This window comes from Kribbella sp. VKM Ac-2569, from assembly GCF_004216905.1.
Lineage (GTDB): Bacteria > Actinomycetota > Actinomycetes > Propionibacteriales > Kribbellaceae > Kribbella.
Genome location: NZ_SGXJ01000004.1, coordinates 667300 through 721843, shown reverse-complemented (window position 1 = coordinate 721843; position 54544 = coordinate 667300). Strand labels below are relative to the sequence as shown.

General features: G+C 68.8%; 62 protein-coding genes and 1 tRNA gene (2 of these 63 running past the window's edge). 33 read left to right on the top strand and 30 right to left on the bottom strand.

Translation table 11 applies throughout. The annotated features are described in order from the left end of the window. Both EV649_RS30185 and EV649_RS30180 read right to left on the bottom strand, forming a co-directional pair. Window positions 1–249 carry the 5' portion of an HNH endonuclease signature motif containing protein gene (locus EV649_RS30185; RefSeq protein WP_130386989.1) on the bottom strand. Its footprint begins 1419 nt before the window's first position, so only the first 249 of its 1668 coding nucleotides appear in the window; the start codon lies at window positions 247–249; its stop codon lies beyond the left edge, outside the window. Between the two features lie 115 nt (window positions 250–364). Further along, window positions 365–1369, bottom strand: coding sequence for a winged helix-turn-helix domain-containing protein (locus EV649_RS30180; RefSeq protein WP_130386988.1), 1005 nt, complete (start codon window positions 1367–1369; stop codon window positions 365–367). Window positions 1370–1467: 98 nt separating this feature from the next. Here EV649_RS30180 and EV649_RS30175 point away from each other — a divergent pair, with 98 nt between their 5' ends. Further along, a complete protein-coding gene (locus tag EV649_RS30175; RefSeq protein ID WP_130386987.1) occupies window positions 1468–2385 on the top strand; it encodes a superoxide dismutase in 918 nt (305 codons plus the stop codon). On the opposite strand, the gene EV649_RS30170 is transcribed toward EV649_RS30175, so the two are convergent. The 4 genes from EV649_RS30170 to EV649_RS30155 form a co-directional block, all read right to left on the bottom strand. Then, window positions 2382–2798: a MarR family transcriptional regulator gene (locus EV649_RS30170; RefSeq protein WP_130386986.1), complete on the bottom strand. Its 417-nt coding sequence runs from the start codon at window positions 2796–2798 to the stop codon at window positions 2382–2384. The two genes, EV649_RS30175 and EV649_RS30170, sit on opposite strands and share 4 nt — an antisense overlap. 79 nt (window positions 2799–2877) lie before the next feature. Further along, window positions 2878–4194, bottom strand: a complete 1317-nt coding sequence (locus EV649_RS30165; RefSeq protein ID WP_130386985.1) for a GGDEF domain-containing protein — start codon at window positions 4192–4194, stop codon at window positions 2878–2880. Between the two features lie 159 nt (window positions 4195–4353). Beyond that, window positions 4354–5592, bottom strand: coding sequence for an MFS transporter (locus EV649_RS30160; protein WP_241998818.1), 1239 nt, complete (start codon window positions 5590–5592; stop codon window positions 4354–4356). Window positions 5593–5653: 61 nt separating this feature from the next. After that, complete coding sequence (locus EV649_RS30155; RefSeq protein WP_130386984.1) at window positions 5654–6094, bottom strand: hypothetical protein; 441 nt, start codon at window positions 6092–6094, stop codon at window positions 5654–5656. A 153-nt stretch (window positions 6095–6247) separates the two neighbouring features. Here EV649_RS30155 and glnII point away from each other — a divergent pair, with 153 nt between their 5' ends. From glnII to EV649_RS30140, 3 genes are read left to right on the top strand one after another with little or no spacing between them, the layout of a single operon-like run. Then, window positions 6248–7267 carry a glutamine synthetase gene (gene glnII, locus EV649_RS30150; protein ID WP_130386983.1) on the top strand — a complete coding sequence of 340 codons (1020 nt, stop codon included), beginning with the start codon at window positions 6248–6250 and terminating at the stop codon, window positions 7265–7267. A gap of 58 nt (window positions 7268–7325) precedes the next feature. Then, window positions 7326–8042: a class I SAM-dependent methyltransferase gene (locus tag EV649_RS30145; RefSeq protein ID WP_130386982.1), complete on the top strand. Its 717-nt coding sequence runs from the start codon at window positions 7326–7328 to the stop codon at window positions 8040–8042. Further along, window positions 8039–8530, top strand: coding sequence for a hypothetical protein (locus tag EV649_RS30140; protein WP_130386981.1), 492 nt, complete (start codon window positions 8039–8041; stop codon window positions 8528–8530). Before EV649_RS30145 ends, EV649_RS30140 begins: the two co-directional genes overlap by 4 nt. 48 nt (window positions 8531–8578) lie before the next feature. Here the strand turns inward: EV649_RS30140 and acs are convergent, their stop codons facing one another. Continuing rightward, window positions 8579–10513: an acetate--CoA ligase gene (gene acs / locus EV649_RS30135; RefSeq protein ID WP_130387193.1), complete on the bottom strand. Its 1935-nt coding sequence runs from the start codon at window positions 10511–10513 to the stop codon at window positions 8579–8581. A 264-nt stretch (window positions 10514–10777) separates the two neighbouring features. Between acs and EV649_RS40950 the strand changes: the two genes are divergently transcribed. Then, window positions 10778–10918 carry a hypothetical protein gene (locus tag EV649_RS40950; RefSeq protein ID WP_157996348.1) on the top strand — a complete coding sequence of 47 codons (141 nt, stop codon included), beginning with the start codon at window positions 10778–10780 and terminating at the stop codon, window positions 10916–10918. Window position 10919: 1 nt separating this feature from the next. Here the strand turns inward: EV649_RS40950 and EV649_RS30130 are convergent, their stop codons facing one another. Both EV649_RS30130 and EV649_RS30125 read right to left on the bottom strand, forming a co-directional pair. Further along, window positions 10920–11360: a MarR family transcriptional regulator gene (locus EV649_RS30130; protein WP_130386980.1), complete on the bottom strand. Its 441-nt coding sequence runs from the start codon at window positions 11358–11360 to the stop codon at window positions 10920–10922. A gap of 50 nt (window positions 11361–11410) precedes the next feature. Then, window positions 11411–11755 carry a helix-turn-helix domain-containing protein gene (locus EV649_RS30125; protein WP_130386979.1) on the bottom strand — a complete coding sequence of 115 codons (345 nt, stop codon included), beginning with the start codon at window positions 11753–11755 and terminating at the stop codon, window positions 11411–11413. A gap of 73 nt (window positions 11756–11828) precedes the next feature. Here EV649_RS30125 and EV649_RS30120 point away from each other — a divergent pair, with 73 nt between their 5' ends. Continuing rightward, window positions 11829–12431, top strand: coding sequence for an NAD(P)H-binding protein (locus EV649_RS30120; RefSeq protein ID WP_130386978.1), 603 nt, complete (start codon window positions 11829–11831; stop codon window positions 12429–12431). 45 nt (window positions 12432–12476) lie between these two features. Continuing rightward, window positions 12477–13151: an SIS domain-containing protein gene (locus EV649_RS30115; RefSeq protein WP_130386977.1), complete on the top strand. Its 675-nt coding sequence runs from the start codon at window positions 12477–12479 to the stop codon at window positions 13149–13151. Here EV649_RS30115 and EV649_RS30110 read toward each other — a convergent pair whose 3' ends face one another. Further along, entirely contained in the window at window positions 13152–13910 is a 759-nt protein-coding gene (locus EV649_RS30110) for a GntR family transcriptional regulator (RefSeq protein ID WP_130386976.1), read from the bottom strand. 198 nt (window positions 13911–14108) lie between these two features. Here EV649_RS30110 and EV649_RS30105 point away from each other — a divergent pair, with 198 nt between their 5' ends. Then, window positions 14109–15056 (top strand): glutathione S-transferase C-terminal domain-containing protein, encoded by a 948-nt coding sequence (locus EV649_RS30105; protein WP_130386975.1) that lies wholly within the window; start codon window positions 14109–14111, stop codon window positions 15054–15056. On the opposite strand, the gene EV649_RS30100 is transcribed toward EV649_RS30105, so the two are convergent. Continuing rightward, window positions 15049–15630, bottom strand: a complete 582-nt coding sequence (locus tag EV649_RS30100; RefSeq protein ID WP_130386974.1) for a TetR/AcrR family transcriptional regulator — start codon at window positions 15628–15630, stop codon at window positions 15049–15051. The two genes, EV649_RS30105 and EV649_RS30100, sit on opposite strands and share 8 nt — an antisense overlap. Before the next feature lie 50 nt (window positions 15631–15680). On the opposite strand from EV649_RS30100, the gene EV649_RS30095 reads away from it, so the two are divergent. From EV649_RS30095 to EV649_RS30080, 4 genes are all read left to right on the top strand, one after another. Then, window positions 15681–16343, top strand: coding sequence for a haloacid dehalogenase type II (locus EV649_RS30095; RefSeq protein ID WP_130386973.1), 663 nt, complete (start codon window positions 15681–15683; stop codon window positions 16341–16343). Window positions 16344–16426: 83 nt separating this feature from the next. Next, window positions 16427–17641, top strand: coding sequence for a Na+/H+ antiporter NhaA (nhaA, locus tag EV649_RS30090; protein WP_130386972.1), 1215 nt, complete (start codon window positions 16427–16429; stop codon window positions 17639–17641). Window positions 17642–17694: 53 nt separating this feature from the next. Continuing rightward, complete coding sequence (locus tag EV649_RS30085) at window positions 17695–18132, top strand: phage holin family protein (RefSeq protein WP_130386971.1); 438 nt, start codon at window positions 17695–17697, stop codon at window positions 18130–18132. Between the two features lie 23 nt (window positions 18133–18155). Then, window positions 18156–19052 carry an alpha/beta hydrolase gene (locus EV649_RS30080; protein ID WP_241998816.1) on the top strand — a complete coding sequence of 299 codons (897 nt, stop codon included), beginning with the start codon at window positions 18156–18158 and terminating at the stop codon, window positions 19050–19052. On the opposite strand, the gene EV649_RS30075 is transcribed toward EV649_RS30080, so the two are convergent. The 7 genes from EV649_RS30075 to EV649_RS30045 are packed head-to-tail and all read right to left on the bottom strand — an operon-like array spanning window position 18994 to window position 24156. Beyond that, window positions 18994–19695: a hypothetical protein gene (locus EV649_RS30075; protein ID WP_130386969.1), complete on the bottom strand. Its 702-nt coding sequence runs from the start codon at window positions 19693–19695 to the stop codon at window positions 18994–18996. The two genes, EV649_RS30080 and EV649_RS30075, sit on opposite strands and share 59 nt — an antisense overlap. A gap of 1 nt (window position 19696) precedes the next feature. Then, window positions 19697–20203, bottom strand: coding sequence for a SigE family RNA polymerase sigma factor (locus EV649_RS30070; protein WP_241998814.1), 507 nt, complete (start codon window positions 20201–20203; stop codon window positions 19697–19699). 42 nt (window positions 20204–20245) lie between these two features. After that, a complete protein-coding gene (locus EV649_RS30065; protein ID WP_130386967.1) occupies window positions 20246–21418 on the bottom strand; it encodes a MarP family serine protease in 1173 nt (390 codons plus the stop codon). Continuing rightward, the gene (locus EV649_RS30060) at window positions 21415–22185 is read right to left on the bottom strand and encodes a CoA pyrophosphatase (RefSeq protein ID WP_130386966.1); all 771 of its coding nucleotides are present in this window, start codon (window positions 22183–22185) and stop codon (window positions 21415–21417) included. Before EV649_RS30060 ends, EV649_RS30065 begins: the two co-directional genes overlap by 4 nt. Further along, window positions 22182–22799 carry a TlpA disulfide reductase family protein gene (locus EV649_RS30055; RefSeq protein ID WP_241998812.1) on the bottom strand — a complete coding sequence of 206 codons (618 nt, stop codon included), beginning with the start codon at window positions 22797–22799 and terminating at the stop codon, window positions 22182–22184. Before EV649_RS30055 ends, EV649_RS30060 begins: the two co-directional genes overlap by 4 nt. Then, complete coding sequence (gene nth / locus EV649_RS30050) at window positions 22796–23560, bottom strand: endonuclease III (RefSeq protein ID WP_130386965.1); 765 nt, start codon at window positions 23558–23560, stop codon at window positions 22796–22798. The genes EV649_RS30055 and nth overlap by 4 nt, the downstream gene beginning before the upstream one ends. A gap of 44 nt (window positions 23561–23604) precedes the next feature. Next, on the bottom strand, window positions 23605–24156 hold the full coding sequence (locus tag EV649_RS30045) for a hypothetical protein (RefSeq protein WP_130386964.1): 552 nt from the start codon (window positions 24154–24156) through the stop codon (window positions 23605–23607). Between the two features lie 209 nt (window positions 24157–24365). On the opposite strand from EV649_RS30045, the gene EV649_RS30040 reads away from it, so the two are divergent. Further along, window positions 24366–25043, top strand: coding sequence for a Crp/Fnr family transcriptional regulator (locus EV649_RS30040; protein ID WP_130386963.1), 678 nt, complete (start codon window positions 24366–24368; stop codon window positions 25041–25043). Window positions 25044–25092: 49 nt separating this feature from the next. Here the strand turns inward: EV649_RS30040 and EV649_RS30035 are convergent, their stop codons facing one another. From EV649_RS30035 to EV649_RS30015, 5 genes are all read right to left on the bottom strand, one after another. After that, on the bottom strand, window positions 25093–25785 hold the full coding sequence (locus EV649_RS30035; protein WP_157996347.1) for a type IV toxin-antitoxin system AbiEi family antitoxin domain-containing protein: 693 nt from the start codon (window positions 25783–25785) through the stop codon (window positions 25093–25095). Window positions 25786–25943: 158 nt separating this feature from the next. Continuing rightward, a complete protein-coding gene (locus EV649_RS30030; protein ID WP_130386961.1) occupies window positions 25944–26711 on the bottom strand; it encodes an MBL fold metallo-hydrolase in 768 nt (255 codons plus the stop codon). Further along, the gene (locus tag EV649_RS30025) at window positions 26708–27532 is read right to left on the bottom strand and encodes an NUDIX hydrolase (RefSeq protein ID WP_347233158.1); all 825 of its coding nucleotides are present in this window, start codon (window positions 27530–27532) and stop codon (window positions 26708–26710) included. Before EV649_RS30025 ends, EV649_RS30030 begins: the two co-directional genes overlap by 4 nt. 6 nt (window positions 27533–27538) lie before the next feature. Further along, complete coding sequence (locus tag EV649_RS30020; protein ID WP_130386960.1) at window positions 27539–28000, bottom strand: RidA family protein; 462 nt, start codon at window positions 27998–28000, stop codon at window positions 27539–27541. Further along, window positions 27997–28158: a DUF4177 domain-containing protein gene (locus EV649_RS30015; RefSeq protein ID WP_130386959.1), complete on the bottom strand. Its 162-nt coding sequence runs from the start codon at window positions 28156–28158 to the stop codon at window positions 27997–27999. The genes EV649_RS30020 and EV649_RS30015 overlap by 4 nt, the downstream gene beginning before the upstream one ends. Before the next feature lie 49 nt (window positions 28159–28207). Here EV649_RS30015 and EV649_RS30010 point away from each other — a divergent pair, with 49 nt between their 5' ends. From EV649_RS30010 to EV649_RS29995, 4 genes are all read left to right on the top strand, one after another. Beyond that, window positions 28208–29158: an ArsA-related P-loop ATPase gene (locus EV649_RS30010; RefSeq protein ID WP_130386958.1), complete on the top strand. Its 951-nt coding sequence runs from the start codon at window positions 28208–28210 to the stop codon at window positions 29156–29158. Then, window positions 29155–30273: an ArsA family ATPase gene (locus tag EV649_RS30005; RefSeq protein WP_130386957.1), complete on the top strand. Its 1119-nt coding sequence runs from the start codon at window positions 29155–29157 to the stop codon at window positions 30271–30273. Before EV649_RS30010 ends, EV649_RS30005 begins: the two co-directional genes overlap by 4 nt. Window positions 30274–30368: 95 nt before the next feature. Beyond that, window positions 30369–32720: an endopeptidase La gene (gene lon / locus EV649_RS30000; RefSeq protein ID WP_130386956.1), complete on the top strand. Its 2352-nt coding sequence runs from the start codon at window positions 30369–30371 to the stop codon at window positions 32718–32720. 133 nt (window positions 32721–32853) lie between these two features. Then, window positions 32854–35253: a penicillin-binding protein gene (locus EV649_RS29995; protein WP_130386955.1), complete on the top strand. Its 2400-nt coding sequence runs from the start codon at window positions 32854–32856 to the stop codon at window positions 35251–35253. A 9-nt stretch (window positions 35254–35262) separates the two neighbouring features. Here EV649_RS29995 and EV649_RS29990 read toward each other — a convergent pair whose 3' ends face one another. After that, window positions 35263–35730, bottom strand: coding sequence for a GatB/YqeY domain-containing protein (locus EV649_RS29990; RefSeq protein WP_130386954.1), 468 nt, complete (start codon window positions 35728–35730; stop codon window positions 35263–35265). 26 nt (window positions 35731–35756) lie between these two features. Here EV649_RS29990 and EV649_RS29985 point away from each other — a divergent pair, with 26 nt between their 5' ends. The 11 genes from EV649_RS29985 to EV649_RS29935 all read left to right on the top strand — a co-directional run bounded on the left by EV649_RS29985 (window position 35757) and on the right by EV649_RS29935 (window position 43429). Next, window positions 35757–36701, top strand: a complete 945-nt coding sequence (locus EV649_RS29985; RefSeq protein ID WP_130386953.1) for a metallophosphoesterase — start codon at window positions 35757–35759, stop codon at window positions 36699–36701. Between the two features lie 24 nt (window positions 36702–36725). Next, window positions 36726–36802, top strand: a tRNA-Pro gene (locus EV649_RS29980). A 67-nt stretch (window positions 36803–36869) separates the two neighbouring features. After that, window positions 36870–38234 (top strand): J domain-containing protein, encoded by a 1365-nt coding sequence (locus tag EV649_RS29975; RefSeq protein ID WP_157996346.1) that lies wholly within the window; start codon window positions 36870–36872, stop codon window positions 38232–38234. A gap of 4 nt (window positions 38235–38238) precedes the next feature. Next, the gene (gene lipB / locus EV649_RS29970) at window positions 38239–38868 is read left to right on the top strand and encodes a lipoyl(octanoyl) transferase LipB (RefSeq protein WP_130386951.1); all 630 of its coding nucleotides are present in this window, start codon (window positions 38239–38241) and stop codon (window positions 38866–38868) included. A 9-nt stretch (window positions 38869–38877) separates the two neighbouring features. Next, on the top strand, window positions 38878–39363 hold the full coding sequence (locus EV649_RS29965; RefSeq protein ID WP_130386950.1) for a hypothetical protein: 486 nt from the start codon (window positions 38878–38880) through the stop codon (window positions 39361–39363). Then, window positions 39356–40054, top strand: coding sequence for a carbohydrate-binding family 9-like protein (locus EV649_RS29960; protein WP_130386949.1), 699 nt, complete (start codon window positions 39356–39358; stop codon window positions 40052–40054). Before EV649_RS29965 ends, EV649_RS29960 begins: the two co-directional genes overlap by 8 nt. 43 nt (window positions 40055–40097) lie before the next feature. Continuing rightward, window positions 40098–41030: a tetratricopeptide repeat protein gene (locus tag EV649_RS29955; protein WP_157996345.1), complete on the top strand. Its 933-nt coding sequence runs from the start codon at window positions 40098–40100 to the stop codon at window positions 41028–41030. A gap of 102 nt (window positions 41031–41132) precedes the next feature. Next, window positions 41133–41921 (top strand): CoA transferase subunit A, encoded by a 789-nt coding sequence (locus EV649_RS29950; RefSeq protein WP_130386947.1) that lies wholly within the window; start codon window positions 41133–41135, stop codon window positions 41919–41921. Between the two features lies 1 nt (window position 41922). Beyond that, the gene (locus tag EV649_RS29945; RefSeq protein ID WP_130386946.1) at window positions 41923–42552 is read left to right on the top strand and encodes a CoA transferase subunit B; all 630 of its coding nucleotides are present in this window, start codon (window positions 41923–41925) and stop codon (window positions 42550–42552) included. Window positions 42553–42611: 59 nt separating this feature from the next. Beyond that, complete coding sequence (locus EV649_RS29940) at window positions 42612–43211, top strand: DUF2975 domain-containing protein (RefSeq protein WP_130386945.1); 600 nt, start codon at window positions 42612–42614, stop codon at window positions 43209–43211. Beyond that, window positions 43211–43429: a helix-turn-helix transcriptional regulator gene (locus EV649_RS29935; protein WP_130386944.1), complete on the top strand. Its 219-nt coding sequence runs from the start codon at window positions 43211–43213 to the stop codon at window positions 43427–43429. The genes EV649_RS29940 and EV649_RS29935 overlap by 1 nt, the downstream gene beginning before the upstream one ends. Here EV649_RS29935 and EV649_RS29930 read toward each other — a convergent pair. Continuing rightward, entirely contained in the window at window positions 43419–44633 is a 1215-nt protein-coding gene (locus EV649_RS29930; RefSeq protein ID WP_130386943.1) for a lipase, read from the bottom strand. The two genes, EV649_RS29935 and EV649_RS29930, sit on opposite strands and share 11 nt — an antisense overlap. Window positions 44634–44720: 87 nt before the next feature. Between EV649_RS29930 and EV649_RS29925 the strand changes: the two genes are divergently transcribed. Next, window positions 44721–45611 carry a carbohydrate kinase family protein gene (locus EV649_RS29925; RefSeq protein ID WP_130386942.1) on the top strand — a complete coding sequence of 297 codons (891 nt, stop codon included), beginning with the start codon at window positions 44721–44723 and terminating at the stop codon, window positions 45609–45611. Between the two features lies 1 nt (window position 45612). On the opposite strand, the gene EV649_RS29920 is transcribed toward EV649_RS29925, so the two are convergent. Continuing rightward, a complete protein-coding gene (locus EV649_RS29920; RefSeq protein ID WP_130386941.1) occupies window positions 45613–46296 on the bottom strand; it encodes an NUDIX domain-containing protein in 684 nt (227 codons plus the stop codon). A gap of 78 nt (window positions 46297–46374) precedes the next feature. On the opposite strand from EV649_RS29920, the gene EV649_RS29915 reads away from it, so the two are divergent. Both EV649_RS29915 and EV649_RS29910 read left to right on the top strand, forming a co-directional pair. Next, window positions 46375–47367, top strand: coding sequence for an SPFH domain-containing protein (locus EV649_RS29915; RefSeq protein WP_130386940.1), 993 nt, complete (start codon window positions 46375–46377; stop codon window positions 47365–47367). Next, window positions 47364–48239, top strand: coding sequence for an NAD(+)/NADH kinase (locus EV649_RS29910; protein ID WP_130386939.1), 876 nt, complete (start codon window positions 47364–47366; stop codon window positions 48237–48239). Before EV649_RS29915 ends, EV649_RS29910 begins: the two co-directional genes overlap by 4 nt. Here the strand turns inward: EV649_RS29910 and EV649_RS29905 are convergent. Together EV649_RS29905 and EV649_RS29900 are read right to left on the bottom strand one after the other, a co-directional pair. Continuing rightward, window positions 48188–49237, bottom strand: a complete 1050-nt coding sequence (locus EV649_RS29905) for a hypothetical protein (protein WP_198682764.1) — start codon at window positions 49235–49237, stop codon at window positions 48188–48190. The genes EV649_RS29910 and EV649_RS29905 overlap by 52 nt on opposite strands. A gap of 188 nt (window positions 49238–49425) precedes the next feature. After that, entirely contained in the window at window positions 49426–50172 is a 747-nt protein-coding gene (locus EV649_RS29900) for an SDR family oxidoreductase (RefSeq protein ID WP_130386938.1), read from the bottom strand. A gap of 102 nt (window positions 50173–50274) precedes the next feature. Between EV649_RS29900 and EV649_RS29895 the strand changes: the two genes are divergently transcribed. Beyond that, window positions 50275–51090: a helix-turn-helix transcriptional regulator gene (locus tag EV649_RS29895; RefSeq protein ID WP_157996344.1), complete on the top strand. Its 816-nt coding sequence runs from the start codon at window positions 50275–50277 to the stop codon at window positions 51088–51090. Here the strand turns inward: EV649_RS29895 and EV649_RS29890 are convergent. Both EV649_RS29890 and EV649_RS29885 read right to left on the bottom strand, forming a co-directional pair. Further along, window positions 51066–51980 carry a hypothetical protein gene (locus EV649_RS29890; RefSeq protein ID WP_241998811.1) on the bottom strand — a complete coding sequence of 305 codons (915 nt, stop codon included), beginning with the start codon at window positions 51978–51980 and terminating at the stop codon, window positions 51066–51068. The genes EV649_RS29895 and EV649_RS29890 overlap by 25 nt on opposite strands. A gap of 1 nt (window position 51981) precedes the next feature. Further along, window positions 51982–52908 carry a hypothetical protein gene (locus EV649_RS29885; RefSeq protein ID WP_130386936.1) on the bottom strand — a complete coding sequence of 309 codons (927 nt, stop codon included), beginning with the start codon at window positions 52906–52908 and terminating at the stop codon, window positions 51982–51984. Window positions 52909–53069: 161 nt separating this feature from the next. On the opposite strand from EV649_RS29885, the gene EV649_RS29880 reads away from it, so the two are divergent. Continuing rightward, a protein-coding gene (locus EV649_RS29880; RefSeq protein ID WP_130386935.1) for a CocE/NonD family hydrolase crosses the window boundary here: on the top strand, window positions 53070–54544 show its 5' portion. It continues 433 nt past the right edge of the window; the window shows 1475 of its 1908 coding nt (coding positions 1–1475); its start codon is at window positions 53070–53072; its stop codon lies off the right edge, out of view.

Here is a 54544-nt window from a genome sequence, read left to right as displayed (position 1 = left end):
GACCGCCGCATACTTCGGCAGCGCACGGGCCAGCCGGACGTCGCGGTAGGCGCGGGCGTGGTCGAGGCGGTAGCGGAACTCCACGTACTGGACCATGTCCCGGGCACCGACCCGTTCGGCGTACCCGGACTTGTCCATCGCCGCGATGATCCGCAACCGGCGGGTTTCGATCCGGGCCAGGTCGGCGTCGGCCTGGTCGAGAGCGCGCTCCAGCTCCGCATCGCTCATCAACTCAGCCGGCTTCTCCATGCATCAAAGCCTAAACACCCCCACCGACAGTTTTCAAAGCCAGAACCCCCTTATTTCCAAGGGATTCTGTTATCCACAGCCGAAACATCTTGTGGATCTTGTCGAGAGCAACTAATCACAATGGCGGGACTGCGGGTGCCGGAAGACTGCCGACAGACTTGACGGTTGCCCCGGTCAACAAGTTGTGGGCCGTGGGGGTCAGGGCGTGGAGGGCGGTGCCTTGGGTTCGGTGGGTGGTTATCAGGGCGGCGGCTCGGAGGATTCTGGTGTGGTCGGAGGTGGAGGCCAGGGAGATGCCTACTCGGCGGGCCAGTTGGGTTGTGGTGGCGGGGTGGGTGAGGGAACGGAGTACGGCGGCGCGCGTGCGGCCTAGGAGGTCTGCGAGGGCGTCGGTGGCGGAATCGTCCAGCTCGGTCAGGTCGGCGCAGGGGTAGACGAGAACGGGACGGCGGTCAGGGTTGTCCATCGCGAGACAGTTGGAGACCAGCGGGGACGGATAGAGCTCGAGTCCGCGGCCGTTCAGGTGGATGTCCGCAATCCAGTCGTCGACGGGCCCGCACGTCGTCAGCACCGGAGTCGCCCACTCGACATCGGGATGCAGAGACGACAGCAGCGCATCGATCCCACCGTGTAGGACCGCCCGCGACCGGATCCCGAGGTCAGCGCCGTACCGTCGCTGCAACTCTCCCGACGAAGGCACCAGTACCTCCTGATGGAAGTCCCGGACCGCGCCGCCCAGCGCACGCCGCGAACCAGCGCGACCGTCCAGCAACCCACGCATGTACCGGTCGATCTCAGGCGGCAGCCACGGCTCCAACTCGTCCCGGATGACGGAGGCCGGCGTCTCCATCAACGCCTCGACCGCCGGCTCCAGACCGGGCCCACCAACCTCCGGGATCAGGAAGTCCGGGAACAACCCGCCTGGCGAGATCAGCTTGAACAGCGGACGCATCGACCCCCGCACCCGCGGTGCCGCAGTACGCCGCCAGCGTCGTACGACCGGCGACATCGCCCGGTCACCGAGCGCGCGGGCCGCGAGCGCGGCTTCCCACAGCGGGTGCGGCTCGGTGGGGAACGTGACCCGGCCGAGGTCCGCCGCGGTGAAGTGGACGCGGAACATCCCTCGATTGTGACGGCCGCGAGGCCATCCGCCCAGACCTCTTCGGTTCAGGCCGAATCCGGTCGCGACCGGCCGCCGTACGCTTCCACCCTGGCCCGATGAAACGTCTCGCAGTCCTCACCGTCCTGGTCCTCGCCGCGGCCACCCCATCGGCCACCGCGCAGGCCGGCGCCGTCCACCGACCGACGCAGTACGTCGTCTCGACCACCCCCGGCGAGAACCTCGAGGGGATCGCGGTGACGCCCGGCGGCACGATGTACGTCACCAGCGTCGCCACCGGCGCGGTGTACCGCGGCAGCACCCACTCGTCCCGCCTCAGCCTGTTCCTGCCGGCCGGCAGCGACGGACGTACTGCGGCCACCGGCATCCACCTGGACCGCTGGGGCCGGGTCCTCGTCGCCGGCGCGAGTACGTCGAAGCTCTTCCTGTACGACGCCCGCGGCCGGCTGCTCGACGTACGGAAAGCGTCGGACGGCTCGTTCCTGAACGACTTCACGATCGCGGGCGACGCCGTCTACGTGACCGATTCGGCGCACAACCAGATCTGGCGGGCGCCGCTCACCCGCGACGGCCTCGGCGAGCTCGAACCGTGGATCACCCGCGACCGGATCCAGCCGACGCCGTATTTCCTGAACGGCATCGTCACCGACGGACGCGTCCTCCTGGTCGGCGAGCAGGGCCAGGACGTCACGTACCGGATCGACCTCCGCACCCGGCAGGTCACCGTCCTCGACGTGCCGAACGGCATCCTGTCCGGCGACGGGTACCTGCTCGAAGGACGCAGGCTGTACGCCGTCTACAACGCCGGCGGCGGGAAGTACGTCACCCGGCTCGCCATCCTGAACGACGATCTGACCGCGGCGACGCTGGTCGCGGACTCGGGCCCTGGCGCGGCCGGTGCGACCCCGACGACGATCGCCCGCGACAACGGCCGGCTGCTGTGGGTGAACAGCCAGTTGGACATCGCACCCGGTACGCCGCCGTACACGGTGACCGTCGTACCGGGCCTGCGTTAGAGACCGTCAGTGACGCGCGCCAGGACCGCGCCTGCCTGCAGGACCAGCGCGCGGTCGGCGTCGTCGAGGCGGCTGAGGAGGTTGGCGAGCTCCTCGGCGGCCTGACGGCCGGACGCTTCGACCGTCTGGGCACCCAGGTCGGTGAGCACGACCGCAGTCGCCCGACCGTCGACGGGGTCCGGTTCGCGCCGGACGAGACCGGCCTCCTCCAGACCCGCGACCGTCGTGGTCGCGGTGGGTTGCGAGCACGGGACCCGGGCGGCGATCTCGCCGATCCGGATCGGTTGCTCGTCGGCGATCAGCATCAGCGCCAGGAACTGCGTCGGGTGCAGGAGCGTGGTGGTCCTGCTCCGGCGCAGATGTCTGACGATTCGGTGCATGCTGACCAGCAGCTGCAATGCCTCCTGCGCCATCCAGATCACCTCCGTCGGGAAGCGCAATCCTGGCACAGGCACCCAAACATCGCCTACCGCTGCGGGCTGATGCCGGGGGTCAGGACGGCGGCAGCTCGCCGTTGGCCGGTGCGGCAACGACGCGATTCCGGCCGGCGTCCTTGGCCTTGTACATGGCCAGGTCGGCGGCTATCTGGAGCTCGTCGAGGCTGGCACCGGACTCCGGGTACGTCGCGGCGCCGATCGAGCACGTGATGGGGCCACACAGCACCGGGCCGTTGGGGGCGGCGACGGTGACCGTCAGACCCGCGATGCGACGCCGGATCCGCTCGGCGGCCAGCGCCGTGTCGGACGCAGAGGTCTGCGGGAGCAGGATGGCGAACTCTTCGCCGCCGAGCCGCCCGACCAGGTCGTTGTCGCGGACCTCGTGGCGCAGTTCGGCCGCGACCGCCTTCAGTGCCTCGTCACCGGCCAGGTGGCCATAGGTGTCGTTGATGGCCTTGAAGTGGTCGAGATCGAGATAGAGCACGCCGAGTCGGGAGTTCGTGCGTTCGGCGCCGGCGAACTCACGACGCGCGATCTCGTGCCAGAAGGCTGCATTGGCCAGGCCTGTCTTGGGATCGGTGCGTGACGCCGTCTGGAACTGCTCGACCAAAAGCGCGCGGTGCAGACCGAGGATGGTGAGCAGCAGGACTGCGACGGCCCATGGCTGGCTGAGGAGCAACGCGGCGGTCGCGACACCCAGTCCGAGAGAACCGGCCACGATCAGCTGGTCCGAGAGTCGTCCGAGGGCGTTGCGGCCCGGGGAGTCGGGGTTGGCCATCATGATCGCGCCGGCGACCAGGGCGTAGTTCACGAACCAGTACGCCAGGCCGGCCGCGACGACGGCGACGAGTCCGAGCGGGCCGGACGGGTAGCCCGGGTAGACGCCGGGACGGATCGTCGCCAGGACGACGGCCCCTGCAGCGCCCGCGAGCACGAGAGTCGTCGCGGTGAAGACCGACCGGTACGGCGGAACTCGGCGTACCCGGATCCAGGAATGCACGTAGGTGCTGAGAATCAGCGCGACCGCCAGCGGCGGAGGCAGGATGAGGACACCGGCGAAGGTCCACATCCCTTTGAGATTCACGTACGGGATGCCTTCGGCGCCGACCTTGCGCAGCCGCTCGATATCGCGGGCGGCTTCGAGATGGATCGCCGATCCGGCAGCGAGGACCAGCAACCGGATCCAGTCACCGCCGGTGACCGAGACGAGGTCGAACGTCGAAGCGACGACCACGACGGTGATGAGCTCGACCGCGAGGACGTAGCCGAGAACGCTCCGGGGCTGCGACCACAATGCCCATCTGGTCGGGCTCCAGGACGCGTCTTGACGTCGGCGTAGGCGACGGCGCGCCAGCCGATGCCGGATACTCATGAAAAGACCCCCGCCTCACAGTCGGTCCTTGTCACAGAGTAGCCGTGATGTGCACGCAATGTCATGGCTTCCCTGTTATTACCTCGCTGCGCTTACACCTATGCGCCCAGATCCCGCGAGAGGAGGCAGCCGCCATGCAGAACAACGACTGGTGACCCATCATGCAGGTTGTCGCGTGGCGCCGACGTACCCGTACGCCGCGCCCGCCGCGACCAGTAAGCCCAGAATTCCCGCGGCCGCCACGACCAGGGACGGCGCCCACCGATCCGCAGCGGCCCCGGCGACCAGCACACCTATTCCCTGAGACACGATCAGCGCAGTGCGAGCCAGGCCGAACGCCTGGCCGCGCTGTGCGTCCGGCACGTTCAGCACGAACGCCGCACTCGCGGCCAGCTGGTACGACGCACACAACCCCGACACGAACCACAACGCGACGGTCACCCACAGTCCCGGCTCGGCGATACAGCCGATCAGAGGCGCACAGGACCCGATCGCGAGTGGGCCCATCAGCGTGAGCCGCCGCGCCGGCGCGGCTCGCGTCAGCAGCAGCATTCCGACCATCTGCCCGGCCGGGTTGGCGGCGAGCAGGATCCCGACAGCGGCCGGTCCGCCTCCGACCACTGCGGCGTACGGCGCGGCAAGTCCTTCGATGCTTACGTAGAAACCGGCGACGCAAGCCAGCGCGACCAGGTACCGCAGTTGCCGATCGCCCCAGACGAGGCGCGCGCCGGCCGACAGCGACGGCCACCATCCCGGGCGCGCATCGGTCGACCCCGGCAACGGGCGTTCACGAACACCGAGCCTCAGCAGGACCGCCGAGAGCGCGAAGGTGACGGCGTCGGCCAGCAATGCGTTCCCAGCGCCGAAGGCCGCCACCAGGGTGCCGCCGGTCACGAACCCAGCCAGTTGTGAGGCCTGCCCGGTGATGTTCGACACCGAGCTGGCCAGGACGTACTTGTCGCCGCTCAGGATCGATGGCAGCAGGGCGGCTCTGGCGGACTGGAAGGGCGACGCGAGCAACTGCACCGCGACGAGCAGCACGCACAGGATCCACAGCGAGGCGCCGGGGATTGCCATCAATGCGACCAGCACCGCCCGGGCGACGTCGCAGCCGATCATGAGCCGGCGGCGCGGATAGCGGTCGGCCAGTCCGGACAGCAACGGACCGCCGACGATGTCGGGCAGGAAGGTCAGCGCGTAGGTGACCGCGGACAGCCCGGCCGACCCGGTCCGGTCGAAGACGAGTACGGCGAGCGCGACCCGGGCCAACTGGTCCCCGATCACCGACCCGAGCTGCGCCAGCCACAGCCATCGGAACTCGGCCACGCCGAACACCTCGCCGTACGTGGCGGGTTGATCAGCGGGATCTGTGGACGACGGATGTGCGGGGCGGGTCACCAGGTCAAAATACCCACGATCCACAACTGCCCGCGCACGCTACGGTGCGCCGCCGGCGTCCTTAGAGGTGTTCGGCGAGGACGCCGAGCGCGAAGGCTGTTCCCGCGAGACCGAGCATCGTCGTCGCGAGCGTGATGAGCCGCGCCTGCAGCTTCGGCAGCTCGGCCGTGGTCGCGAACACGCGCTGCGGCCAATGCCGCCAGGAGACGTACCAGAAGATCGCTGTGGCGATCAGCAGCAGGAGACCTTTGATCGCGTGGATCCACCAGTGCTCGTGGTTGATCGCGAGCAGCGCGCCACCAGTGAGCGCGATCGCGGCGATCAGCCCGATCACCTTCCATCGGTTGCCCGAGGCAATCACCGCGGTCAGCATCTCGCGGCCTTCCTGGTCCTTCCCGAAGTACTTCTTCAGCTTCGGCTGCACCACGAACAACGAGTACGCCATCCCACCCACCCAGGCGGCGGCGAGGCCGGCGTGAACGATCGCCAGAAGCACAGTCATCCCACGACCCTAGAGCCTTCAGGGTTGCCTACGTCACGTCGCGGTTAACACGCCCGTCACATCGAATCAACAGGCCCGAAATTGCCGGTTGAGACTGTCGAACCAGGCCGGCCGGACCGCCCGATGCTTCGGCTGTGAGGAAAGGACCGACGGGTGAGCTACAAAGCCGAGTACATCTGGATCGACGGGACCGAGCCGAGCGCGCGACTGCGTTCGAAGACGAAGATTCTGCCCGACGGCGCCGCGTTGCCGGACTGGGGTTTCGACGGTTCGAGCACCAACCAGGCACCGGGTGACAACTCCGACTGCGTGCTCAAGCCGGTCTTCAGCTGCCCGGACCCGATCCGCGGCGGAGACCACAAGCTGGTGTTGTGCGAGGTCTACCTCGTGGACGGCACCCCGCACCCGACGAACCGTCGCGCCGAGCTTCTTCCGGTCGCCGAGAAGTACGCCGTGCAGGAGTCCTGGTTCGGCATCGAGCAGGAGTACACGTTCTTCCAGGAGGGCCGCCCGCTCGGCTTCCCGGCCGTGGGCTTCCCCGCGCCGCAGGGCCCGTACTACTGCGGCGTCGGCGCCGACGAGGTCTTCGGCCGCGAGATCGTCGAGAAGCACCTGGACGCGTGTCTCGAGGCAGGCCTGGCGATCTCCGGCATCAACGCCGAGGTCATGCCCGGCCAGTGGGAGTTCCAGATCGGCCCGGCGGGTCCGGTCGAGGCGGCCGACCACCTGTGGATGGCACGCTGGCTGCTGTACCGCATCGCCGAGGAGTACGACGTGGCCGCGACGCTGGACGCCAAGCCGGCCAAGGGCGACTGGAACGGCGCCGGCGCACACACGAACTTCTCGACCAAGGCAATGCGTGAGGGGTACGACGCGATCATCACCGCCTGCGAGTCGCTCGGTGCCCCGGGCAAGGTCGACGAGCACATCGCGGGGTACGGACACGGCATCGAGGAACGTCTGACCGGCGCGCACGAGACCGCCCCGCACGACGTCTTCAGCTACGGCGTGTCCGACCGCGGTGCCTCGGTCCGGATCCCGTGGCAGGTCGAGGTCGACAAGAAGGGCTACATCGAGGACCGCCGCCCGAACGCCAACATCGACCCGTACGACGTGACACGCCTGCTGGTGAACACCTGCTGCTCCGCGCTGGAGAAGGCCGGCCAGGTCTGACCTCAACGTCTGGACGACAGCCCCCGGAGAAGCCCGGGGGCTGTCGTAGCCTCGCGGTATGGACCCCTGGCAAACGCTGACCACCGACTACGAACAATCCCGGGCCCGCGAAGACTCCCTCGACCAGCTGATGGAGTGGGACGCGCAACGCTCCCTGATCGGCCCGGTCGAGGGCAAGACCGTTCTGGACATCGGTTGCGGCAATGGCGAGAAGGCGATCGAACTCGTCCGCGACCACGGCGCGACCGCAGCCGTCGGCGTCGACGTCGGCGCCCAGTTCCTGACACCGCCTGACGGCGCCGACGTCACTCTGATGACCGGAGACCTGTCGACCCTCGACGAGATCCCGGCGCTGAACGGCCGCCGCTTCGACGTCGTGCTGTTCCTGCAGTCCCTCGCCTACGCGCAGGACCGCGGAAGGACCCTTCGCGCGGTGCGGTCGCTGCTGGCCGACGACGGCGTACTGGTCGTCTCGATGGCGCATCCCATCCGCTGGGCAGTGGAACGCTCCGAGCGGGACGAGCTTCGGCTCGGGGACGCGTATCACACGGTCGGCCCGTACTCGTACCCGTCGCGGTGGAACGAGGACGTGACCATCACCCACACCACCGACACGTTCTCGTCGATCCACAACTCCTTGACCGACAACGGTTTCCGGGTCGAGCGAGTCCTCGAACCGCAACTGTCCGAGGAGAAGAAGCAGCAGTACCCGCACAAGCAGGCCTGGCTCGCGCAGTACGTCGGAATCATCATCTTTCGTGCGCGGCCGGTATGAGAGTTCTGCACCGGACCGGGCAGTGGTGTCCGGCGCGGCAGGTCGGAGAAGTTGTCGCGTACGACGTACGGATCCTGCCCGAGTACCAGGTTGCCGGACGGCCGACTGTCGATCGGTGTTACCTGCTGCTCGACGAGGCGGCCCAGCTCACCAAGCCTGCCGTGTTCGAGGGGCCGGTCGAGGGGTGGTGGTACGTCGACCTGGTGGAGATCGAGCGCTCCGGGGACGACCTGATCGTGCACGACATGTACGTCGATCTGCTGTTCCCGCCGGCGTTGACCCGGTACCAGGTCCTGGATCTGGAAGAGCTGGGCGATGCCCTGAGGGACGGCAAGATCACGGCCGCTCAGTGCGCGGACGCTCTGACCGCCACCCAGCAGTTCGTGCACCGGTACCTGCGCGGCGCGGAGGAAGGGCCCAACGGGCCGTCCGCGACGTTCCCGCCGGACGCGGTCGTCGAGCTCGAGCAGATGCCTTCTTTCCTCTGAACACAACAGGCCCCCGGGGTGCACCCGGGGGCCTGTGTTCTCGAGTTGTCAGTCCTCGTCGGACTTGCCGGCGGCCAGGTTGGTCTTGATGAGGTCCATGACCGTGGAGTCGGCGAGGGTGGTGACGTCGCCGACCTCGCGGTTCTCGGCCACGTCGCGGAGCAGGCGGCGCATGATCTTGCCGGAGCGGGTCTTCGGGAGCTCCGAGACGACCATGATCTGCCGCGGCTTCGCGATCGGGCCGATCTCCTTCGCGACGTGGTTGCGCAACTCCTGCACCACGTCCGGTCCGCCGTCGCCGGCCTCCGAGCGCAGGATCACGAACGCGGCGATCGCCTGGCCCGTCGTCGGGTCGGACGCGCCGACCACGGCAGCCTCCGCGACCTTCGGGTGCGAGACCAGCGCGGACTCGATCTCGGTCGTCGACAACCGGTGACCGGACACGTTCATCACGTCGTCGACCCGGCCGAGCAGCCACAGGTCGCCGTCCTCGTCCTTCTTCGCACCGTCACCGGCGAAGTACACGCCCGGCCAGCGCGACCAGTACGTGTCGACGAACCGCTGGTCGTCGCCCCACAGCGTCCGGAGCATCGCCGGCCACGGCTTGGTGATGACGAGGTACCCGCCGGAACCGTCCGGCACCGACTTGCCCGCGTCGTCGACAACGTCCACGCTGACACCCGGGATCGCCTTCATCGCGGCGCCCGGCTTACCGGCGGTCACGCCCGGCAGCGGCGAGATCATGTGCATCCCGGTCTCGGTCTGCCACCAGGTGTCGACGACCGGCGCGTTGTTCCCGCCGATGTGCTCGCGGTACCAGACGTAGGCCTCCGGGTTGATCGGTTCGCCGACCGACCCGATCACGCGCAGCGACGACAGGTCGAACTTCGCCGGGATGTCGGCGCCCCACTTCATGAACGTCCGGATCGCGGTCGGCGCGCAGTACAGGATCGAGACCTTGTACTTCTGGACGATCTCCCACCAGCGGCCCTGGTGCGGCGTGTCCGGCGTACCTTCGTACAGCACGGAAGTCGTCGCGTTCGCGAGCGCGCCGTACACGATGTAGCTGTGGCCGGTGACCCAGCCGATGTCGGCGGCGGTCCAGTAGACATCGGTGTCCGGCTTGAGGTCGAAGACACCCCACTGCGTGTACGACGTACCGACGAGGTAGCCGCCCGTGGTGTGCAGGATGCCCTTCGGCTTGCCCGTGCTGCCGGACGTGTACATCACGTACAGCGGGTGCTCGGCGTCGAACGCCTCCGGGCTGTGCTCGGCCGACTGCTTGCCGACGAAGTCCTCCCACCAGAGGTCGCGGCCCTCGACCATCTCGGTCTCCTGGCCGGTGCGCTTCACCACGACCACGTTGCGCACGTCCGGGCAGTCGACCAGCGCGGCATCCACGGCCGGCTTCAGCGCGGCCGGGGCGCCCCGGCGGTAGCCACCGTCGGAGGTGATCACGACGCGGGCGTCGCAGTCCAGGATCCGGCCCTTGAGCGCGTCCGAGGAGAAGCCGCCGAAGACGACCGTGTGCGGGGCGCCGATCCGGGCGCAGGCGAGCATCGCGATCACGGTCTCGGGAATCATCGGCATGTAGATCGCGACGATGTCGCCGGGCTGGACGTTCAGCTCGAGCAGCGCGTTCGCCGCCTTGCTGACCTCGTCCTTGAGCTGCGCGTACGTGATCTCGCGGGTGTCACCGGGCTCGCCCTCGAAGTAGTACGCGACCTTGTCGCCGAGACCGTTCTCGACGTGCCGGTCGACACAGTTGTACGCCGCGTTCAGCTTGCCGTCGGCGTACCACTTCGCGAACGGCGGGTTGCTCCAGTCCAGCGTCTCGGTCGGCTCGGTCGCCCAGGTCAGCCGCTTAGCCTGCTCGGCCCAGAACCCCTCGAAGTCGGCCGCGGCCTGGTCGTAGGCGTCGGCCTTGAGGTTCGCGTTCGCCGCGAGCTCGGCGGGCGGCTCGAACCGGCGCTCCTCGTGCATCAGGTTCGAGAGTGCCTCGGACTGGCCCTCGGACTGGGGTGACTCTGCATTCGTCACGTCGACGACTCCTCATCGCTGGCTTCGGCGCGCTGGAGCGCCCGGTTACCTTTCTACCAACGCCGACCCCGCGACGGGAACCGGCGTATCGCCCAGCCGCTCCGAATCTGCGCCGAACAGCCGCCGCCGGAGGACGGGCGGCCGCGGATTTCCGGCGTACGGCGGAACCAAACGGGCGATGTGTGCATCGGACAGTACGTGAACCCGATGCAGCCGATGGTCCAGAACCCGACTCTCGACGCCGCGGAACGCCCGAAGATCTCGCGGGCCGCGCGCCGCCGGGTGCACGCCCGCGAACTGCGCGTTCGCCGTACCCAGAAGGCGGCTCGCGCCCAGCTTCCGCTTTGAACTACTCCTGGTGGTAGGCGAGGAGCTTGCCCAGGATCGTGGTCAGCCGCGTACGGTCGGTGGCCGACAGCGGGGCGAAGATCTCTTCCTGCGCCTTGCCGACCAGCGTCGTCAGCCGCCGGTACTGGCGCTTGCCGGCCGTGGTGATCGTGATGACGTTACGACGGCCGTCGGCCGGGTCGGCGCTGCGCTCGACGTACCCGTCGGCTTCGAGTTCGTTGAGCGCGGCAACCACATCGCTGCGGTCGATCGAGCTGCGCCGCCCGAGGGTCGCCTGACTGGCAGGCCCGAACTCCACCAGCGTCGCGAGCAGCCGGAAGTGGTACGCCCGCGCACCTCCGGCGGCGAACGACTCGGTGACGATCCGGTGCGCCTGGCCCGCACTCTGGGTCAGCAACCAGCTCGGCAATTCGGTCAGGGCGGTCGGGGTCTGCTCATCCACCCGCGCAGTCTAGGTCGTCAACGGTTCGCTTCCACCGACGTTGGCGATACCTACGATTCCTTGGCGTCCAGGAGTTCGTCCCAGTGGTCCTCGGCCCAGGCGCACATCAGGCGCAGCGGTTCGAGCAGGCTGCGGCCGAGGTCGGTGAGCTCGTACGTGACGCGGCGCTCGCCCACCGTCCGCTGAACGAACCCGTCACGCTCGAGGCCCCGCAGCGACTGGGTCAGCATTTTCGGGCTGATCCGGGCGAGCGGGACCCGCAGCTCGGAGTACCGGCGCGGGCCGTCCTCCAGGCAGCGCAGCACCATACCCGCCCATTTGTCGGTGCCGATCCGGAACGGGAGCAGCGTCGACGGGCAGATCTCCTCGAACATGTCCGCTCGCAGCGCCGCCATGCTCACCACGGTATCCAATCGGTAACCACCCTTCCTCCTACGGTCGCCGTACCACTTTGTCGAGGAGGTTGCGGTGAGCAAGATTCTGGTGATCGGAGCCCGCGGACGGGCCGGATCGGCGGCCGTCACAGAGGCCAAGAACCGCGGGCATGACGTGATCGGCGTCGCCCGGACGACGGATGCTGGCCTGGTCGTGGGGGATGTGACGGATGCGGGGCAGGTTGCGGAGTTGGCGGTGGGATCCGATGCAGTGATTGCGGGGGTGTACGACGGCGGGAGCGACCCGGGTGAGTTCTTCCCGCGGGCTGCTCAGGCCCTCGTCGACGGGCTCGAGAAGGCCGGCGTACGGCGGCTTGTGTGGGTCGGGCTGGCGTCGATCCTCCCGACCGCGGACGGGACGTTGCTGATGGACACCGAGGGATATCCACGGGAGTACCGCTCGTTCTTCCTCGCCCACCAGGCGGCGCTGGACGTGTTCGCGGCGTCGTCCCTCGACTGGGTCTCGATCGCGCCGACCGGGGATTTCGACCACGAGGATCCGTCCCGCAAGGGCACGTATCGCGTGGCGCCGGCGGATGCCCAGGAGCGGATCTCGTACGCCGACTTCGCGGTCGCGCTGGTCGACGAGATTGACCGCCCGGAGTACCACCGCGCGGCGATCGGGGTAGTGGTCTAGACGGGTGGGTCGCGGGCGTCGACCGACGGACGATAGGTTCGGCGTATGGCTGGGGCCGAGGAGTACTTGGGTAAGGCGTTGGCGATCGCGCAGCAGGCAGCCGAGACGCAACTGGGAGCGATCCGCGTGGCGGCGGGGCTGGTCGTCGACGCACTCGCCAGCGGGAAGCAGTTCTGGGTGTTCGGGACGGGGCACAGTCACACGCTGGCCGAGGAGCTGTACGGCCGCGCCGGCGGGCTGGCCGACGTACGGGCGATCCTCGAACCGGGACTGATGCTGCACGAGGGCCTGCAGAAGAGCTCGCTCCTCGAACGCCTCTCCGGCCTGGCCGACGTACTACTGGAGATCAATCCGCTAGCGGCAGGCGACGTACTGCTCATCGCGTCGAACTCCGGCCGCAACGCCGTCCCCGTCGAATTCGCCCTCGGCGCCCGTGCCCGCGGCGTGAAGGTGATCGCGCTGACCTCACTAGCCCACTCGAACGCAACAACCTCCCGCGCCCCAGGCGGCCAACGCCTCTTCGAAACCGCCGACGTCGTCATCGACAACTGCGGCGTACCAGGCGACGCCCTCATCAAAGTCCCCGGCACCCCGGAACCCACCGGCGCCACGTCCACCTTGGTAGGCGCCCTACTCCTCCAGGCCCTAACCGTAGAAGTAGTCACCCGCCTAACCGAACGCGGCCAATCCCCCAACGTCCTCCGCAGCCTGAACGTCTAGTCAGGTGGCGCGGTAGGCGACTGTTATGTCGTAGCGGTCTGAGCGGTAGATGGAGCGGCCGAATTCGATGACCTGGTCGCTGGCGGTTCGGGGGGCCGAGGTGATGATGAGGCAGGGGGTGGAGCTGTCGATCTCCAGGAGTTCGGCGTCGCCTGGTTCGGGTGGGGCGGCGACGATGGAGGCGGAGACCATGCCTAGCGTGACGCCGTAGCGCGTGGCGAGGATCGTGTAGAGGGACTTCTCGGCGAAGTCGATCTCCTCCAGGCCGGGGTAGCGGTTCAGGGAGAGGGCGGTGCGTTCGATCGCCATCGGGTCGCCGTCCGCGGTGCGCAGGCGGACCAGGTGGAGGACGGGCGCGCCGACGGCCTCTTCGAGCTCGCGGGCGAGGTGCTCGTCCGCAGCGCCGACGCGGTGTTCGAGGACCTTGGCGCCGGGCTCGATGCCGCGGTTGATCATGTCCTGGCTGAACGAGGACGCGAGCATCCGGGACGGGCGCGGCTCCGCGACGAAGGTGCCGCCGCCGGGGCGGCGGTTGGCCAGGCCCTCGGCCACGACGCGGTCGACCTCCTGCCGGACGGTCATCCGGGCGACGCCGAAACGCTCGGCGAGGACGCGCTCGGACGGCAGCACGGTGCCGACGGCCAGCGAGCGGGTGAGGTTCTCCAGAATCTCGCGAATCTGGTCACCCTTCGGTCGATCGGTCCGCAGCTCGGTGGGGAGCTCGGCGAGATCACCGGGGTTGTTCCGTGGGCGGGCCATGAGGTCAGTATCCCTGGGAATTTGCCCGGCAAACCAGTGCCGGGGGGCGCGGACCGCGGTGTGTCGTACCGCGCAAGGGCCCCGCGACCACGTTGTCCCGGACGTCCTTGTCAGCCTGACTGTAACGTCCGGTGCCGCTTTACGGCCAGTGACGATCCACAGGCTCAGCCAATTCCCAGCGGGGGTAGTTTTGACGCTATGACCCCGGGACAGTTCGTACAGGAGACGTCGTCGACCGGTGAGTGGAAGCGGCAGGGCAACAGATTCACCGGCCGGATTTCCCGGGACTCCACGGCAGCACCTGGCGAAGGCCCGGACGATCAGGGCCGCTGGCCGGTTGAGCCGGGTCGGTACCGGTTGGTCGTCAGCCTCGCTTGCCCGTGGGCGCACCGCTCGATCATCGTCCGACGGCTGCTCGGCCTCGAGGACGCGATCAGCCTCGCGGTCGTGGACCCCGTCCGCGACGAGCGCGGCTGGCGCTTCACACTCGACCCGGACGATCGCGACCCGGTGCTCGGCATCGAGTACCTGTCCGAGGCGTACCTGCGCACCGACCCGTCGTACGACGGCCGCGTGACGGTGCCCGCGATCGTCGACACCACGACCGGTGAAGTGGTCACGAACGACTACCCGCAGATCACTCTCGACCTCTCCACCGAGTGGACCGACTTCCACAAGATCGACGCCCCGCAGCTGATCCCGGCCGATCGCGCGGAGATGGACCAGTTGATCGAGGAGATCTACCGGGACGTGAACAACGGCGTGTACCGCTGCGGTTTCGCGACCAGCCAGGAGGCGTACGACGAGGCGTACGACGTCCTGTTCGCGCGGCTCGACGTACTGGAGGAACGGCTCGCGGATCGCACCTACCTCCTCGGCGACACGTTCCGCGAGGTGGACGTCCGGCTGTTCACGACGCTGGTCCGCTTCGACGCGGTGTACCACGGGCACTTCAAGTGCAACCGCCAGAAGCTCACCGAGTTCCCGAACCTGTGGGCGTACGCGCGCCGCCTGTACCAGCTCCCCGGCCTCGGCGAGACCGTCGACTTCGACCAGATCAAGCGGCACTACTACGTCACCCACGGCAACATCAACCCGACCGGCATCGTTCCGAAGGGCCCGGACCCGCTGGCCTGGATCAGGTAGCAAGTGCAGCGAGCGCCGCGTTGACCGCCGACCTCAACTGCGCCCGGGTCGCACCCGACCGCGACCGCAAGTTGATCGCGTACGCAAGTAGCGTCAGCAACTCCGCCGCCCCCGACACATCGGTCCCCGACCGCAACTCCCCGTTGCTCTGAGCAACCTTCAGTGCGGCCGCCAGCGAATCCCGCAGTACGGCGTGATGCTCAGACAACACCGCCCGTACGGCGTCCGGCGGGCTCTCGGCGTTCGCGTTTGCCATCATGCACCCCCAGCCGGCGTACTCCCCCGAACACCGCAGCCGCAGTAACTGCTCGAAGAACGCGCGCACCGCAATGAGACCTCGGTCGTCCGCGGCCAGCTCGTCGAACATCGGCCGCGACCGGTGCTCGAGGTACCTCCGCGCGGCCGCCGCATACAGGTCGTCCTTGCCGCCGAACGCGTTGTAGAGGCTCGACCGGCTCAACCCGGTCGCGGCGACCACGTCCTGGATCCCGGTCGCCGCACTCCCACGGCGCCAGAACAACTGCTCGACGGCGGCCAGCGCTTCCGCCTCGTCGAAATGTTTGACATCCGGCATACTCGGCATCATATCTTGGAACGACCGATCCAAGATAGCGAGGAGTCGTGATGATCGACGTACTGGTGCTCGACGTCAACGAGACCCTGACCGATATGGAACCGCTGCGGGACGGATTCGAAGCCGCCGGCCTGCCCAGGCACAGTCTCGAGGCCTGGTTCGCCGCCACCTTGCGGGACGGGTTCGCGCTGACCGCGGTAGGCGCGTATGCCGCTTTCCGCGACCTGGCCGCCGAACTCCTGGAGGCGCAACTCGTCTCCGCCGGGATCGAACCCACCGAGGAGACCATCGGGAACGTACTCTCCGGATTCACCCGCCTCCCGCTGCACGCCGATGTCGCACCGGGGCTGCACAAGATCCACGACGCCGGCGTACGCATCGTCACCCTGACCAACGGTTCGGCAGCGATGTCCGAAAACGTGTTCCGGGACGGCGGCATCCTGCCGCTGCTCGAGCACCGGCTCGACGTGTCGGTGCCGCAACGGTGGAAGCCGCACCCCGATGCCTACCGGTACGCCGCCGAGGTCTGCGGAGTGCCCGTGGAACGGATGGGTCTGGCGGCCGTGCACCCGTGGGACATCGACGGCGCCCAGCGCGCCGGGCTCCAGGGGTTCTACATCGACCGCCGGAACACGCCGTACCCGAAGGTGTTCGGCGCGCCGGACCACACGGTCGCGGACTTCGAGGCGCTGGCCGAACTGCTCCAGGAGTAGCGCTCGGAGACGTTAGAATGGCGTTGGTGCGCCGGGAAGTCTGGTCGGCAGTCGTCCGACCGACCCCAAACGAAGGGCCGTTGATGAGCCAGCACCCACGGATCCGGCAGCGCAAGCGCGCATTTCCCCGCATCCTCGGCCGTGAACGGGCGTTCCTCGCCGACACGCTGCGCGCCGAGACGACCGGTGGTTTGCTGCTGCTCGCCGCGGCCGTCGTCGCGCTGGTCTGGGCGAACTCGCCCTGGCAGGACGCGTACCACCACGTCCGCGAGGCACAGCTCGGCCCGCTCACCGTCGAGGCGTGGGCGTCCGACGGCGCGCTGACGCTGTTCTTCTACCTGGCCGGGGTCGAGCTGAAGCGCGAGCTCGTTGTCGGCACCCTGTCGAAACTCAACGAGGCCGTCGTCCCGGTGGTCGCGGCGATCGCCGGAATGGTGCTCCCGGCAATCATCTACCTGACCACCAACCTGGCGGCCGACGACGGCAAGCCGCACGGCTGGGCGGTGCCGACGGCAACCGACATCGCGTTCGCGCTCGCGGTCCTGGCGATCGTCGGCTCGTCGCTGCCGAGCGCGCTGCGGGCGTTCCTGCTCACCCTCGCCGTGGTCGACGACTTCGGCGCGATCCTGGTCATCGCCGTTTTCTTCTCGCACGGGTTCCACGTGTTCCAGCTGCTCGCCGCGGTCGCCCTGATCGCGCTCTGGTACGTCCTCCAGCGCCGCCGCGTCCGTACGCCGTTCCTCTACGTACCGATCGCCATCGCGGCCTGGTGGTTCATGCACGAGTCGGGGATCCACGCAACGATCGCCGGCGTCGCGCTCGGGCTCGTCACGCGGGTGGTCGCGGATCCCGGTGAGGACGAGGCGCCGGCCGAGCGGATCGAGCACCGGCTGCGGCCGTGGTCCGCGGCGGTCGCCGTACCGCTGTTCGCGTTGTTCGCCGCCGGGGTGACGCTGAGCGGCAGCGCCGTACGGCAGTTGCTGACCGATCCGGTCGCGATCGGCATCGTCGCCGGGTTGCTGGCCGGGAAGACGATCGGGGTGTTCGGCGGATCGTGGTTGACCGCGCGCTTCACCCGGGCCGAACTGAACTCCGATCTGGCCTGGCGGGACGTCGCCGCGGTGTCGGTACTGGCCGGGATCGGGTTCACGGTCGCGCTGCTGATCGCGCAGCTCGCGTTCGGGTCGGACGCCGCCCAGGTCGAGCGCGCCAAGGCGGCCGTACTGATCGCCTCGGTGCTGGCCGCGCTGATCGCCGCACTGCTCCTGGCTCGCCGGAACCGCGCGTACACCGATTGACCCGCGGGCACTGACGGTAGTGTCAAGGCACGGACGTGCGGGAAGGAGTCGCGATGTCGATGAACGGGGACGAGCCCACGGTCGGCCAGCTGGTCGCAAATGCCAGCAAGGACCTGTCCAGCCTGGTCCGCAGCGAGCTCGAACTCGCGAAGACCGAGCTGAAGAAGACCGCGATCGCGGCCGGTACCGGAGCCGGGATGTTCGCGGCGGCCGCGTTCCTGGCGCTGCTCGCGGTCATCCTGCTGTGCATCTCTGCGGCGTACGGCCTGACCGCGGCGGGGCTGCACCCGGCCATCGCGTTCCTGATCGTGGCCGGCGCGTTCCTGCTGATCGGCGCGATCCTGGTCTTCATCGGGATGCGGGCGCTGAAGAGCGCGAAGGGTCCGACGCGGGCCATCGAGACCTCGAAGGAGTCGGTCGAGGCCCTCAAGTCGATCGGCAAGGGCGACGACGAGACGTACGCCTTGCCTGAGCCGGGCGTACGGCGCTGAGCCCGGCAGGAGTCGTCGACCTCTTGGTCGACGGCCCCTGGTCGCACTCACTGGTCGCGGCCAACGGGGCCCGGTTCCACGTCGCGGAGTGTGGCGCGGCGCAGGATCCGCTCGTCCTGTTCCTGCACGGCTTCCCCGAGTTCTGGTGGGCGTGGCGGCACCAACTGCCCGTCGTCGCGGCCGCCGGATACCGCGCGGTGGCGATGGACCTGCGGGGGTACGGCGCCAGCGACAAGACGCCTCGTGGTTATGACCCGTACACCGCGGCCGCCGACGTGTCCGGGGTGATCCGGTCGCTCGGCGCGACGGATGCGGTTGTCGTCGGGCACGGGTGGGGCGGGTTCATCGGGTGGTCGGCCGCCGTACTGACGCCGCGGCAGGTCCGAGGGCTGGCTGCTGTGTCGGCGCCGCACCCGCTGTTGCTGACCCGGTCCGGGCAGACGAAGGCGCTGACGCGGAGCGCGTGGTTCCAGCTGCCGATCCTGCCGGAGCGCCGGCTGCTGGCGCAGGACGGGATACACATCGAGCGCCTGCTCCGCGCCTGGGCCGCGCCCGGCGGGACGTTCCCGGACGCGGAGGCGTCACGGCGCTACCGGGCCGCTCTACAGGTCTGGCCGGCGCCGCACTGCGCGCTCGAGTACCACCGCTGGTTCGCGCGGTCCCGGTTGCGGCCGGACGGGCGGAAGTACTCGGCGAAGATGCGTACGCCGGTCGCCGTACCCGTCCTGCAACTCCAAGGAGCTCGGGACGCAGCGGTGTCCCCAACCGTGACCACACCCCCGGATCTGGTCACGGCACCGCTGCGCCACGAACTCATCACCCCCGCCGGCCACTTCCCCCACGAGGAAGCGCCCGACCTGTTCAACACCCTTCTCGTGGACTGGCTGAAGGACATCCACCCACGGGCAGGACACCGGTGACGCCACCGACAGTGCCGGTGACCTTCCAACTGCCGTCCACCTTCTCGATCCGGTAGGTCAGGATCGAGCCGCGGCCGCAGTCGTAGAAGATGCTGGTATGCACTTCCTGGTGGCCGGCCTTGCTGACCACGGGGCCGAGTGTGACGGTCGCAACCCGTCGGGCGGTGCAGGCCTCGTCCACGCCACCCCACGTGACCGGCGCCAGCGGCCGGACCGCAGCCTCGATCCGCGTCTTCGCGGCGGCCGAGAACGTCACGACCGGGGGCGGCGGGGACGCCTTGTGCATTTGGGTGTACGCGCGCTGACCTTGCCCGAACACCTGCACGAACTGCCAGCCGTCAGACGGCTCGGCCAGGCGCACGATCGAGACGGTGGCGGCAGCCCAGATGCTGCCGTCCTCAGAGTCCGCCGCCGTCGCTGCCGGGGTGGCTGCCAGTGGCTGATTGGAGCGGTCGGGGCGGTGGACGCCGTACAGGACTCCGACCAGGACGACGAGGACGGCGGCGGCCGCGAGGAGCACCGGGACCGGGCTTCGGCGCTTGGTTGCCGCGGGCAAGTGGTCGGTCAGGGTCTCGCGCTCGGCGAAGGTCTCGCGGAGGAGGTCGCCGAGCTCCTCGTCGGTCAGCCGGGTCGGCTTGGTCATGTCAGGCCTCCTCTGCGGGCAGTTGGTTGCGAAGAGCCGCGAAGGCTCGGGCGGCGTTGGATCGGACGGTGCTCGGGGTGACGTCGAGAAGCTTGCCGATCTCGTCGTCCGGAAGGTCCTCGTAGTACCGCAGGACGAGCACGGCGCGCTGCTTGCGGGGCAGCCCGGCCAACAGTCGCCAGACGGCGTCGCGTTGGGCCTGACGGGCGCCGATGTCCTCGTCGCTGGGTACGTCGCGGGGCTCGGCGACCGGCAGCTCGCCGTGCTTCAGCAGCCGGCGCCAGCTCAGGAACTCGTTGAGCACCATCCGCCGCAGATAGGCCTCGGGCTGATCCACCTCGCTGATCCGGCTCCACTTGCGGTACGCCCGCGTGAACACGGTCTGGACCAGGTCCTCCGCACTGTGCCGTCCGCCTGTCAGCATGACGGCGAACCGCAGCAACCGTTGCTCGTTCGCCGCTACCAGCTCGTCGAACGACAACTCACGCCCCACCTCACTCGCAGTCACCGCCACAGTTCTTCAACGCGGTGACCGGCACGACCTGCTGCATCAGGTGCAGGATTGGGTGGAAACCTCTTGGGTGGCGGAGGCGCCGGCGCGGGCGTCCGCCGCGACCTGCTGCGCGGTGAGGACGTAGCCGGTGCGGTTGTCCTCGACGGAGGCCGCGAAGACCACGCCGTACACGACGCCCTTCGCGGACAGCAGCGGACCGCCGGAGTTGCCCGGGCGGACCGAGGCCCAGATCGAGAACGCCTCGCGGGTGACCGTCTTGTCGCCGTAGATGTCCGGGCCGCGGAGCCGTTCCTCGGAGCGTATCCGGGCCGGCTCGGAGTCGAACGGGCCGTTCTCCGGGTAGCCGAGCACGACCGCCGGGTCGTCGGCCTTACCGGTCAAGTCGAAGGACAGCGGGGCCTCGGTCATCTTCGGCACGTACAGCACCGCGATGTCTGTCTCCGGGTCGAACACCACGACCTTGGCGTCGTACTTCTTCCCGTTCACCTCGACCTGCGGCGAGCTGACCCCGGCGACGACGTGCGCGTTGGTCATCACGCGCTTCGGCGCGTAGACGAATCCGCTGCCCTCCAGGCCGCGCGAGCAGCTGGCGACGCCGGTGACCTTCGCGATCCGGGTGTACGCGTCCCGGACCGACTGCTGCCGGGCGATCGCGCTGTCCGGCGGCTGCGTCTCCCGGATCCGCTCCGGCACGAACGGATCGAGGAACCGCGGGAACAGGTCCGTGTTGACCACGTCGTTGAACGACTGCAACGCGCGGTCGGCACTGCTCGGCAGTACTTCGTCGACCTTCGCGAGCACCTCGGACCCGCGGACGGCGGACGTCACGCTCGGGATCCGGGCCCCGCTCACCGCGACCCCGAGCACCCACGCGACGATCAGCGCCGACGCGGCCGCCAGCGCCGCACCGGCGAGTGCATCCAAGAAGCGCACCGGCCGCCACGACATCTTGTTGCGTAGCCAGGCACCGATCACGGCGGCACGCCATCGCCCGAACGACGCGAGCGCCACTACCAGCAACAGCGCGACGAACGACACGGTGACGCTCGGTGAGAAGTGGTCGAGCGCCTTGGGGACTGCCCAGACGCCGAGAGCCGCGCCACCGAGCAGGCCGAGCGTGGCGCACGCTCCGACGACGAAGCCCTCGACGTACCCCGAGATGGCCAGCGCTACCGCCGCACCCACCACCACCCAGTCGAGCAAGCTCATTCCACGCCTTCCGACTTGTCACCTGGCGTCCGGCCGAGATCGTGCTCGATGGCGGTCATCCGCCGCACGTCCTCCGGCCGTCGTCCCTCGCTCCGCCAGGCCGCCTCGACCAGTCGGTCGGGCAACGGTACGACGTTCGAGGGGTCCCAGTCGCGGTACCACCCGCCGAGCTGCAGCATTTTGTCCAGCAACCCGGCCGTGAAGCCCCAGATATAGAGGTCACCGACGGTAAATGCCGGGCCCGTGAAGCCGCTCGGATGCAGGCAGCTGATCCGGTTCGCCGGGTCGGCGAGCGCGCTGATCGGCACCTCGTGCACGGACGCGACCTCGGCCGGATCGACCACCGCGACCGGCGACGGCTCCCGCCACCAGGCCAGCACCGGCGACACGCCGAAGTTGCTCACCGGCACCCAGAGCGCCGGCCAGATCGCGAACGGTACGACGCCGTCCGGGTCCAGGCCGGTCTCCTCCTCGGCCTCGCGCAACGCCGTGCGGACCAGACCGCTCTCGCCGGGGCCGTCCTCCGGGTCAGCGCCGCCGCCCGGGAACGCCATCTGCCCGGCGTGCTTGCGCAGCGTCCAGGCCCGCTCGGTGAGCAGGACCTCCGGCCCGTCGTTGCCATCAGCAAGCAAGATCAGGACGGCGGACTTCCGCACCGACGGGTCGTCCGGCGGCAGGAACCGGGACAACAGGTGCGGATCCACGTCCTCGGAAGCCTTCGCCAGCGGCCGCAGCCAGTCCGGGATCCCGACGTCGCTGAAGATCATCGGGTCACTCCGAGCTTCTCCTGGAGCAGTTGGTCAAGCTGCTGCTGGGACGTCAGTACGCCGTGGTGCACGTAGGCGACCGCGCCCTTGTCGTCGACGAAGGCGGTGAGCGGCGGGCCGCCGACCTTCAGCGCCCGCTGGATCGCCTTGTCCTGATCGACGACATGCGGATAGGCCAGGCCCTCCTCGGCGGCGAACTTCACCGCGAGCTCCGGCCGCGGGTCGTCGTAGTCGATCCCCAGCATCGTCACCTTGCCCGACTTCGCGAGCGCAGCCAGGTACGGCGCTTCGTCGCGGCACGGGCCGCACCACTGCGCCCACACGTTGATCACGAGCGGCCCCCGGAGATCGGCGAGCCGGACGTCCGGACCGCTGCCGAGACACGGCAGGCTGATGTCCGGCAGCCCGTTGCTGACCGGTGGCTTCGACGGCGCCGACGGGCAGGCCTTGAGCTTGTCCGCGCCCGCCACTGTGCTCCGTCCGGACGACGGCGTACCGCTGTCATCTGCTTGCTCCGATCCACACGCCGCCAGTGTCACCGACAGCACCAACGCGACCGCCCCAACCGAGAGCGATCGCGTGCTGCGGAACGGCGTACCGGATCGGAGTTTCACGCCGGGGCCTTCACCAGCTTCGCCGCGGCCTCGGGGTCGGTGGGGCCGGCGCCGTACGACGGGCACCACTGGGCGATCGGGCAGGCGCCGCAGGCCGGTTTCTTCGCGTGACAGCGCCGGCGGCCGTGGAAGATCAGCCGGTGCGACAGCATCGTCCAGTCCTTCTTCGGGAACAGGTCGCCGATGATGTGCTCGACCTTGACCGGGTCCTCCTCGGCGGTCCAGCCGAACCGGCGGACCAGGCGGCCGAAGTGCGTGTCGACGGTGATCCCCGGTACGCCGAACGCGTTGCCGAGGACCACGTTCGCCGTTTTCCGGCCGGTGCCGGGGAGCTTCACGAGCTCCTCGAGCTTGTTCGGTACGACGCCGTCGTAGTCGTCGACGAGGGCCTGGCCGAGCTTCATCACGCTGTTGGTCTTCGCCCGGAAGAAGCCGGTCGGTTTGAGGATCGCCTCCATCTCGTCCCGGTCGGCCTCGGCGTACGCTCGCGCCGTCGGGTACTTCGCGAACAGCGTGGGGGTCACCTTGTTCACCGTGACGTCGGTGGTCTGGGCCGAGAGGATGGTGGCCACCAGCAACTCGAGCGGGGTGGTGAAGTCCAGCTCGCAGTGCGCGTCGGGGTAGGTCTCGGTCAGTACCTTGTGCATCTTCCGGGCCCGGCGGACCAGCTGGGTATGCGTCTCGTCGACGTACACCGGGGCCTTGCGGGGGAGCTTGAGCGGGACCGCCAGAAGGGGCTCCGCGACACGCGGGGATGGCATGGAGGCCAGCCTACGTCCGCCCACCGACACCCCGCTCTGCCCGGCTAGGACGCCGGCAGCGGCACGACGACGGCGAGATGGCTGCCGTTGCCCAGCGGCCGCGGCACGCCGACCGCCTCACACCGAGCCGCCAGGTCATTCATGACTCCGACGGTCAACGCGAGGTCCACGACCGCCGTGCCCTCGGGCGCCAACTCGGCCTCGGCGTCGTTGGGTGGGTTGTTCCCGACGTACCGGGCCAGGTCCGTGTAGACGTGCCAGCACGCCAGTGCGATCTCGGCCCGCCCGGGTTCGGTACGGCGTACGCGCAGGTCGCCGTACGCGGCCCAGTCGGTGTCGGCCATCCAGAGCTTCGTACGACCGCCCTGCTCGTTCGCCAGCAGGGCGGGCAGAGCCTCGTCGGCTCTCTTGGTGAGGAAGTACTGGATCGCGGAGACCTGATCGCGGTCGGCCGGCCGAATGGCCGGCACCCAGTCGGTCGCCCACTCCTCGCCGGCGACCATCTTCTCCTGCGCGTACTCGATGGCCTCCTCGAGCCGGCCCTCCCCGACCAGGATCCGCAGGATCCGCTCGCCCGTGTCCCTCTTGTCGTCCATTTCGCCCTCTCGTCCGCCCCGGGAGCCCAATCCTGGGCCATCCTTCGACCGATCGGCGCGGTGCTCCGGCGAGTCTCGGCAGGGCTACGTGGCGGTGCCGACACCGGAGGAGCTACGGTTTTGGGGCGACCGGGTGTACACATATCGGTCGACGGACGTGGCGGATCCCACGTTCGTAGTCGTGGTCGAAGGTCCTAGGAGGCCCAGAAGTGGATGCCGCAGTGCTCCGACAGGCACCGCTGTTCAGTCAGCTCGACGACGAGGCGGCCGACGCCCTGGCCGCATCGATGACCGAGAGCCGGCTGCGCCGCGGCCAGGTGCTGTTCCACGAGGGCGATTCCGGTGACCGGCTGTTCGTCGTGGTCGAGGGCAAGGTCAAGCTGGGCCGCACCTCCGCCGACGGCCGGGAGAACCTGATCGCCGTGCTCGGGCCGGGGCAGATGTTCGGTGAGCTGTCGCTGTTCGACCCGGGACCGCGGTCCGCGACCGTCACGGCCGTCACCGACGCCCAGCTGATGTCGCTGACGCACGACGAACTGCTCCGCTGGCTGGACGGCCGCCCGGCGGTCGCGCGCGGCCTGCTGCTGCAGCTGGCCGGCAGGCTCCGCAAGGTCTCCGACGTGGTGGCCGACCTCGTCTTCTCCGACGTACCGGGCCGGGTCGCGAAGGCCCTCCTGGACCTGGCCAGCCGCTTCGGCCGCACCGCCGACGACGGCGTCCACGTCCACCACGACCTCACCCAGGAGGAGCTCGCCCAGCTGGTCGGCGCCTCCCGCGAAACCGTCAACAAGGCCCTCGCCGACTTCGCCTCCCGCGGCTGGGTCCGCCTGGAGCCCCGCTCGGTAGTCCTCCTCGACGTAGACCGCCTCCAACGCCGCGCCCGCTAACCCCACCTCCATTTGCCTGGCTGACCCACCAATTTGCCTGGCTAACCCATCAATTTGCCTGGCTGACCAGCGAGTTCGGGGGTTCCACACCTTTGATATGGGTGCGGAACCCCCGATTTGGTGGGTTACCCAGCCTGGTGCGTCTCCCGTGCCCGGGCGAACGCCCGCCACCGGGCCAGAACTCAGTCTGCGCGACCACGCTGCGCAACTGGGCATCGGGCACGAGGCGATTCCGCAGTACGGCGTCCGCGCTCACCACCGCGGCTTCGAAGGACGCTGTGGCCGCGGTCTCGACGAGGGATCGAGCGACCGAGGTGACGGTCAGGTTGCCGAACTCGATGACAACGTCGCCGCTCAGGCGGCCGTGGTGATGTCTGACCCCGGCAGCCGAGCCGGCGCGGGCCGAATTCGACCTCGTCAACTGCACCTCGTTGAGGTTCACATCCCAGACCGGCACATTGTGAACGACGAGCGCCGAGTGGTGGCTGACTACCGCCGTACCGGGACGCATCGCGTTGACAGCCGCGTACACCAGCCGCCGGTGGAGCAGAAGCTGACGTTCCCACGGCGGCAGGTGGTTCAGGTCTGTGCGCTCGACGTACTGGCCGTGGCGAACTCGTTCCCATCGGCCGTCGCGCAGGCGGTCCTGGATCTGATCGGGCGTGTACCCCGACCCGAGAGCCTGCCGACGACTGAACACGCCGCCTTGCTTGTCGGCTACCGCCTTCAGCCTGAGGTTCATGCCTCCAGCATCAACTGAGCCACGCGGTCCCGGGGTGTCTCCCGTCGCATCTGTGGATAACCCCATTTGCCTGGCCAACCCACCAAATCAGGGGTTTGTCACCCAGGTTCCGGGTCACAAACCCCTGACTTCGTGGGTCAGCCAGCCAAATTGGTGGGTCAGCCAGCCAAATAGTCGAGTTGGGCGCGGACGGACCGTTCGGCGGCGGGCCAGAGGGATTGGGGTACGTCGGCGTAGACGTGTTCGACGATGGACTCGGGGGTGGTGTGGCCTTCGGCTATGGCGGCTTTGACCTGGTTGAGGCGGTCTTGGCGGTGTTCCAGGTAGTACGTGAGGACGCCGGACGGGTCGTCGATCACGGGGCCGTGGCCGGGGAGTAGGCGCAGTACGTCGGCCGGTGAGTTCGCGAAGGCCCGGAGGCTCTCCAGGGAGTCGAGGTAGGGGCCCAGGGCACCGTCCGGGTACGCGACGACCGACGTACCGCGGCCGAGGACCGTGTCTCCGGTGAGGAGTGAACCGTCCTGGGGCAGCCAGAAACAGACCGAGTCGAGGGTGTGGCCGGGCGTCGGGAGGACCTCGATCCGGAGGCCGTCGGCGGTGATCACGTCGCCCTCCGACAGGCCGTGGGCGTGGTCGGTGGGGATGCGGAACTCGGGATCCACCGCCCGTACGCCGCAGCCGGCCTGGTTGGCGAACCACCCGGCGCCCTCGGAGTGGTCCGGGTGCTTGTGGGTCAGCAGTACGACGGCGACCTTGCCGGCCGCCTCCAGGACCGCGCGGAGGTGGTCCTCCATCATCGGGCCGGGGTCGACGACCACCGACCGCTCCGCGTCCGGGGCGCGGAGGATCCAGGTGTTGGTGCCGTCCAGCGTCATCAGGCCGGGGTTGTCGGCCCGCACCAGCGTGGCGTACTCGGTGACGTTCATGTGGTCTCCAGATAGGCCTGGTCGCCGTCGACGCGCACGGTGGGCATGATCGCGCGGATCTCCCGCTCGCCGGCCGCGTCCAGGATCGCCGCGACATCGTCGTACTGCGAGAGTTCGTGGCAGCAGATGTACGTCGGGGGCAGCATCAGCACCTCGCCCGCGTCGACGGCCGCGACCGCGTCCGCCGGGCGGATCCACGTGACCTGGTCGGACTCGCTCGTCACGTCCCGGGTGACCTGCCCGGCCGGGAGCGCGGCGACGAAGAACGCGGTGTCGTACCGCTTGGGCTCGAACTCCGGGGTGATCCAGTGCGCCCAGGGGCCGAGCAGGTCGGCGCGCAGGACGAGCCCGCGCCGGTGCAGGAACTCAGAGAACCCCAGCTCACGGGTCTCCAGGGCGACCCGGTCGGCCTCCCAATCGGCCCCAGTGGTGTCGCCAACGACCGAGTCCTTCGACGGTCCGGCCAGCAGGACACCGGACTCCTCGAAGGTCTCGCGGACGGCGGCGGCGACGTACGCCGCTGCCGTCTCAGCCGAGCAGCCGAGTCGCTCGCCGAACCACTCCGGCGAAGGCCCCGACCAGGAGTCCGCGACCGTCGAATCCGTCGCGTCGACCCGTCCGCCCGGAAACACGGTCATCCCGGCGGCGAACGCCATGGTCCGCTGCCGCCGCAGCAGATAGACCTCCGGGCGCATTGCGTCGCGGAGCAGGATCACCGTGGAGGCCGGGCGAGGTTCGGCCGGCGTCCGGGTGCCCTCGGCGTACTCGAGGGCGACCTCGGCCATCCGGCCGGTCATCAGCTGCGACTTCAGGTCCCGCACGAGCGGTCAGCCGACCTCGACGATCAGTTCGATCTCGACCGGGGCGTCGAGCGGGAGAACCGGGACGCCGACGGCGCTGCGGGCGTGCTGCCCGGCCTCGCCGAAGACCTGACCGAACAGCTCGGAGGCGCCGTTCGCGACCTGCGGCTGGCCGGTGAAGTCCGGCGTGGAGGCGATGAACGCGACCGCCTTGACGATCCGCTTCACGTTCCCCAGGTCGCCGATCTCCGCCTTGACCGCGGCCAGCGCGTTCAGCGCGCACTGCTGGGCGCACTCGCTGGCGACCTCGGGCGTGACCGCGTCACCGACCTTGCCGGTGGCGATCAGCGTGCCCTCGCGCAGCGGCAGCTGGCCGGACGTATAGACCAAGTCACCGGTCCGGACGGCCGGGACGTACGCGGCGACCGGCTTGGCCACGTCGGGCAGCTTCAGGCCGAGCTCGGCGAGCTTCTCCTCGGGGTGGCTCATTTGTCCTCGATCTCCCGCTTGAAGTAGGCGACCAGGTTCTCCGGGTTCATGCCCGGGACGACCTGGACCAGCTCCCAGCCGTCCTGGCCGAAGTTGTCCAGGATCTCCTTGGTCGAGTGAACCAGCAGCGGCGCGGTGAAGTACTCGAACTTCTTCATGAAGGGGACTCTAACGGTGTGTCCTGGAGCACGTCCTACCCTGGGACCTATGGCGCGACTGCACGTGGTGACCGGCAAGGGCGGCACCGGGAAGACCACCGTCGCGGCCGCCATGGCGCTCGCGCTGGCGGAGCAGGGCAAACGGATCCTGCTGGTCGAGGTCGAGGGCCGTCAGGGCCTCGCCCAGCTCTTCGACGTACCACCCCTGCCGTACGTCGAACGCCGGATCGCGCACGGCCCCGGCGGCGGTGAGGTGTTCGCGCTGGCCGTGGACGCCGAGGCCGCGCTGCTGGAGTACCTCGACATGTACTACCACCTCGGCCGCGCGGGGAAGGCGCTCGAGAAGGTCGGCGCGATCGACTTCGTCACCACGATCGCCCCCGGGCTCCGCGACGTACTGCTCACCGGCAAGGTGTACGAGGCCACGCGCCGCAAGGTGCACGGGAAGCTCGCGTACGACGCCGTGGTGGTGGACGCCCCGCCGACCGGGCGGATCGCGCCGTTCCTGAACGTGAACACCGAGGTCGCCGGACTCGCCAAGGTCGGACCGATCCGCAACCAGGCGGACGCGATCATGGGCATGCTGCGCTCGGACATCACCCGGATCCACCTGGTCACGCTGCTCGAGGAGATGCCGGTCCAGGAGACCCTCGACGCGGTCGGGCAACTGGAGGCGCTGGACCTGCGGATCGGGTCGATCGTGGTGAACCTGGTCCGCAACAGCCCGCTCGACGACGACGCGCTCGCCCTTGCGGTGAAGGAGAAACTGCCCACCGCCGAGCTGACCCGGGGCCTGAAGGCGGCCGGCCTCACGATCGGCGACGACCTGGTGAAGACGCTCGCGACCGAGGCGCACGACCACGCGATCCGGGTCGGGCTCGAACGCGAGAACCGCGACCGGATCGATGCCCTGGGCAAACAGGTGACGGAGCTGACGCTGCAGCCGGACGGGATCGACCAAGGCACGCTGATCGACCTGGCTGAGGAGTTCCGGGCATGAACCTGGATCTGGACGCGCTCATCGACGACGGCGACACGCGGATCATCGTCACCTGCGGTTCCGGCGGGGTCGGGAAGACCACGACCGCGGCCGCGCTCGGTCTGCGCGCGGCGGAGCGCGGGCGGAAGGTCGTCGTACTCACGATCGACCCGGCCCGGCGGCTGGCGCAGTCACTCGGGCTGACCGAGCTGGACAACACCCCGCGCAAGGTGGCGGAGGTGAACGCCAAGAACGGCGGTCGGCTGGACGCGATGATGCTCGACATGAAACGGACGTTCGACGACGTCGTCCTGCAGCACGCGACGCCGGAGAAGGCCGAGCAGATTCTCGCGAATCCCTTCTATCAAGCGCTTTCCTCGTCCTTCGCGGGCACGCAGGAGTACATGGCGATGGAGAAGCTCGGGCAACTGCACAGGCAGGCCGAGCGGACCGGCGAGTGGGACCTGATCGTGGTGGACACTCCCCCGTCGCGGTCGGCGCTGGACTTCCTGGACGCGCCGGAGCGGTTGGCGTCGCTGCTCGAGGGCCGGTTCCTCAAGCTGCTGCTGGCGCCGGCGCGTGGCCCGTTCAAACTGATGTCGGCCGGGGTGAACATGGCGATGTCGGTGCTGAACAAGGTCCTCGGCGCTCAGGTGCTGACCGACGTACAGACGTTCGTGGCAGCGTTCGACACGTTGTTCGGCGGGTTCCGGCAGCGGGCCGAGCAGACGGTCGCGCTGCTCCGGGAGCCGCACACCGCGTTCCTCGTCGTGGCCGCGCCGCAGAACGATGCGCTGCGGGAGGCGTCGTACTTCGCGGAGCGGCTGCGGGCCGAGGGAATGCCGCTGGCCGGTGTCGTGCTCAACCGGGTGACGAACACGGAGGCGCCAGAACTGTCGGCCGAGCGGTCACTCGCTGCAGCCGAGAAGCTCGAGGAAGCGGACAAGTCGCCGTTGACGGCCGCCGTACTGCGGTTGCACGCGGACAGGATGCTGCAGGTCGTGGGCGACCACAAACGCGCGGAACGCTTCCGGCGAGGTCACCGCTCGATCCGGACCGTCGAGGTGCCCGCGCTGGCCGACGACGTGCACGACCTGACCGGTCTACGCCAGATCGGCGAGTTGCTGACCGCCTGATTTCACCGTCAGCGAACCCCGATGAAGGCCGGGAATTACTTACTTACACCTGTGGTTGAGCCCATCAGACTCAACTTGGAAAAGGGTGTGACAGCGTGACCGATACGTTGAATCTTCCTGTACTGCCGCTGGACGACGTCGTGGTCCTGCCGGGAATGGTCGTGCCGGTCCGACTCGCAGACAGCGAGGCCCGGGCGGCGATCGATGCCGCGCAGGCCGCAGGTCAGGACCAGGTGCTCCTGGTTCCGCGGCTGGACGGAAAATATGCCAAGGCCGGAACGCTCGGTGAGATCGAGCAGATCGGCCGCCTGCCGGGCGGTGCCCAGGCAGCTGTGATCCGCGGGACCCAGCGGGTCCGCATCGGCGCCGGGACTGCCGGCCCGGGTGCGGCGCTCTGGGTAGGGGCGACGGTGATGCACGAGATCACCGACGACCGCTCCGTCGAGCTGGCCCGTGAGTACAAGACCCTGACCACCTCGGTGCTGCAGCGTCGCGGCGCGTACCAGGTGATCGATTCGATCAAGCAGGTCGACGACCCGGCGGAGCTGTCCGACCTGGCCGGCTACGCGTCGTACCTGAACAACGAGCAGAAGTCCTGGCTGGTGGAGAACGCGAATGTCTCCGAGCGGCTGGAGAAGCTGATCGGCTGGGTGAAGGACCACCTCGCCGAGCTCGAGGTCTCCGAGACGATCCAGAAGGACGTCCAGGAAGGCATGGAGAAGCAGCAGCGGGAGTTCCTGCTGCGCCAGCAGATGGCCGCGATCCGCAAGGAGCTGGCCGAGCTCGACGGCAAGGCCGAGTCCGAGGAAGAGGACTACCGGGCCCGCGTCGAGGCGGCCGGCCTGCCGGAGCACGTGCAAAAGGCCGCGCTCGCCGAGGTCGACAAGCTCGAGCGGACCTCTGAGCAGTCTCCCGAGGTCGGCTGGATCCGGACCTGGCTGGACACCGTTCTCGAGCTGCCCTGGAACGAGCGGACCGAGGACAGCTACGACATTCGCGAGGCGCGGGCCGTGCTGGACGCGGACCACGCCGGTCTGGACGACGTGAAGCAGCGCATCACGGAGTACCTGGCCGTACGGCGTCGTCGTGCGGACCGTGGTCTCGGTGTCGTCGGCGGTCGCCGCAGTGGCGCCGTACTGGCGCTGGTCGGTCCTCCTGGTGTGGGTAAGACCTCGCTGGGTGAGTCCGTGGCGCGGGCGATGGGCCGGAAGTTCGTCCGGGTCGCCCTGGGTGGCGTGCGGGACGAGGCCGAGATCCGTGGCCACCGGCGGACGTACGTCGGTGCGCTGCCGGGCCGGATCGTCCGGGCCATCACCGAGGCGGGTTCGATGAACCCCGTCGTACTGCTGGACGAGATCGACAAGGTCGGTGCGGACTACCGGGGTGACCCGACGGCCGCGCTGCTCGAGGTCCTCGACCCGGCGCAGAACCACACCTTCCGGGACCACTACCTGGAGGTCGAGCTGGACCTGTCCGACGTGGTGTTCCTGGCCACGGCGAACGTGCTGGACTCCATCCCGGCGCCGCTGCTGGACCGGATGGAACTGGTGCAGCTGGACGGGTACACCGAGGACGAGAAGGTCGTCATCGCCCGTGACCACCTGCTCCCGCGTCAGCTGGAGCGGGCGGGCCTGACGGCGGACGAGGTGACCATCGAGGACTCGGCGCTCCGGGTGCTCGCGGGTGAGTACACCCGGGAGGCCGGCGTACGGCAGCTCGAGCGGTCGATCTCGCGGGTACTGCGGAAGGTGACGGCGAAGCTCGCCCTGGGCGAGGACGTTGGCAACCTGACGATCGACGGTGGTGGCCTCAAGGGGTACCTAGGTTCGCCGAAGTTCACGCCGGAGTCGGCGGAGCGTACGGCGCTTCCGGGTGTGGCGACCGGACTGGCGGTGACCGGTGCGGGTGGTGACGTGCTCTTCGTCGAGGCGTCACTGGCCGACAAGGAGACCGGCCCGACCGGAGTCACGTTGACCGGGCAGCTGGGTGACGTGATGAAGGAGTCGGCGCAGATCGCCCTGTCGTACCTTCGCTCGCACGGCGCGGAGCTGGGGCTGCCGGTCGGTGACCTGGCCGAGCGGAACGCCCACATCCACGTTCCGGCCGGTGCCGTCCCGAAGGACGGACCGTCGGCGGGTGTGACGATGACGACGGCGCTGGCGTCGCTGCTGTCCGGGCGGCCGGTCCGCTCGGAGGTCGCGATGACCGGTGAAGTGTCGCTGACCGGACGGGTGCTCCCGATCGGCGGGGTGAAGCAGAAACTGCTCGCCGCGCACCGGGCCGGGCTGACCACGATCCTGATCCCGAAGCGGAACGAGCCGGACCTGGAAGACGTGCCGGCGTCCGTGCTCGCGGAGCTGACCGTGCACCCGGTGAGCGACGTCCGTGAGGTGCTGGATCTGGCGCTGGAACCGGCCGAGGTCGGCGCGCACCAGTTCGCCGCCTGACCCGTCGTACGGAACGAGGGCCCGAGCAGTTGCTCGGGCCCTCGTCCTTTTGGATGAACTTTGTCCAGCCAGGGTGACCGAACTCACACGCGGAGCGGTAACCCTTATCGGCGGTCCCGTAGTCTTAACAACCATGCGCGTCAGGGAAAAGGGCGACCGCGGCGTCGTCCAATCTGTGGTTCTGTTCCTAGGGGTGAGCGTGCTGTCGGGGGCCTTGGCTGCCGGTCTCGCCATCCCGTTCGCCGGCCTCGCCGGATTCACCACGGAGAAGACTTCCGACACGCTGCAGGACCTGCCGCAGCAGTTCGACGAGGTGCCACTCAAGCAGAAGAGCACCATCCTGGCCGCCGACGGTTCGGTGATCGCCACGCTCGCCGAGCAGAACCGGGTTCCGGTGAAGCTCAAGGACGTCGCGCCGATCATGCAGAAGGCGATCGTCGCGATCGAGGACGACCGGTTCTACGAGCACGGCGCCCTGGACGCGAAGGGCACGCTGCGCGCGCTGCTGCAGAACCAGTCGTCGGGCTCGGTGCAGCAGGGTGGTTCGAGCATCACCCAGCAGTACGTGAAGGTCAGCCTGGTCGAGAAGGCGAAGACCCCGGCCGAGCTCGCCGCGGCGACCGCCGACACGTACCAGCGCAAGATCGCCGAGCTGCGGTACGCGATCGCGGTCGAGAAGCAGTTCTCGAAGAACGAGATCCTGGAGAAGTACCTCAACCTGGCGAACTTCGGCGACGGCGCTTGGGGCATCCAGGCCGCCGCCCAGCACTACTTCTCGGTGAACGCGACCCAACTGACGCTCCCGCAGGCTGCGATGCTGGCCGGCCTCGTGAAGAACCCGACCGGTTATGACCCGACCAACGACGCCAAGCGCGCCAAGGACCGCCGCGACGTCGTACTCCGCCGGATGCTGCAGCTCAACGTGATCTCGGTCGCCCAGGCCAACTCGGCCCTGAAGACCCCGGTCATCGACCCCGCCAAGGTCCGCCCGAACAAACTCGGGTGCGCGAACGGCCCGTACCCCTTCTACTGCGAGTACGTCGTCTCGCTGCTCGAGGACAACCCGGCCTTTGGCAAGACCAAGGTCGACCGCGCCAACTACATCAAGACCGCGGGCCTGACCATCAGGACCTCCCTCGACCGGAAGATCCAGGCCGACGCGCAGCGCTCGATCGACACCCACTCCCAGACGACCGACCAGGCGGTCGCCGCGATCACGATCGTCGAGCCGGGCACCGGCCTGGTGAAAGCGATGGCGCAGAGCCGTGGGTACGGCAGCAAGCGGGGCCAGACCTCCTACAACTACAACGTCCCGAAGAGCTATCCGGGCGGGTACGGCGGTTGGCAGAACGGCTCGACGATGAAGGCGTTCACCATCGCCGCGGCGATCCAGAAGGGCATCCCGCTCAACTACAAGATCAACTCGCCGAGCCCGCTGCCGCTGGGCGGTCAGACGTTCAGCACCTGCGACGGTCCGTACAAGATCCTCGAGGAATACGACCCGAAGAACTCGACGAAGAACGTCGCGGTCCCGACGATGATCCAGGCGGCGCAGAAGTCGACGAACACCTACTTCCTGCAGCTCTCGCAGCGGACCGGACTGTGCCCGATCGCCAAGATCGCCGGTTCCCTGGGGATGTACCAGGCCCAGTCCGGGGAGCCGCTCCGGCAGGTCCCCTCGATGACGCTGGGCATCGACCAGATCTCGCCGCTACAACTGGCCAACGCGTACGCCGCGTTCGCGGCCCGAGGCATGTACTGCCAGCCGTGGCTGATCACCTCGGTCAAGGACTCGGCCGGCAAGGCGCTGAGCATCCCCGGCGCGCAGTGCAAGCAGGTGCTGTCGCAGGAGGTCGCCGACGGTGTGAATGCGGTACTGCACCAGGTCATGGAGCCGAACGGCACCGGCGGCAAGCTGAAGTTCGGCAAGAGCGACCTCGCGGGCAAGACCGGAACCATCAACCAGGCCAAGGCGGTCTGGTACGCCGGTTACTCGAGCAAGCTCGCCGCAGCCTCCACGGTGGCCGACGCGTCCCCGCCGTACAAGGAACTGCAGGGCCAGAGCCTGAACGGCAAGCCCATCAACGACCCGTCAGGTTCCGGGACGGCCGGCCCGATCTGGGAGGCCGCGATGAAGGCCGCCCTGCAGGGCTACCCGACGACGCGTTTCGTTGCGCCGTCCACCGTTGTCCAGCGAGGCAACGTGAAGGACCTGCCGTTCGTGAACGGCATGAACCCCGAGGACGCCGCGAACAAGCTCCGGCAGGCAGGCTTCGAGGTCGCGATCGCCTCCGGCACCGTCAACTCCGAGGAGACCGCCGGCACGGTCGCCTACACCGACCCCCGGCAACGTGACGGCGCCCCTGACGGCTCGCTGGTGACGATCTACGTCTCGAACGGCAGCAAGCAGGCCAAGCCGGGGAAGCCGACGACCACGCAGACCGTGAAGCCGCCGGGCACCCCGACCACGCTGAATCCGAACTGTCCGCCGACGAATCCGAAGTACCCGAACTGCGGCGGCCGCGGCCGCTAGCGGCGGCGGTCAGGCGCCGAGTTGGCGTTTGACCTCGGCGGAGACGACGGCGCCGTCGGCCTTGCCCTTGACCTTGGGCTGCAGGGCGCCCATGACCTTGCCGATGCCGCGCGGGCCGAGCTCGGCGGCGCCGGTGGCGGCGATGGTCTCGGTCACCAGGACCTTGATCTCGTCCTCGGTGAGCTGCTCGGGGAGGTAGTCGGCCAGGATGTCCGCCTCGGCCTGTTCCTTGTCGGCGAGCTCGGCGCGGCCGGCGTCGCGGTAGGCGACGACCGACTCGCGGCGCTTCTTGGCCTCGGAGCTGAGTACGTCGACGATCTCGGTGTCGCTGAGCTCGCGGGCCTCCTTGCCGGCCACCTCCGCCTTGGTGATCGCGGTGAGCGCCATCCGCAGCGTCGACTTGCGGATCTCGTCGCGCGCCTTGAGGGCGGCGGTCATGTCGTCGTGCAGGCGCTGCTTCATTCCGGAGTTGGACATGACCATGATTGTGGCAGGCTGGTGAAATGAGCTTGCGCGGGATCGCCACCACCACCCTCAAGACCACCGCTGTGGTCGGTGCCGTGGGCGCCGCCTGTGTCGCGTATGCGGCCGGTATCGAGGTGCGCTGGTTCACGCTGCGCAGAGTGACGGTGCCGGTCCTGCCGGAAGGGACCGCGCCGCTCAAGGTGCTGCACCTGTCCGACTTGCACCTGATGCCCACGCAGGAGAAGAAGATCCGCTGGGTCAACGACCTGGCCGCGCTCGAGCCCGACCTGATCGTCAACACCGGCGACAACCTCGCGAGCGAGCACTCGGTCCCTCCGCTGCTCCGTGCGTACGGCGATCTGCTCGATCTGCCGGGGGTGTTCGTGTTCGGCTCCAACGACTACTGGAAGCCGCACTTCAAGAACCCGGGCAAGTACCTGCTGCCCGCGAACAAGCAGCGCCACAAGCCGCACGGCCCCGACCTGCCGTACGAGGAGATGCGCCGCGCGTTCAGCGGCGCCGGCTGGACGGACCTGAACAACGCCAAGGCCACGCTGAAGGTGAACGGCCTGCGCCTGGACTTCGCCGGCACCGACGACCCGCACATCAAGCGCGACCGGTACGACGAGGTCGCGGGCGAGATCGACCCGACGGCGGACCTGTCGATCGGCGTCACGCACGCGCCGTACCAGCGGGTCCTGAACGGCTTCGTCGGCGACGGTTATCCGCTGGTCCTCGCCGGTCATACACACGGCGGCCAGCTGGCGGTGCCGTTGTACGGCGCGCTGGTGACCAACTGCGACCTCGACACGTCCCGCGTGAAGGGCCTGTCGACCTGGGGGTACGACGGTCGTCAGGCAGCGCTGCACGTGTCGGCAGGGCTCGGTACGTCGCCGTACGCGCCGGTCCGTTTCGCCTGCCGCCCGGAGGCGACCTTGCTCACCCTCGTCCCACGCAATAACCCGATTTCGTCCGGACGCTGAGCCCATGTAAGCTACTCGCGACTTCGGGCTGTGGCGCAGCTTGGTAGCGCGCTTCGTTCGGGACGAAGAGGTCGCAGGTTCAAATCCTGTCAGCCCGACCACCATTGAGGGTCAGTCACTGCGGTGACTGACCCTCAGTGCGTTCTGTCGTGTCGCGGAGGTGCTGGGGTGAGCGGGGCCGATCACTACGAAGTGCTGAATGTCGAGCGCACGGCCACCGCCGCCGAGATCAAGACCGCGTACCGGAAGCTCGTCCGCCAGGTCCACCCGGACCAGGGCGGCAACGCGGCGCTCTTCCGCCTCGTGCAGGAGGCCTGGAACACGCTCTCGGATCCGGCCAAGCGGGCCTCCTACGACCGCTTGCTGGCCGGCCAATCGACGACGACCACCCGCGAGCCGGGTCCGCAGCCCGCGCCGGATCCGCAGCCCGAACCTGAGCCCACCTGGACCTGGTCGACCGACCAGCCCTGGTCGAGCGCGTCGAGCTCGTCGAGCCAACAGGCGGAGCAGCCGGAGCAGCCCAGGACGAGCGGTGAGCGGGTCCAGCCGGTCGACGCGGGCCCGATCCACGCCAGCCCGTCCTTCGGCCGCTGGCGAACCTCTGCCCTCATCGCGCTGACCGCCTTCTGCGCACTCGTCATCTGGATCCTCGTCACCATCGGCTACAACGGCTTCTGGGACGTTGTCTTCGGCATCGGCACCGCCGCGATGATCGTGGTGGCGATGCCGCCGCACTGGAGCAGGCGACTGCCTCTCGGCGGCCTGTTCAAGACGCTCGGCGTCCTCACCGCAGCGTTCTTCCTGCTGGCGCTGATCCTGACGTTCAATCCGTTCGCGGACAGCGGCGCGTCCACGGTCAGCCGGATTCTGCTCGGCGCGGTCGTCGCGGGTCTGGTGGTCGTCCGGATCCTCACCGGTCGCTGGTCGAAGGCGCACGCGCTGGATCTGGCGATCGACCGGACCGCGACGTACGAGTTCAACCTGTGGGGCCGTCCTGGCGAGCCGCTCCTCGACGATGCGCTCGCTGCGCCGATCTCGGCGTACGACGTGCTGCTGCAGCGGCGTACGGCCAACCTCCTCGACCCTGTGGTCGGCGCACTGCCCGCGGCGAAGCTGGTGCACGGTGCGCAGCTCGGTGCCGTCGCCGTCGATCACATGCTGCTCAACGGGCACCGCGTCGCTCTGATCGTGTCGCTGGTCGGACCTCCCGGCGCGTACTCGCTCGACGCCTACGGGTCCCTCGTCTTCAACGGCCAGCCGATCGACAGCCCGGTGCCCGCGCTGGAGTCCGCTGTGGCTGCCTGGAGCGGGCGGCTCCGGACGGCTGAGGTACGCGGCTTCCTGATCGTTCACCCGACCGTGGACGGCCAGGGCGGGATCATGACGCAGGCCGGCTCCGAGGCCGCCGTGACGTGTGTGTCGGCACGGTCCGCCGACCGTGAACTCCTCAACTGGCTGGAGCCGGAGGGCAACGTGGTCGATCGCCGGCTGCTGTACGACGTCCTGCGCCGCGCGCCGTACGGCCTAACCTGAACGTATGCAGCGGATTGATCTCGGTGAGGTGGAGTACGACGTCGCCTCGAAGGACATGCGTGGCTGGGTCGAGGAGCGCGTCGAGGGCAAGGCCGAGGATCGCCTGTTCCTGCTGAGTCATCCGCCGGTGATCACCTACGGACCGCGGACGGTCCTCGACGACCTGCCCGCGGAGGCGGCCGCGATCCCGACGGTGCAGGTCGACCGCGGCGGGTACGCGACGTACCACGGCCCCGGCCAGCTGGTCGGGTACCTGGTGATCGACCTGCACCAGCGCGGCCCGGTCGACATCGTGCGCTGGTTGGAGAACGGTCTGATCGAGGCCCTCGGGTCACTCGGTTTCCCGCTGGTACGCCGGGACACGCCGAAGGGAGCGAGCAGCCTGGTCGGTGTCTGGACCGAGGACGGCCGGAAGCTCTGCTCGATCGGCATGCGGATCCGGCGCGGCGTGACCAGCCATGGGTTCTCGGTGAACGTGGACCCGGACATGACCGTGTTTCACACGTTCACCAGCTGCGGGCTGGACGACGTCACGATGGTCTCGCTCGCCGAGCTGGCCGCGGAGCAGGGCCTGACCGCGCCCACCGACGCCGACGTGCGCGATGCCATCGCGAACTCCCTGGGAGCCCGATAGCCTGCCGCAATGGGTCAGGAGGACGACGACGACCGGATGCCGGACGATCTGGAAGCCGCGCTGGAGGCCGCCGACGACGAGGCGGAGGAGGAGCGCCCGGGGCGGTACGACGGGCCGCCGCTGCCGCCGGGGCTGATCCTGGCCGTCGTCGGGCTGCTGTGCGGGTTCGCGACCATCGCGCTGGTGTGGCTGAGCGAGCGCGGCTGCGAGCGGTTCCGGGACACCACGAACTGCGGCGCCCTCGGGCTGCCGCTGCTGATCGTGATCGTGGTCGTCACGATGGTGCTCGGCGGTACGGCGCTGAGCCGGCTGGCGATGCCGCACCCGAAGCTGATCCCGTTCCTCGGCGTCGCGTTCATGGTCGCGCTGGTGGTGGCGTTCCTGACCGGCCACCTGGACTCGCCCTGGATCCTCGCCGTCGTACCGGTGCTGACCGCCGTCACCTTCCTGCTCGCCAACCTTCTCGCCCGACTGCTGGAGCGTGCCGATGCCTGACCTGCCCGTCTACGAGTGCCCGCGGACCGCCACCACGCCGAACCTCGACGGCACCCTGACCGACCCGGCCTGGGAGGCCGCGCCGTGGACGACCGGCTTCGTCCCGATCCACGACGGCCCCACGCCACGGTTCCGGACCCGGGCGAAGCTGATGTACGACGACCAGTACCTGTACGTCGGCGGCCTGCTCGAGGAGCCGCACGTCTGGGCGACGATGACCGAGCACAACAGCAAGCTGTTCCACGAGAACAACTTCGAGCTGTTCCTCGACCCGGACGGCGACGGGCAGAACTACTACGAGTTCGAGATCAACCCGCTCGGGACGATCTGGGAGCTCACGCTGCCGAAGCCGTACGTCGACGGCGGCGTGCCGATCGACCCGACGAACCTGCCCGGTCTGCGGACCGCGGTCCACGTCGACGGCACGCTCAACGACCCGTCCGACACGGACACCGGGTGGTCGGCGGAGGTCGCCGTACCGTGGGCCGAGCTGGCTCCCTACAACAAGGGCCGGGCAACCCCACCGAACCCGGGTGACGAGTGGCGGATGAACCTGATGCGCTGCGAGTGGCCGCACGAGGTCGTCGACGGCGCGTACGTGAAGGGCGACGACTGCGAGTTCTGGGTCTGGTCCCCGCAGGGCGTCGCGGACATGCACCGCCCGGCGACCTGGGGAGTACTCCGTTTCTGACCCCGTGACACGGCGTTAACACGGGCGAGCGACAATGAAGCACGTGAACTTGGGGGGCTCCGGCGGACCACACAGTCTGGAGGCGGACCAGGTCGTCAGCGCGATCGAGCGCGCGTGTGAGAGCGACCTACGGACCGCCTTACGGCTCGTTGCGCGCTATTCGGCGTACTGGTGGTCGAACGGGCTCCAGGACGAGGCTGCTGCCGCGGCCGAGCGGGTGCTCAGCATGCTCGGCCGGACCGTCCCGGTCGGGCTGGACGAGGAGTACCTGCTGGCGGTCATCCACGGTGCGGCGTCGGCTGAGCAGGAGCAGGTGGAGCTGGCCCAGCAGATCGTGCTGACGACGACCGGCCCGTTCCGGTACTCCGTGACGGTGCTGCTGTGGTCACTCGTGTTCGGACCGTTCGAACCGGCCGCCGTGGTTGAGGACGTGTTGGAGCGCAACGAGGCCGGCGACGCGTGGACGCGCGCAGCAGTCGAACTGTGCCGTGGCTACCCCGGTCTGACGACAGCTGCACCCGGTGACACGGCACAGAGCCTGCGTACGGCGCTGGGCCGCTTCCGGATGCTCGAGGACCGGTGGGGCATGTTCCTGGCCCTCAGCGCGCTCCGGCAGGTCGTCGACGAGCCGCTGGACGCCACCACCGAGGCGCTGGAGCTCGCCGAGCACCTGTGCCTCGCAGACGAGACCGCACTGCTGCTGTGCGAGCGTGCCGAGCTCTACCGACGGCAGGGGAAGCTGGAAGACGCCCACGCGGACTACAGCCGGGCCCTGTCGATCGGCGAGCACGCCGACCAGCCGGAGACCGTTGCAGTGGCACGGGTCGGTTTGGCGCGTACGGCGCGCGGCTCCGGCAATCTCCCGGCCGCTCGCGCGCACCTGTCCGCCGTACTCGCCATCCCCGAGTTGGACGACGCGCACTACGAGGCGTTGCACGAACTGGCGGCGCTGAACGCCTCCGAGGCATCCGCGTAGCACCTGACCACATACCCGAGTGGTACCACTCACATCGCGGGACGCGGGTCGGCTGGTTAGAGTCGGAGCGAATCGGGCCTCGACACTGCAACGGAGCAGCTGATGGACAAGACGTACGGGTCGCCGCAGGAAGCGGTGGCGGACATCGGGGACGGCGCAAGCCTGGCCGTCGGCGGCTTCGGGTTGTGCGGCAACCCCATGCAGCTCATCAGCGCTCTGCACGACAAGGGGGTCTCCGGGCTCAGCGTCGTGTCGAACAACTGCGGCGTCGACGACTGGGGACTCGGCATCCTGCTCGCCGACAAGCGGATCGCCAAGATGACGTCGTCGTACGTCGGGGAGAACAAGGAGTTCGCCCGGCAGTTCCTGTCCGGGGAGCTGGAGGTCGAGCTGACCCCGCAGGGCACGCTGGCCGAGAAGCTCCGGGCCGGCGGCTGCGGGATCGCCGCGTTCTTCACCCTGGCCGGTGTCGGGACGCAGGTCGCCGACGGCGGGCTGCCGCAGAAGTACAACGCGGACGGTTCGGTCGCGAAGGCGTCGGAGCCCAAGGAGACACGGGAGATCGACGGTACGACGTACGTGCTGGAGGACTCGATCACCACCGATTTCGGGCTGGTGCACGCGCTCAAGGGCGACACCCACGGGAACCTGGTCTTCGACCGCAGCGCGCGGAACTTCAACCCGCTCGCCGCGATGGCCGGGCGGGTGACGATCGCGCAGGTGGAGGAGCTGGTCCAGCCTGGTGAGCTGGACCCGGACTCGATCCATCTGCCCGGTGTCTACGTCCAGCGTGTGGTTGCCGTCGGCAAGGACATCGAGAAGCGGATCGAGAAGCGGACGGTCCAACCCCGCGAGGCGTACGAGGCCGCGCGCGAGAAGCTGGAGGCCTGAGATGCCACTCACCCGTGAGCAGATGGCCGCCCGGGCCGCCGCCGAACTCGAGGACGGCTCGTACGTGAACCTGGGCATCGGCCTGCCGACCCTGGTCCCGAACTACATCCCGGACGGCGTCACCGTCGTACTGCAGTCCGAGAACGGCATCCTCGGCGTCGGGCCGTACCCGGTCGAGGGCGACGAGGACCCCGACCTGATCAACGCCGGCAAGGAGACCGTCACGACGCTGCCCGGCGCCTCGTTCTTCGACTCGTCGCTGTCCTTCGGGATGATCCGCGGCGGAGCGATCGACGCGGCCATCCTGGGCGCCATGCAGGTCTCGGCCACCGGCGACCTGTCGAACTGGATGATCCCCGGCAAGATGGTCAAGGGGATGGGCGGCGCGATGGACCTGGTGCACGGCGCGAAGAAGGTGATCGTGCTGATGGAGCACGTCGCCAAGGACGGCTCGCACAAGATCCTCGCCGAGTGCGACCTGCCGTACACCGGTCGCGGCGTCGTCAACCGGATCATCACCGACCTCGCCGTCCTGGACGTCACCGACGACGGCCTGCAACTGGTCGAGCTCGCCGAGGGCGTCACCTTCGACGAACTCCAGGAGAAGACCGGCGCCCCGATCAAGCAGTAGCTCTCCTGCACCCCCATATCGTTTATCGTTACCATCGATAAACGATATGGAGGCGTCGCATGCTGACTTCCCGGTGGACCCGCGGTGACACGAATCTTCTGACCGTCTTGCTCGGTCTCGCGTTCGCCGTCGAGGCCGTGATCGGCGTACTGATCCCGGCGCTGCACGTCGTCGGTCTCTTCACCGCCCAGAGCAGCCGCGACGTCGGAGTGAGCGGTCTGGAGACCGCGCTCGCCGAGGCCGGCGGTCTCAAGCTGTCCGCCGCCGAATCCGCGACTCTGACCGTTGCCGACCCCGACCTCGGCCAGCGGATCCTGCTCGACCTGCCAGGCCTGTTCGACGCGGTGCCGATCCTGCTGGGGATCTACTGGCTGTTCCTGGTCGCCCGCACGTTGAGGGCAGGCGATCCGTTCGCGCCGCGGAACCCGAGGCGCGTGTTCGGGATCGCCGTCCTGATCGCTGTCGGCTCGCTCGGTGACAGCGTGCTGACCGCCTTCACCAACCATCTCCTCGTGGCCGGTACGCCGCTGGAGGACCACGTGCCGTTCGCGCTGCAGATCTCGTTCCTGCCGCTGGGCATCGCCGCGGTCGTCGCTGCGCTCGCTGAAGCGTTCCGTGTCGGCGTACGGCTCCGTGCGGACACCGAAGGGCTGGTGTGATGCCGGACGACGACCACCGCATCCAGGTCAACCTCGGCCGTTTGCTGGCCGAGCGCAACATGACCCTGGCCGAGCTGGCGCGGCGCATCGACGTCACCGTCGTGAACCTGTCCGTGCTGAAGAACGGCCGGGCCAAGGCGATCCGGTTCTCCACCCTGACCGCGATCTGCGATGCGCTCGGATGCCAGCCGGGAGACCTTCTCGAAGTCACGCGATGAACCTCGTCTCCGGCAGCGCGTGGCTCCAGTTGTGCGGGCGGTACCGGAGATGCTGGTCGAAGAACGCCGGGATGTAGGTGCGCATGGCGCGCAGTACCTGGTCCGCGTTCGCCGTACCGACGGTGTTCGCGATCAGTTCCGGCGGGACGGTGAAGAACCGCTGGAACCACGGGATCAGCGCCTGGTAGTCGACGAAGCTGTAGTGGCGGCCGTTCGGGAGGTTCAGGTCACGCTTCCAGCCGCTCGAGTGCTCCCAGAACAGTCCCCAGGACGGGTCCGTGCGGTGGTCGTGCGGGCCCGGGCCGATCGCGCCCGAGCCCATCAGGAGGAACGGGCGGTTCGTACCCTTCGCGACGGTCGGTGCGTCGGCCGGGTCGTCGTACCCGTAGCCGAGCTCGCCGTCGAGGTCGATCGCGGCGCGGATCCGCGGGTCGGCGACCAGCAGGTCGATCGAGCTGAGGCCGCCGGCGGAGTGCCCGTACGACCCGATCCGGTCGAGGTCGAAGACGTTGCCGAGATCGTTGGGGAGACGGCGTTGTTCCGCGTCCGGGTTCTCGCCGCGGGCGAGCCGGGTGAGGCTGTCCAGGACGAAGCGCAGGTCGGCGAAGCGGGTCGTGCGGGCGAGCATCGCGTACGGCGCGGGCGGCAGCGTCTGCACTTCGATCCGGTTGCCGGGGAACTCGACGCCTGAGACCTCGTACGTGTGGTCGACGGTCACCACGACGTACCCGCGGCTGGCGAGCTCGGCGACGCTGATCGACGCGAGCCCCCGCGGCACGCCGAACCCCGGCGAGAACAGCACGACCGGCCGCTTCCCGGGGCAGACCGGGGCGAGCAGGCCGGCGTGACTCTTGGCGCCGGCCCAGTCGATCGTCCCGACGGGTTGCTGCAGGGCGATCGCGGCGCCTTCGCCGAACACCTCGGCGGTCAACGGCGGCAGGTACGACGCGGGCGCGGTCAGCCGGCTCGCCGGGTACCAGACGCTGATCATCAGCTCGCGTGGGCGACCGGGAACGAACGGGTCGTCACGGCCGGCGTCGACCAGGTGCAGCTCGGTCGTACCGACCGGGAACGGACCGGTCGGCCGCGGGAGGCGAATCGGAACCGGCACCCCACTGCCCGTTGCTTCCGCTGTCCGGGAGGCGGCGAGGCCGGCGAGCGGGACGAGGGCGGCGGAGGTGAGCAGAATTCGTCGGTTGAGCATGGATCGACTGTGCCTGGAGACCAACTATCCGTTCAGCTTGCGAAAGACACCTGTGATCCCTGGCGAAAGTCGGGTATTACGGGACGGGTGGAGTTGGATGTGCTGGTGATCGGCGGAGTAGGCATCGACACGATCGTGCGGGTGCCCGGCCTGCCGTTGGCGGATGTGGACACGGTTCCGGTCGAACCGATCGAGTCGTACCTGGCGCACACGGGTCACGGCGTCGCGCTCGGCTGTCACCTGCTCGGGCTCAACGCCGGGCTGGTGGACGTGATCGGCGACGATCCCGAGGGCGCGCGGATCCGCCGGGCGTACGACGAACTCGGCATCCCGCTGCGCGTCGTCCTGCACCCGAGCGGCACCCGCCGATCGGTCAACCTGGTCGCCCCGGACGGCAGACGGCTCTCGATGTACGACGGCCGCCACCCGCGCGGTCTCCGCGTCGACCCGAACCTCTGGCGCCCGGTGATCCGGCACGCCCAGCACGTCCATGTCTCGATCATGGACTTCGCCCGCGACGCCCTCGGGGACGCGATCGCCGCCGACCGCTCGATCTCCACCGACCTGCACGACTGGGACGGCCGCAACGACCACCACAAGGACTTCGCCACCGCATCCGACATCGTCTTCGTCTCCGCCGCGGCCCTCCCACCCGACGGCGTCGACTGGATCCTGGCCAACGGCCGCGCCGACGTCGTGGTCGCCATGGCCGGCGCAGACGGCAGCTACCTCCACGTCCGCGGCGAACCGGTCCACCACTTCCCCGCGATCACCTTCCCCGACCGCCCCGTGGTCGACACCAACGGCGCCGGCGACGCCTACGTAGCCGCCTTCCTGGCCCGCTACCTGGACGGAGCCTCCTGGCAAGCCGCCGGCACCGCCGGCACCGTAGCCGCCGGCTGGGCCTGCACCTCCCCCGGCACCCACACCAACCTGATAACCGCCGAAGACCTAGCCCTCCGCACCCGTCAGCTCTAGTTCAACCGCGGGTCATGGGTGGGTGGAGGGTTGTTGCTGTGCCTCGGTGGAATAGTTGGGCGGGGCGGCCGCCGTCTCGGGTTGTGGTGGTGCCGGCCGGCTCTACGAAGTCGGGGGTTTTGGTGACCTTGCGGTGGAAGTTTCGGGGGTCCAGGGGGAGGCCCCAGACTGCTTCGTAGACGCCGCGAAGTTCGGAGATGGTGAACTCCGGTGGGCAGAACGCGGTGGCCAGGGGTGAGTACTCGAGTTTGGCGCGGGCGCGTTCCACGCCGTCGGCCAAAATCCGGTAGTGGTCGAACGCCAGCCGGCCGGAGTCGTCCAGTACGTCGGTGGCGTCGACCCAGCTCGCCGACGCGGCATCGGAGCCCGCGACGGGGGCGGGCAGGTCCGGCACCAGGGCCAGGTACGCCACGCTGACCACCCGGCCGCGCGGGTCGCGATCGGGAGCGCCGTACGTCGCGACCTGTTCGAGGTGGATCCGCTCCGCGGACAGCCCGGTCTCCTCCGCCAGCTCGCGGCGCGCGGTCGTCTCCAGGTCCTCGTTCGGCCGCACGAACCCGCCAGGCAGCGCCCACCGGCCCCGGTACGGCGGGATGCCGCGGCGGATCAGCAGCACCTGGAGGCGGCCGTCGCGGACGGTGAGGATTACCAGGTCAGTGGCCAGGCCGAGTGGCTCGAAGTCCATGACCCCACTCTAATCGTCACCTTGACGAGAAGTCACCCAACCCCTTATCGTCATAGTGACGACAAGGAGAACGAAGAGATGGCAGACATCACCCGGTTCCGCTTCATCAGCCACCTACGGGCCAACCCGACCACCCACGTGCGGCACCTGCGCAACGGCAAGGTCGCGCACGACGGCGCCGGCCAGGCGTTCTGGTTCCGGGCCCTGAACTCGTCGCTGAGCGAGATCCCGGTCGACGACCGCGAGCAGCCGCTGCTGTTCCACGGCCGCACGCAGGACTTCCAGGACGTCGTGGTGCAGGCCACCGTCACCTACCGGGTGACCGACCCTGCGCTGGCCTCGGCCCGGCTGGACTTCGGCATCGACCCGGACACCGGGCTCTGGCGGTCAACCCCGCTCGAGCAACTCGGTGGGCTGCTGACCGAACTGGCACAACAGACCGCACTCGACCTGCTCGCCCGCATGACGCTCACCGAGGCGCTGTCCGAGGGAATGACCGCGCTTCGCCAGGCGGTGGGCAGCGGCCTGCGGGAGGACCAGCGGCTGACCGGGATCGGCATCGGCGTCGAGGACGTGCGCGTGGTCGCCGTACGCGCGGAGCGGGACGTGGAGAAGGCGCTGCAGACGCCGACACGCGAGATGGTGCAGCAGGCCGCGGACAAGGCGACGTACGAACGCCGGGCAATGGCCGTCGAGCGGGAGCGGTCGATCGCGGAGAACGAACTGCAGAACCAGATCGAGCTCGCCCGGCGCGAAGAGCAGCTGGTCAACCAGCGCGGTCAGAACGAGCGCATGCGTGCGACCGAGGCCGCGGCCGCCGGTCAGATCGAGACGCAGGCCGCGGCCGGTCGCCAGCGCGCGCTGGCCGAGGCGGAGGCCGACGCCAAGCGGGTGATCGGGGCAGCGGAGGCTGCTGCCGAGAAGGCTCTGCTGGAGGCGTACGCCGAACTCGACCAGGCGACCATCCTCGCGGTCGCGATCAAGCAGGGCGCACTACCGGAGATCGGCACGCTCAACGTGACCCCGGACCTGATCACGCCGCTCCTCACAAGGTTGGCCGAGCAGCGATGACGCTTCCCCCACGGGCGGTGATCGTGCATCGGGCGACCGAGTTGACCGAACTCGTCGCCCGGCACGGGACGCGGCAGCAGGCCGGGTTCTTCCTGGCCGGCCGCGGGCGGGACCTGGCGGAACTCGACGCACGGCACCAGGCCCAGCAGGACGCGCTCGCCACGGTCTCGGCGGCGATCCCGCTGGACTGGCGCCGCGCCGTTGCCGAGCGCAACGACCTGGACCGGTTCGGCTTCGGTCCCGAGGATGTGGTGATCGCGGTCGGCCAGGACGGTCTGGTCGCGAATGTGGCCAAGTACCTGGACGGTCAGCCGGTGATCGGGATCAACCCCGAGCCGTCCCGCAACCCCGGCGTACTCGTGCCGCACGAACCCGCCGCCATCGCCGATCTCCTGGCCGAACGTCAGGTCGCCGAGCGGACGATGGTTGCCGCGAGCACCGACGACGGGCAGCAACTGGTCGCGTTGAACGAGGTGTACGTCGGCCATCGGACACACCAGTCCGCGCGCTACCGGCTGAGTTCGCCCGATGGATTGCCGGAGCGGCAGTCGTCATCCGGGATCCTGATCGGCACCGGGACCGGCTCGACCGGCTGGTGCCGATCGGCCTGGCAGGAACGGCGCAGTCCGTTGGCGCTGCCAACACCGATCGATCCGGTGCTGTGCTGGTTCGTCCGCGAGGCCTGGCCGTCACCGGCGACCGGCACCGACAACACCGAAGGGTTGCTCAAGGCACCGGATTCGTTGACGATCACGGCCGAGTCGGACCTGGTCGTGTTCGGCGACGGGATGGAGTCCGACACCTTGAGTATCGGCTGGGGTCAGCGGATCGAGATCGGCGTCGCCGCGGTCAAGTTGCACCTGGTGGTCTGAATCGTGGCGTGCCACGCGGAGTACAGCCGCCGCGCCGATCCGCCGATCGGACCGACCGCGTTGAAGACCGCTCCACGGCTGGCCGGCTTGGCGTTCTCGATCGCGTCGACGGCCTGCTCGGGCGCGTCGATCGTCGCCGAACACACGTCCAGGATGTAGTCCGGCACCTGCAGCTTCGGGTCGACGCAGCCAACCAGCGGTACGCCGACAGCCGCGACGATCGGGAACACTGTGCCGGGGATGCCCACCGCGCATTCCGCGGTCGCCGACTCCGGCACCGAACCGAGAGCGCTGATCTCGTACTGCTCCCAAAGGGTCCGGTCCTCCCGCGGATGCAGGCCGACCACGATGTGCTTGCCCGCCGCCTCCAACTTCGCCGCCGCATCGAGCAGCAACTGCGTGCCCGGCGCCGCGTCGCCGGTCTGGTCCGGGTGCGTGACGCTGGTCAGCACCAACACCCGGTCCTTCTGTGGCGCGTACGTCGGCAGGTTGTCGGTCTGCGCCGACCCCACCATCCGCACTCGATGCGTCCAACCGAGGTACGCCGCGAACACGTCCGACTCGGCCGGCGACGCAGCCGTCACGAGCTCCAACCGCGATCGGAACTCCTTGGCCCGCGGCGCTTCCACCGGCTTGAGATACGCCAGCGAACTCGCCGCCATCGGCAACCGCTTCAGCGCCGCCGCCACATCAGCCGGCCAGTCCGAAGCCCCGTTCACCACCAGCAGATCAGCCTGCGGTACGTCGCTCAGCGTCGCGACCGGCACCGGATCACCCGGCTTGATCTGCGTCAGATCCGGGACGACCTGGACCAGCTCCCAACCACGCCGTACGGCCTCAGCCAGCAACGGTTGGGCGTGGTACGTCCCCCAAGGCTCGTTCGTTGCCAGCAGCACCCGAGTCCGCCGCGGCCGGGCAGCCACCGAGAGCCCCGGCGTCGCAGCAAGCCCGATCCCCAGAGCCCCGGCCTTCAACAACGTGCGTCGCGTCGCAATCATGCCCGCGACCCTACGAACCGATGGTGAACACTCGCTAGCTTTCCTCCAACGACTGGATGATCACCTGAGCCCGCGAGCCTCTCGTGGTCATCGGAGGCGACTTGGGGAGGATCGTCTACCCGATTCGGGAAGAAATCCTCCCCAACCTCGACACCGATTTGCGCGTTCACACCAACCTGTCCAGGTCGCTAGATCTCCTTCGACGGCTGGATGATCAGGTGTGGGAGATTCACGTCTCGTGGGCGGCTGACGACGTACGCGACCAGCTCGGCGACCTCGCTGACCGGGACCGCGGGGAGGGTGCTGCGGAGGTCGTCCACCATCGACTGCAGCTCGGCCGGGAAGCTGTCGGCGAGCTCGGTGCCGTCGATCATTCCGGGCTCCACACCGGTCACCCGGATCCCCTGATCAGCCAGTTCCGTGCGCAGCGCCCGAGTCAGGTAGCTGACGCCCGCCTTCGACGCGCCGTACGTCGCCATCCCGGGAAGGAACCGCTGCGCGGCCAGCGACGACACGTTGATCAGGTCGGACGTCCGGGTCTCGGCGGACCGCTTCAGCGCGGGCAGGAACGCGTGCGTGACGTTGATGACGCCGGACAGGTTGACGTCGACCAGACGCCTCCAGTCCGCGGCCGGTGCGTCGCCGAACGGGATCACCTGCATCAGCCCGGCGTTGTTCACCAGCAGGTCGAGGTCACCCAGGCGGCTCTGCACCAGGTCGGCGGCTTCGGCGACGGACTGCTCCGAGGTGACGTCGGCCGGGACGACGAGCGCCGTGCCGCCGGCCTCGGCGATCTGGGCGGCGACCTTCTCGAGGCGATCGCGGCGTCGGGCGAGCAGCGCGACGGACGCGCCATCGGCGGCGAGACGAGTGGCGATGGCGGCGCCGATTCCGCTGGCGGCGCCGGTGACAAGTGCGATGCGTGAAGTGCTCATGGCTCCACGCTCCGCCGGACGGCGCCGGCTCAGAAGATCCGCTTCGACCGTAGGTCTGGCAGTACCACCCGGTCGGTTGAACCTCCCGGGGATACTGGATTGGTGAGCGCGCTGGGAGAGTTCCTGCAGACCAGACGGGCACGGGTGCGCCCGGAGGACGTCGGCCTGCGGCCCGGGCAGGATCGCCGGGTCTCCGGCCTCCGTCGCGAAGAGGTCGCGTTGCTGGCCAACGTGAGCGTCGACTACTACATCCGGCTGGAGCAGGGTCGCGCCGGGAACCCGTCGACGGCGGTCCTGACCGCGGTGGCCGACGCGCTGCGGATGGATCCGGCCGAGCGAGATCACCTCCGGTCGCTGTCATGCGCGGCGCCGCCCGCCATACCGCCGAAATCGCCTGTCCGCCCACAGCTGAAGGCGATGATCGACGCGATGCAGGACCTGCCGGCGATCGTCGTGGACCGGCTGAGCAACGTCCTCGCGTGGAACGCCGCCGCTCTCGAGGTGGTCGCGGACTTCGAGGCACACCAAAACCTGGCCCGCTTGTACTTCCTGGACCCGGGTTCCCGCGACTACTACGCCGACTGGGAGACCGTCGCCCAGGACGCGGTCGCCGTACTCCGGCGGGCATCGGCCGGGTACGCCGACGACACGGAGCTGGCGGCCCTGGTCGACGAGCTCCGCACCGCCAGCCCCGAGTTCGAGCGGTTCTGGACCTCCCAGGACGTCCAGAACCGCTCCCACTGCCCAAAGATCCTGAACCACCCGGTCGCCGGGCAACTCACCTTCTCGCTGGAGTCACTCCAGCTACCCGGCGACGACGGCCAGTTCGTCATCACGTACACGCCGTCCGACGACAGCACGAGGGCGCGTCTCGCGGCCATGCTGGTCCGTGATCATTCGCCGTTGAGCCAGTCGTAGAAGGAGACGCCGGAGAAGCGGAACTGCACTGGGTCGGTGAACGAGCCGTTGACCTTGCCCAGGCCGTTGATGACCGTGGCGGTTCCGTTGGCGTGCCCAACGGCGTACGCGTAACCGTTCCCGGTGTCCTTGTCGATGCCCAGCAGGAGCGTGCCGTACTGACCGCAGGCCGCCGCGATCAGCGTCTCGAAGCCCTGCCACGTGCTGGTCCGGACCGGCCTGACGATCGGCTTCATCGGTGACGTGGTGGGGATCCGGATCGTGTACAGCGCGCCGCCGCGAGTGTTCGCGATGAACGTGTCGTACGTCTGCGTCTTGCTGATCACGGCCATCGACTTCACCGCCGCGAACCCCGGGTACGAACCGGTGCTGCGCCAGCCGGCGGACGTGTGGTGCCAGCGGAACAGCACACCGTCCTTGCGCAGCGCGTACAGGTCGCTCCGCGGCACGATCCCCGACCCGACCGGCTTGTCGAACGTCGCCCGCTCCAGCTGGGTGAAGTTCGACCAGCCGCCGCCGATCCGGGTCAGCCGGTGCTCCATGGACTCGCCGCCGGCGTCGAGGTAGTAGAAGCTGCCGTACAGGCTGTCCCCGATGACGACGTTCCCGTTCCGCGAGGTGCCGCCACCGGACCCCGGGTAGTCCTCGAAGTAGGTGCTCAGCCGGACAACCCCGGGCGCATACAGCTTCACGGCCGAAGACCCCGCGGAGAGCGAAGGCGGGTTGGTCGCCTTCAGGCCGCGAATGACGTGTTCACCCTGCGCCGTCACCGAGCCGATCGCCGCCGAGCACGCCTCGGTCGCCGCCTGCCCCGCGCCCTCGGCAGACGTCGGCACGAAGCCCACTGCCAGGACCGCACAACTCGCTACTGCCGCCGCACGCCACCACATGTCAGCCTCCGTTCAGCGGGTCGTACGCCGGAGCGAACCGGAAGTACTCCCAGTCGGTGATGGCTCCCGGCGCCTTGCCGAGGCTCTTGATCACGGTTGACGTGCCGTTCGCGTGCCCGACCGCGTAGAGGTAGGCGGTCTTCGCGTCCTTGTCGATGCCGAGCAGGATCGAACCCGTCCGGCCACACGGTGCCGCGACGAGTTGCTCGAAGATCTGCCAGCTCGACGTCCGGACCGGCGTGATGATCGGCTTCAGCGGGACGCTGGTCGGGATCTTGACCGTGTACAGACCGCCGGCGCGGTTGTTCGCCAGGAACATGTCGTACGCCGGCGTCGTCGCGATCAGTGCGAACGACTTCATCGTGCTCATCCCGGTCACGTACCCGGTGTTGCGGAACCCCTTGCCGACATCGGTCCAGCGCCCGAACTTGCCGTACATGTCCTGCGAGTACAGCATCGTCCGGGTCGGCTTGCTGGTCGCGGACGCCTTGTACTGCGACTGGATCAGGAACCGCCCGCCCCACCCGTTGCCGATCCGCTTGAACACCGGCGTACCGACGATCTTGCCGTCGCTGCCGATGGTGTAGGTGCTCTCCATCAGATAGCCGGCGCCCCAGACGACCTTGCCGCTCCGGGTCGTCCGGCCGTTGCCGGCGGGGACCGCAGTGAACGCGGTCGGATCGCTCACCGCGTACGGCGTCGTGTAGAGATTCGGCGTGTTGAGGGCCGGGCTCACGGTCGGCGGCGCCGTGGCACTGACGACCCGGCTGTTGACGCCGGAGGCCGAGTCGAACGAGCCCAGCCCGAGCGCACAGGCCGCCGCGACCGCACTGTTGGTCGCTGGCGCGGCAGCAGCAGGCTGGAGCGTCGGACCGAGGGTGAGCACAAGTCCGGCAGCGCCGGCGAGCCCACGAGCCTTACGAAACATCAAGCTGTCCTTTCGGAGGAATCTCACACCACTTGATACCTGGCGGACAGCGAAAGTTGCGGGCGAAGTTTTACCCCTGCTGTGCACGAAAAGTGAGCGGGCAGGTGAGTTCTGTGCACAGAATAGGTCTTCACCTACCGCCCATAGGGGGAGATCCACGCATGCGCAGAACTCGGTTACGTACCGGGCTGGCCCTGGTGCTCGCGGCGGTGGTGGCCCCGGCCGCCTCGCTCACCGCGGTCGCCGGGCCTACCGCCGTACCGTCCAAACCCTTCGTCCAGGGCACCGCGACGGTGCCCGCCTACGACTACGACAACGCGATCCACGAGAAGGTGCAGGTCGACGTACCCCGGCTCGACGGCGACGCGAACGGGATCACCGACCAGATCACGGTCGACATCATCCGGCCGGGCGAGGCGGCCCAGGCCGGCATCGACGTACCGGTGATCATCCAGGCGTCGCCGTACTACGCGGGCGACCCGACGACCTACTTCGACGCGACCGGCACCCGGCAGGTGTTCGGGAGCTGGCTGGACAACTACTTCGTGCCCCGGGGGTACGCCGTCGCGTTCGTCGACATGCCCGGGACGTTCCGGTCCACCGGCTGCAGCGACGTCGGCGCGGATCTCGAGGTGCTCGGCACCAAGGCGGTCATCGACTGGCTGAACAACCGGACCACCGGGCACAAGCCGGACGGCAGCGCCGCGAAGGCCGACTGGTCGACCGGCAAGGCCGGCATGATCGGCGTGTCCTGGAACGGGACGATCGCGAACTCGGTCGCGAGCACCGGCGTCCGCGGGCTGGAGACGATCGTGCCGATCGCGGCGATCTCCAGCTGGTACGACTACACCCGCGGCTTCGGGGTGCCGTTCTACGACGAGTACATGGGCTTCCTGCACGACTACGTCAGCAACGACGCCTCGCCGCGGTGCGAGCAGATGACGAACGAGATCGAGCAGGACTCCGACACCCGCACCGGCTCGTACAGCACGTGGTGGGACCCGCGGAACTACCGGCTCGACGCCTCGAACGTCCGGTCCAGCGTGTACGTCGTGCACGGGCTAGGCGACGAGAACGTGAAGACCCGCCAGTTCGGCGAGTGGTGGGACGAGCTCGCGAAGCAGAACGTGCCGCGGAAGATCTTCCTGCACCAGGGCGTACACCTGGACGGGTTCAGCTTCCGCGACGAGTGGGTGGACAAGCTGCACCCGTGGTTCGACTACTGGCTGCAGGGCCTGAAGAACGGCGTGATGGACACGCCGCAGGCGACGGTCCAGCGTGAGGACGGGGCGTTCGTCGACGAGGCGAAATGGCCGGCGGCCGGCGCCACGCAAACCACGCTGAAGCTCAGCAAGCTGACCGGCACGAGCAACCCGGTCAGCTTCACCGGGACGGACAAGGAGTCGGCGGACACCGTCGTACTCGATCCGACGACACCGCGGACCGATCGGGCGGTGTTCCTCAGCGACGAGCTGGAGAAGGCGGTCCGGGTCAGCGGCACCGGGAAGGTGTCGGTCCGAGTCAAGGTCAACAAGGTTGCCTCAGGCATCAAGGCGCGGCTGGTCGACTACGGTACGGCGAACCGGTACGTGAACGTCACCAACGTGCCGGATACGCGTGTTTGCTGGGGCGACGG

What these genes read in the sequence shown, in the direction of transcription:
- EV649_RS30180 (WP_130386988.1), bottom strand. Translation starts at nt 1,369, where the DNA reads ATGTTCCGCGTCCACTTCACCGCGGCGGACCTCGGCCGGGTCACGTTC.
- EV649_RS30175 (WP_130386987.1), top strand. Translation starts at nt 1,468, where the DNA reads ATGAAACGTCTCGCAGTCCTCACCGTCCTGGTCCTCGCCGCGGCCACC.
- EV649_RS30170 (WP_130386986.1), bottom strand. Translation starts at nt 2,798, where the DNA reads ATGGCGCAGGAGGCATTGCAGCTGCTGGTCAGCATGCACCGAATCGTC.
- EV649_RS30165 (WP_130386985.1), bottom strand. Translation starts at nt 4,194, where the DNA reads ATGAGTATCCGGCATCGGCTGGCGCGCCGTCGCCTACGCCGACGTCAA.
- EV649_RS30155 (WP_130386984.1), bottom strand. Translation starts at nt 6,094, where the DNA reads ATGACTGTGCTTCTGGCGATCGTTCACGCCGGCCTCGCCGCCGCCTGG.
- EV649_RS30145 (WP_130386982.1), top strand. Translation starts at nt 7,326, where the DNA reads ATGGACCCCTGGCAAACGCTGACCACCGACTACGAACAATCCCGGGCC.
- EV649_RS30140 (WP_130386981.1), top strand. Translation starts at nt 8,039, where the DNA reads ATGAGAGTTCTGCACCGGACCGGGCAGTGGTGTCCGGCGCGGCAGGTC.
- acs (WP_130387193.1), bottom strand. Translation starts at nt 10,513, where the DNA reads ATGCACGAGGAGCGCCGGTTCGAGCCGCCCGCCGAGCTCGCGGCGAAC.
- EV649_RS40950 (WP_157996348.1), top strand. Translation starts at nt 10,778, where the DNA reads ATGCAGCCGATGGTCCAGAACCCGACTCTCGACGCCGCGGAACGCCCG.
- EV649_RS30125 (WP_130386979.1), bottom strand. Translation starts at nt 11,755, where the DNA reads ATGGCGGCGCTGCGAGCGGACATGTTCGAGGAGATCTGCCCGTCGACG.
- EV649_RS30115 (WP_130386977.1), top strand. Translation starts at nt 12,477, where the DNA reads ATGGCTGGGGCCGAGGAGTACTTGGGTAAGGCGTTGGCGATCGCGCAG.
- EV649_RS30110 (WP_130386976.1), bottom strand. Translation starts at nt 13,910, where the DNA reads ATGGCCCGCCCACGGAACAACCCCGGTGATCTCGCCGAGCTCCCCACC.
- EV649_RS30105 (WP_130386975.1), top strand. Translation starts at nt 14,109, where the DNA reads ATGACCCCGGGACAGTTCGTACAGGAGACGTCGTCGACCGGTGAGTGG.
- EV649_RS30100 (WP_130386974.1), bottom strand. Translation starts at nt 15,630, where the DNA reads ATGCCGGATGTCAAACATTTCGACGAGGCGGAAGCGCTGGCCGCCGTC.
- EV649_RS30095 (WP_130386973.1), top strand. Translation starts at nt 15,681, where the DNA reads ATGATCGACGTACTGGTGCTCGACGTCAACGAGACCCTGACCGATATG.
- nhaA (WP_130386972.1), top strand. Translation starts at nt 16,427, where the DNA reads ATGAGCCAGCACCCACGGATCCGGCAGCGCAAGCGCGCATTTCCCCGC.
- EV649_RS30085 (WP_130386971.1), top strand. Translation starts at nt 17,695, where the DNA reads ATGTCGATGAACGGGGACGAGCCCACGGTCGGCCAGCTGGTCGCAAAT.
- EV649_RS30075 (WP_130386969.1), bottom strand. Translation starts at nt 19,695, where the DNA reads ATGACCAAGCCGACCCGGCTGACCGACGAGGAGCTCGGCGACCTCCTC.
- EV649_RS30065 (WP_130386967.1), bottom strand. Translation starts at nt 21,418, where the DNA reads ATGAGCTTGCTCGACTGGGTGGTGGTGGGTGCGGCGGTAGCGCTGGCC.
- EV649_RS30060 (WP_130386966.1), bottom strand. Translation starts at nt 22,185, where the DNA reads ATGATCTTCAGCGACGTCGGGATCCCGGACTGGCTGCGGCCGCTGGCG.
- nth (WP_130386965.1), bottom strand. Translation starts at nt 23,560, where the DNA reads ATGCCATCCCCGCGTGTCGCGGAGCCCCTTCTGGCGGTCCCGCTCAAG.
- EV649_RS30045 (WP_130386964.1), bottom strand. Translation starts at nt 24,156, where the DNA reads ATGGACGACAAGAGGGACACGGGCGAGCGGATCCTGCGGATCCTGGTC.
- EV649_RS30035 (WP_157996347.1), bottom strand. Translation starts at nt 25,785, where the DNA reads ATGAACCTCAGGCTGAAGGCGGTAGCCGACAAGCAAGGCGGCGTGTTC.
- EV649_RS30030 (WP_130386961.1), bottom strand. Translation starts at nt 26,711, where the DNA reads ATGAACGTCACCGAGTACGCCACGCTGGTGCGGGCCGACAACCCCGGC.
- EV649_RS30020 (WP_130386960.1), bottom strand. Translation starts at nt 28,000, where the DNA reads ATGAGCCACCCCGAGGAGAAGCTCGCCGAGCTCGGCCTGAAGCTGCCC.
- EV649_RS30015 (WP_130386959.1), bottom strand. Translation starts at nt 28,158, where the DNA reads ATGAAGAAGTTCGAGTACTTCACCGCGCCGCTGCTGGTTCACTCGACC.
- EV649_RS30010 (WP_130386958.1), top strand. Translation starts at nt 28,208, where the DNA reads ATGGCGCGACTGCACGTGGTGACCGGCAAGGGCGGCACCGGGAAGACC.
- EV649_RS30005 (WP_130386957.1), top strand. Translation starts at nt 29,155, where the DNA reads ATGAACCTGGATCTGGACGCGCTCATCGACGACGGCGACACGCGGATC.
- EV649_RS29995 (WP_130386955.1), top strand. Translation starts at nt 32,854, where the DNA reads ATGCGCGTCAGGGAAAAGGGCGACCGCGGCGTCGTCCAATCTGTGGTT.
- EV649_RS29990 (WP_130386954.1), bottom strand. Translation starts at nt 35,730, where the DNA reads ATGTCCAACTCCGGAATGAAGCAGCGCCTGCACGACGACATGACCGCC.
- EV649_RS29985 (WP_130386953.1), top strand. Translation starts at nt 35,757, where the DNA reads ATGAGCTTGCGCGGGATCGCCACCACCACCCTCAAGACCACCGCTGTG.
- lipB (WP_130386951.1), top strand. Translation starts at nt 38,239, where the DNA reads ATGCAGCGGATTGATCTCGGTGAGGTGGAGTACGACGTCGCCTCGAAG.
- EV649_RS29965 (WP_130386950.1), top strand. Translation starts at nt 38,878, where the DNA reads ATGGGTCAGGAGGACGACGACGACCGGATGCCGGACGATCTGGAAGCC.
- EV649_RS29960 (WP_130386949.1), top strand. Translation starts at nt 39,356, where the DNA reads ATGCCTGACCTGCCCGTCTACGAGTGCCCGCGGACCGCCACCACGCCG.
- EV649_RS29950 (WP_130386947.1), top strand. Translation starts at nt 41,133, where the DNA reads ATGGACAAGACGTACGGGTCGCCGCAGGAAGCGGTGGCGGACATCGGG.
- EV649_RS29945 (WP_130386946.1), top strand. Translation starts at nt 41,923, where the DNA reads ATGCCACTCACCCGTGAGCAGATGGCCGCCCGGGCCGCCGCCGAACTC.
- EV649_RS29940 (WP_130386945.1), top strand. Translation starts at nt 42,612, where the DNA reads ATGCTGACTTCCCGGTGGACCCGCGGTGACACGAATCTTCTGACCGTC.
- EV649_RS29935 (WP_130386944.1), top strand. Translation starts at nt 43,211, where the DNA reads ATGCCGGACGACGACCACCGCATCCAGGTCAACCTCGGCCGTTTGCTG.
- EV649_RS29930 (WP_130386943.1), bottom strand. Translation starts at nt 44,633, where the DNA reads ATGCTCAACCGACGAATTCTGCTCACCTCCGCCGCCCTCGTCCCGCTC.
- EV649_RS29920 (WP_130386941.1), bottom strand. Translation starts at nt 46,296, where the DNA reads ATGGACTTCGAGCCACTCGGCCTGGCCACTGACCTGGTAATCCTCACC.
- EV649_RS29915 (WP_130386940.1), top strand. Translation starts at nt 46,375, where the DNA reads ATGGCAGACATCACCCGGTTCCGCTTCATCAGCCACCTACGGGCCAAC.
- EV649_RS29910 (WP_130386939.1), top strand. Translation starts at nt 47,364, where the DNA reads ATGACGCTTCCCCCACGGGCGGTGATCGTGCATCGGGCGACCGAGTTG.
- EV649_RS29905 (WP_198682764.1), bottom strand. Translation starts at nt 49,237, where the DNA reads ATGATTGCGACGCGACGCACGTTGTTGAAGGCCGGGGCTCTGGGGATC.
- EV649_RS29900 (WP_130386938.1), bottom strand. Translation starts at nt 50,172, where the DNA reads ATGAGCACTTCACGCATCGCACTTGTCACCGGCGCCGCCAGCGGAATC.
- EV649_RS29890 (WP_241998811.1), bottom strand. Translation starts at nt 51,980, where the DNA reads ATGTGGTGGCGTGCGGCGGCAGTAGCGAGTTGTGCGGTCCTGGCAGTG.
- EV649_RS29885 (WP_130386936.1), bottom strand. Translation starts at nt 52,908, where the DNA reads ATGTTTCGTAAGGCTCGTGGGCTCGCCGGCGCTGCCGGACTTGTGCTC.